Consider the following 42,502-nt stretch of genomic DNA (forward strand, 5'->3'; position numbering starts at 1 on the left):
CAGAAGAAAGTTGTAATTTAAACATTCTTCTGCTTAATTAAGTACGAATTGTACATTCAATTTTCAGCTTTTGAATGGAGCAAATGGCGTAGACTCCAGCGGGGGAAGAAGCGACATTGTTGAGACCCCGCAACGAAGTGAGGAGGCTCAAGGTCGCCCCGCGGAAAGCGAAGCCATTTGCGGAAATCAAAAGCGGTGTCTTAAAAATATCTAAAATCAAAGACTTTTTCAGTGGCCTCCTCCGCCTGAGGGGTCTCACCTGTCTCTTCCTCCCGCGGGCGTCTGCGCGCCTTCCACTCCAATCAACTTGGGTTACGTATTCAGCACTGGATATTCATTAGTCAAAAATGGATAAATCGTTTTTACGATGGATATAAGTGTCTTTACAATGGATAAACAAAAATTCAACCGATATTCGAGTAACAAAGCCAGCTAACATGAATGGACTTGTCCCAAATTAATAAGAAATACACAAAAAACTGCCACAGCATCAAGTATTCCCTCAAGATGTGGCAGCTTTTAAAATGCCCAGATATTGAATTCGGGCCAATGCGTTCACAACCTTCATTACACCAAGGAAAGTGCTCACACACGTAAAGTTCCCTGCATACTCTAGGTTAGATAGACCGTTGGGGTAAATGCCTTCTCCCAGTTGGAGGGAAAAATGATGCTGAAAATTGGAGACATTGTTGCACGAAAATCTTATAATTATGATCTTTTATTTCGTGTGATGGATATACATGAGAATGAATTAAAACAGCGTGTTGTTTTATTATATGGGGAAGATGTCAGGCTGATGGCAGATGCCCCTTACGAAGACCTGAAAGTAGTAGATGGAAAAGAGCAGATGACCAGGAAGCAAAGGGCGGAATCCAAGGTCAACAGATCTTTGCAACTCCTGCAACAGGACTATCAGCTGATTCGGGAAAAAAATGAATACGAGGCAACAGGTGGCTATAGTACAGAGCAAAACTATTTTCAAGTGCCAGGAAAGGTCTTGCATTTGGATGGAGATCCTTTGTATTTAAAAAAGTGCTTGGAGCTTTACGAAAGAATCGGCGTCCCTGTCAACGGAGTGCATGCAAATGAAAAAGAAATGCCTCTGAAAATAATCGAATTGATGGAAAAGTATCGACCGGATATCTTAGTTATCACCGGTCATGATGCATACTCCAAGAGCAAGGGGAAAGTGAACGACCTCAAAGCATATCGCCACTCTTGGCACTTTGTGCAAACCGTAAAAGAGGCCCGCCGGATCCAACCAAATCTCGATCAGTTAGTCATTTTTGCAGGCGCGTGCCAGTCCCACTTTGAATCATTGATACAGGCAGGCGCAAACTTTGCAAGCTCCCCATCTCGAGTGAATATACATGCCCTTGATCCGGTTTATATAGTGGGTAGAATTTGTTTTACTCCTTTTATGGAACGTGTAAATGTATGGGATTTATTGAAAAATACATTAACGGGGGATAAGGGACTTGGAGGTATTGAAACAAGAGGAGTTTTACGAACGGGAATGCCTTTTAGACCTTATAAAGAAGATGAAGAAGCGGATGAAGACTCTTAACGGTTAGAAGTTAAGGGTTTTTTTGTCGTATTTTAGCCCAATGAATTTAATCTAAAAACCACTCCTGGTAAGGATAAAAAGGTAATTTATCATTTTATACATAATTATTCCCCTATGTGCGCATAGTAAATGTAGACATATGAAGATAATTGTAGACAGAAATATATTGACAGGTTGCTTTTGTGGTTGTTATAATTTTAAGTTTTATTTGATTTTTCATTAAAAATATGTTACACTAACTATAGTATAGTGAGGTGGAGTAAAATGGGAAAAACGTTAGTAGATATCAAAAGAACGTTAGATTCTAATTTAGGTAAAAAGTTAACTCTTCGTGCTAACGGTGGTCGTAGAAAGACAATTGAGCGCATAGGGATATTAGCAGAAACTTATCCATCAGTATTTGTAATAGAACTAGATCAAGACGAAAATGCTTTTGAACGTGTATCCTACAGCTATGCAGATGTCCTCACAGAGACGGTACAACTTACATTTTTCGAAGAAGGCAATATGGCCATAAGTGGGCAGTAGACAACTATGTTTGCTGCTTTTTATTTTGCCTAAAAACACTTTAGCTGATGATTGGAGCGAAAGGCTGAGACTCCAGCAACGCCCTTAGGAAAGCGAAGCCTGGCGCGGAAATCAACAGCGGCGTTTAAAGCAACCCTCTTAAAAATACATATATAACCGCTTATAAAAACACAAAACCCCTCCAATACTAATACTGTCGCGTTCAACGATCAATGAGGAGGGCTTTTATCATGAGCAGAAGACGAAGCATAATGTCTCATCAGCTAAAAGAAGAACTGGCAAAAGAACTCGGTTTCTATGATGTCGTCCAAAGCGAAGGCTGGGGCGGAATAAAAGCCAAGGATGCCGGCAACATGGTAAAACGTGCCATAGAATTGGCAGAGCGACAACTTGTACAAAATCAACATAAATAGATAAATGAAGAACCGAAGTGAAAGCCACTTCGGTTTTTTGGCAACGCAGAAAAAACAGATCACTTTTGAAAACATAATATTTCCCATTGATGGAGATATTTCTGACAAGGAATATGGTACAATACATAGATAATTGGAGACGAATGAAGAAGGTGAAGAAAGTGAGACTGTTAGAAAAAGCACCAGCGAAAATAAACTTATCGCTAGATGTGCTACATAAGCGTCCAGACGGATTCCATGAAGTGAAGATGATTATGACCACCATTGATTTAGCTGACCGTATTGAACTGTCAGAGCGAAAGGATGGTCAAATCACCATTCTATCTCATAATCGATATGTTCCGGACGATAATCGAAATTTGGCCTACCAGGCAGCGGCCCTGTTGAAGGAACGGTTTAACGTGAAGCAAGGGGTTTCCATTGGAATTACAAAGGTGATTCCTGTTGCAGCAGGATTAGCTGGCGGAAGCAGTGACGCGGCTGCCACGCTACGCGGTTTGAACAGGCTGTGGAAACTCGGGCTTACCTTAGACGAACTGGCCGAGATTGGAGCTGAAATTGGTTCTGATGTGTCATTTTGTGTATATGGGGGAACGGCGGTTGCAACAGGACGAGGAGAAATTGTTCAACATATCCCTGCTCCGCCTCATAGTTGGATTGTTCTTGCGAAGCCGACAATTGGCGTATCCACAGCAGAAGTGTATAACAACCTCGACCTTAGTAAGGTTGAGCATCCCGATGTAGAAGGAATGCTTGCTGCCATTCATGAAAATGATTATGAAAAAATGATCGGGCTTGTTGGCAATGTGTTGGAAAGTGTTACATTAAAGCTTTATCCGGAAGTGGCACATATAAAAGAGCAGATGAAGAAATTCGGTGCAGATGCCGTTTTGATGAGCGGAAGTGGCCCGACTGTCTTCGGAATTGTTCAATATGATTCTAGAATGCACCGCATTTGCAATGGATTGAGAGGGTTCTGTGATCAAGTGTTTGCAGTCAGAATCCTTGGCGAGCGGAACAGTCTTGATTAAATCCGGATATTAATGTTATATTTACATTAGAATATTCGGATTTTAGGAGGAAAAAGCATGAAATTACGTCGAAGTGGTCGTCTTGTGGACATGACGCATTATTTGCTGCAACATCCACAAGGGTTAGTTCCGCTTTCCTTCTTTGCTGACCGTTATGGGTCTGCAAAGTCTTCCATAAGTGAAGATCTTGGAATCATTAAACAAACATTCGAACAGCAAGGAATCGGAACGCTTGTGACGGTCCCAGGTGCTGCTGGCGGTGTCAGGTATATCCCGTATGTAAGTCATGAAGAGGCATCTGCCTATTTAGAGGAATTGTGTGAAATGATCGCAAAGCCGGAAAGATTGCTCCCTGGCGGTTATTTATATATGACGGATATTCTTGGCAACCCGAAAGTTTTAAACAAAGTCGGGAAAATGTTCGCAACAGCATTCAGTCATAAAAAAGTGGATATTGTGATGACGATGGCGACAAAAGGGATTCCACTTGCACATGCAGTGGCAAGCTTTTTAAATGTGCCGGTTGTTATTGTAAGACGGGACAGCAGGGTCACAGAAGGTTCTACAGTAAGCATTAATTATGTTTCCGGTTCATCCAAACGAATTCAAACGATGGTCCTGGCAAAGAGAAGCTTAGAGACGGGCTCGAATGTCCTGATTATCGATGACTTTATGAAGGCCGGCGGGACGGTCAGCGGAATGGTGAACTTACTTGCTGAGTTTCAAGCGAACGTAGCAGGCATCGGAATTCTAGTGGAGTCTGAAAATATCGAAGAACGCCTGGTCGATGACTATGTTTCCTTGGCTAAGTTGGAAAAGGTCAGTGAAAGAGACCGACAGATAGAAGTGCAGCAAGGCAACTATCTTCAGCATGTAAAAGAAAATATTACAATAAACTAAAGGGTGTGTAAGATCATGAAAGTTGTTCATACAGATGCCGCTCCAAAAGCGATAGGTCCATATTCCCAGGGGATCATCGTCAACAATCTTTTTTACAGTTCAGGTCAAATACCGTTATTGCCAAATGGAGAATTACTTGAAGGAGATGTGAAAGAACAAACTCATCAAGTATTCAAAAACTTGCAAGCGGTTTTAGAAGAAGCCGGTGCTTCCTTGGAAACAGTAGTGAAAGCCACTGTTTTCATTAAAGATATGAATCAATTTGGAGAAATAAATGAAGTGTATGGAGAGTATTTCTCCGCTCACAAACCTGCAAGGTCTTGTGTGGAGGTTGCCCGTTTACCGAAAGATGTTCTGGTAGAAATAGAAGTTATCGCTCTAGTAAAATAGAATCTGTTCTTTTTACACCAATTTGCCCAAAATTTTCAAAAAAAATTTGAAAATAAGAAGGAATTCTAGAAAATTTAGAGAATTTATAATACTAAGTTTTTTATTGGGACAAAAGGTGGTGAACAGAATGGAAGTAACTGACGTAAGATTACGCCGCGTAAATACCGATGGTCGCATGAGAGCTATCGCATCTATTACATTAGATCATGAATTCGTTGTTCATGACATCCGTGTGATCGATGGAAACAACGGCTTGTTCGTTGCGATGCCTAGTAAACGTACGCCGGATGGAGAATTCCGCGATATTGCGCACCCAATCAATTCCGGGACGCGTGGGAAAATCCAAGAAGCGGTTCTAGCAGAGTACCACCGCTTAGGCGAATTAGAAGTAGAATACGAAGAAGCAGGTGCTTCTTAATCGATAAAAGGTGAAACAGGCTGTTATGCGGCCTGTTTTTTCTTTTGGTCTTTTTTTTGACAAATAAATGTACTTTCGTGTACTTCCTTGAAATGGGCCCCGTTTTAGGATATATTCGTAATGGATAATTAGGTGAAAATGGAGGCCGTTATGATAAATCGATATGCCGTAATTTTAGCAGCTGGACAAGGTACACGGATGAAATCCAAATTATATAAAGTGTTACACCCTGTTTGTGGCAAACCAATGGTTCAACATGTCGTTGATCATGTCTCTGCACTCAACTTCGAGAAAATTGTAACTGTGGTTGGACATGGAGCGGAGACAGTAAAGAGCCATCTTGGATCAAGAAGCGAGTATGCCCTTCAGGCAGAACAGTTAGGAACAGCGCATGCAGTCATGCAAGCTGCACCAATGTTGCAAGATAAAAAAGGCGTAACACTGGTCATTTGTGGAGATACTCCACTTATCACACCGGAAACGATGCAGGAACTGCTTGATCTGCACGAAAACACGGGAGCGAAGGCGACCATTCTGACAGCTTATGCAGAAGATCCTACTGGGTATGGACGCATTATCCGCAATAGCGAAGGACATGTTGGGAAAATTGTGGAGCACAAGGACGCTAACGAAGATGAACGTAAAGTGACAGAAATCAATACAGGTACTTACTGCTTCGATAATGAGGCACTTTTTACAGCGCTGAACAATGTTTCCAATGACAATGTGCAAGGAGAATATTACCTTCCGGATGTCATTGAAATACTGAAAGAACAAGGCGATATCGTTTCTGCCTACCAAACATTAGACTTTGATGAAACACTTGGAGTCAATGACAGAGTGGCACTTTCTCAGGCCGAAAAAACAATGAAGAAAAGAATTAATAAAAAACATATGATCAATGGAGTTAGCATCATTGATCCAGATAATACGTATATCTCAGCAGATGCAGAGATTGGCAGAGATACTGTCATCAACCCTGGCACCGTTATCTTGGGTGAGACGAAGATCGGGGAAGATTGCATCATCGGTCCGAACTCCGAGATTAAAGATTGCCAAATCGGGGACCGAACAACCATCCGCCAATCTGTGGCACATGACAGTGAAATTGGTCATGATGTAAATATCGGACCGTTTGCTCACGTGAGACCTGATTCCAAGATTGGAAATGAAGTAAAGCTCGGTAACTTTGTGGAAGTGAAAAAAGCGACATTTGGAAACGGAAGCAAGGCTTCTCATCTTAGCTATATTGGAGATGCGGAAGTTGGAGCGGACGTGAACCTTGGATGCGGCTCTATCACCGTCAACTATGATGGGAAAAAGAAATACTTAACCAAAATTGAAGATGGTGTGTTTGTAGGTTGCAACTCCAACTTGGTGGCACCTGTAACAATCGGCAAAAACGCCTATGTTGCAGCAGGCTCCACCATCACAGAAGATGTGCCAGGAGAAGCACTATCCATCGCACGCGCACGCCAAGTAAACAAAGAAAACTACGTAAACAAGCTTAACAATAAATAAATCGACTGTTTCAGAGAGTTTTTACAGCTGTTGATTGGAGCACAGGGCGAAGACTCCTCGAAAATGCTACGCATTTTCTTCGTGCGATGAATCGCTGACGAAGTCTTCCTTGTCCTGAGGGAGATAGCGGTAGCTTGAGACCCCCGAGCGTTGTGAGGAGGCTCAAGCAGCGCCCCTAGGAAAGCGAAGTCCGGTGCGGAAATCAACAGTAGTGTTTAACAAAGTCATTAAAAGAAGCCATTAAAAAAACCTAGCGGAGGGTTCAAGATATCATGCCAAAGTATGCAGATTCTAATCTAAAGATTTTTACGTTAAATTCCAACACAGCCTTAGCGGAAGAAATTGCTCAACATGTAGGTGTTCCAATCGGAAAATGTTCCGTTGCCCGTTTCAGTGATGGAGAAGTCCAAATAAACATCGAGGAAAGCATCCGTGGTTGTGACGTGTATGTGATCCAATCTACAAGCGCACCTGTAAACGAACATATCATGGAGACGCTTATCATGATTGATGCACTAAAACGTGCTTCTGCAAAAACAATCAACATTGTAATGCCATACTACGGTTATGGAAGACAAGACCGTAAAGCGCGTGCTCGTGAGCCAATCACGGCTAAACTAGTGGCAAACCTATTAGAAACTGCTGGAGCAGACCGCGTCATCACGCTTGATCTGCATGCACCGCAAATTCAAGGATTCTTTGATATCCTGATTGACCACTTAATGGGTGTTCCGATTTTGGCGGAATACTTCGATAGCAAACAACTAGAAGACCTTGTAATCGTATCCCCTGACCATGGTGGGGTAACAAGAGCAAGAAAGCTAGCTGATCGCTTGAAAGCGCCGATTGCGATCATCGACAAACGCAGACCTCGTCCAAATGTTGCAGAGGTTATGAACATTGTTGGTCATATCGAAGGAAGAACGGCCATCTTGATCGATGACATGATTGATACTGCGGGAACCATAACGTTAGCGGCAAATGCCTTGATTGAAAATGGAGCAAAAGAAGTATATGCATGCTGTACACACCCAGTACTGTCAGGCCCTGCAATTGAACGTATTCAAAACTCTAAAATTAAAGAGTTGGTAATCACAAACACCATCTCCTTACCAGAAGAGAAGAAAATAGAAAAAATCACACAACTGTCTGTTGCACAGCTTATTGCTGAAGCGATAATTCGTGTGCATGAAGAAAAATCCGTTAGTACTTTATTTGATTAATCGTAAGAATCATGTTTAACCTTCCGAAAATTGGGGAAATTGAATGAGAGACAAGTATTTTATTTTCCCAGGAAGGTGATAAGAATGTCAGTATTACATGCAAATGAACGTACAGAATTCAAAGGATCTTCAAAAACCAAAATCCGTGAGGAAGGTTTAATTCCAGCGGTTGTTTACGGGAATGATACAGAAAATAAATCTATTACTGTCGATAGTAAAGAATTTATTAAAACGATTCGTGAAACAGGACGAAACGGCATCATTTCGCTTGAAATCGGCTCAGATAAGCGCAAAGTAATGCTTTACGATTATCAGATTAACCCGTTGAAAAGCTTGGAATTCGTCCACTTGGATTTCCATGTAGTAAATTTTAAATCAGAGATTGATGTAGATGTTACGGTTCACGTTACAGGCGATGCAAAAGGAGTGAAAGATGGAGGGGTCTTACAACAAGTTCTCCATGAAGTCTCCATCAAAGCACTTCCAAACGATGTACCGGAATCCATTGATGTGGATGTCACGGAACTTGACGTGAACGAAAATATCACAATCGGCGATTTAAAATCAGGTAAATACAGCTTCAATCATGAAGATGATGAAGTGGTTGCTTCCATCTTACCTCCACGACAAGAAGAGGAAATCGATCCTGGAGAAGAACAAGAACCAGGCGAGCCTGAACTTGTAGAAGGTAGAGAAAACAAGGAAAGCACAGAGGAGGAGGCGTAACCTTTATGGTTACGTCTTTTCTCTTGTTGCGGAGAAGATTTTCTAAACACTGTGGCATGAGGAGTACAATTATGGAGGTTAGTAGCTAAGGGAACTAGATGATTAAAAATGCCCAAAGCCACGAGGAAAAGAGTAAACGGTCAAATAGAATGCTTCTATACGCCCGAAGGCACGAGGAAAAACGGTAAACGGTCAAATAGAATGCTTCTATACGCCCGAAGGCACGAGTGAAAAGAGTAAACGGTCAAATAGAATGCTTCTATACGCCCGAAAGCACGAGGAAAAGCGGTAAACGGTCAAATAGAGGGCTTCTATACGCCCGAAGGCACGAGGAAAAGCGGTAAACGGTTAAATAGAATGCTTCTATACGCCCGAAGGCAAGAAGAAAACGCGCAAACAGTCGTATAGCGCACTTTAACCACCCAGTGGCTTCTAAACTCCAGTAATATAGAGTTGTTTTAATCGACTAGACCCCTTCTCATTTCCTTTTCACCCCATGTTCAAGTAAAATGAAAGATAGCGAATAGGTTTGTGGGAGGTATTCATGAAAAAATTTTTGCAATCCTTATTTGGTAAAGAGCAAGACGTTTCAGGAGGAAAAATAATGAAAGTATTTGTGGGGCTTGGAAATCCAGGCCGTCAATATGAAGAAACAAGGCACAATATCGGATTTATGGTAATAGATGAATTAGCAGACAAATGGAACATCCCATTAACACAGTCCAAATTCAAAGGGATTTTCGGACAAGGTACTATAAACGGCGAAAAAGTACTATTAGTGAAGCCTCTTACATATATGAATTTATCGGGGGAATGTGTTCGCCCGTTATTGGACTTCTATAAGCTAGATGTAGAGGATCTTGTGGTAATATATGATGACTTAGATTTACCAGCCGGAAAGCTGCGTCTTCGCCAAAAGGGCAGTGCCGGGGGGCATAATGGAATTAAGTCCTTGATACAGCACCTACAGACCCAGAATTTCAACCGTATTAGAATGGGCATTGACCGTCCGAAAAACGGACCGTCCATCTCGGATTATGTACTTGGGAAGTTCCAAACAGAAGAGCGTCCGGCAATCGATGACAGCATAAAAAAAGCGGCAGAAGCTTGTGAAGAAAACTTGTCAAAAGAATTCCTTCAAGTAATGAACACTTTTAATCAGTAATAGAATGTTAAGGTAGTTTTTCTGAGCTTCTTCAAACCCAACACACCTTGTATAACAATGTTTCCCACTGTTCATACTATTGGTAAAAGAGGCCATTTTCTAGGCCTTGCAGAAAAGTGGAGGGAAAAAGATGGCTATCCATTATCATTGCAGACATTGCGGCTATAAAGTCGGCACCATCGATTCCAAATCGGTATTTTCAGAAGAACTGGGTTTTCATCAACTATCGGATACAGAACGACATGAAATGATAGCATATCAACAAAATGGTGATGTACATGTTAAAACGATTTGTGAGGATTGCCAGGAAGCCCTTGACCGGAATCCTGACTGGCATGAACAAGAACGGTTCATACAATAGAGCAGATAAATTAGCTTTGGTGAGACACCAAAGCCTTTTTGCGTCTGAGAAGCTCAATGATAAAAAAGCAGAATATAAAACATTAATCATAGAGAGGGGAGGGTGTTTGTCATGAAGGGTTTTATTCCATATTTCAGTGAAAATGATGATTTCCAGTCGGTTTTGGTTGGCCTGCAAGAGGGGTTGCAAGAACAGTTGATTTCAGGAATTTCTAATTCGGCGAGGTCCATGTTAATTGCGGCGTTGTATGAAGAAAGAAAGGCGCCAATCCTGCTCATCACCCATAATTTATTTCATGCCCAAAAGGTGTATGATGATTTGGCAAGCTTCCTGCCGGAGGATCAACTGTATCTTTACCCTGTAAACGATGTGTTGGCGGCAGAAATCGGTATCGCCAGTCCAGAACTTAAAGCACAGCGCGTAGAGGCCCTTAACCATTGGGCTACTAAAAATAATGGGATTATTATCGCACCCATCGCAGGGTTAAAAAGAATACTCCCATCAAAAGAAAAATGGCAGCAAACGTTGTTGACCATTGAAGTAGAAAAGACGTTGGAACTCGATAACTTAGCAGAACGTCTAGTCAGGTTCGGATATCAGCGGGTAGGAATGGTTGCAACGCCAGGAGATTTCAGTATTAGAGGCGGAATCATCGACATCTACCCTATCACAGAGGAATATGCCATTCGGATTGAACTTTTTGATGACGAAGTAGAGTCGATCCGTTATTTTACGGTAGAAGATCAACGTTCTCAAAAACATATGGTTATGGTGACGATTGGCCCTGCAACGGAAATGCTCCTTACAGATCAAGAGCTTGCCAATGGCCGGGAGGTTCTTGAAAAAGAACTGGCGAAAACGATTAAAAAGATGAAAAATGATAAAGTAAAACAGCTGTTAACGGAAAATATTTCCTATGAGCTAGAACAAATACGCAACGGACAAGTGTTTTCAGAGCTGTACAAATATCTTTCATTCTTTTACAGTTCACCAGCTAGTTTACTAGATTACATTCCTCGGGGCGGAATAGTGATCATGGATGAAATCAGCAGAGTCCATGAAACGGCAGAAAGTCTTGATAAAGAGGAAGCAGAGTGGCTTGTAGAGCTATTGGCAGAAGGAAAAGCGGTCCATGACCTGAAGTTTTCCCATTCTTTTGCCCAAATTGTACATAGCAAAAAGCAACCATTTCTTTATCTATCCCTTTTCTTACGAGCAGTGCCGCATACTCATCCAGAAAACTTGATTAATATGTCTTCTAAGAGCATGCAGCATTTCCACGGGCAGATGCACCTGCTAAAATCGGAAATTGAGCGTTGGAGAAAAGCAAACTATGCAATTGTGGTCCTTGCTTCCAACCAAGAGCGGATGGAAAAGTTAGAGACAGTGTTTGCTGATTATGAAATGGATATAAGAAAGCTTTCCAAAGGGTCGGCCTTTGCCCATGGCGAGGTCCAACTTGTGGAAGGAGACCTGCAATCAGGTTTTGAATTACCGATGCAAAAGCTTGCGGTCATTACAGAGGAAGAGCTTTTTAAGAAGAAAGCAAAAAAGCCTAAAAACAGACAAAAGCTATCGAACGCAGAACGAATTAAAAATTACACCGAATTGAATGTTGGGGACTATGTGGTCCATATCAACCACGGAATCGGTAAATACTTAGGAATTGAAACACTAGATATTAATGGCCTTCATAAAGATTATATTCATATTAAATATCAAGGCTCTGATAAACTTTATGTCCCTGTTGAGCAAATAGATCAGGTGCAGAAATATGTAGGTTCTGAAGGGAAAGAACCGAAAGTTTATAAGCTTGGTGGAACCGACTGGAAAAAGGTAAAAAATAAAGTGGAGTCGTCTGTCCAAGACATTGCAGATGACCTGATTAAGCTATATGCCGAAAGAGAAGCGAGTGTCGGTCATGCCTTTTCACCAGATGGAGAAATGCAAAGAGAGTTTGAAGCAACCTTCCCTTATCAGGAGACAGAAGATCAGTTGCGATCCATCCATGAAATCAAATTGGATATGGAAAAAACTCGCCCGATGGACCGATTGCTGTGTGGAGATGTGGGCTATGGTAAAACGGAAGTTGCCATCAGGGCTGCCTTTAAGGCGATTACAGACGGCAAACAGGTAGCCATTTTGGTTCCAACCACCATTTTGGCACAGCAGCATTATGAAACGATCAGGGAAAGATTCCAAGATTACCCTATTAATATAGGCCTGTTGAGCCGTTTCCGATCAAGAAAACAACAGACGGAAACGATGAAAGGGCTTGGAAATGGAACGGTGGATATAGTTGTTGGGACACACCGATTATTGTCCAAAGATATTAAATACAAAGACCTAGGCTTGTTAATTATTGATGAGGAACAGCGTTTTGGAGTTACCCATAAGGAAAAAATTAAACAGCTTAAAGCTAATATCGATGTGCTTACCCTTACCGCAACGCCAATTCCGCGGACCCTTCATATGTCGATGCTCGGGGTGCGTGACTTGTCTGTCATTGAGACACCGCCGGAAAACCGTTTCCCGGTACAAACGTATGTGATGGAATATAACGGGAACCTGGTAAAGGAAGCGATTGAAAGAGAGCTGGCCCGAGGCGGTCAAATTTATTTCTTATATAACAGGGTGGAAGATATCGAGCGAAAAGCGGATGAGATCTCCATGCTTGTTCCAGAAGCGCGTGTCACCTATGCACATGGAAAAATGACCGAAAACGAACTAGAGTCGGTGATGATTCAGTTTCTTGAAGGAGAAGCGGAAGTGCTTGTTAGTACGACCATCATTGAAACAGGTGTGGACATTCCAAATGTTAATACATTGATTGTCTTTGATGCAGATAGAATGGGATTATCCCAGCTTTATCAGCTCAGAGGACGCGTAGGAAGGTCCAATCGAGTCGCATATGCCTATTTCACATATCGAAAAGATAAAGTGCTCACAGAAGTGGCCGAGAAACGCCTGCAATCTATCAAGGAATTCACAGAGCTTGGTTCAGGATTCAAAATTGCCATGCGTGACCTTTCCATTCGCGGAGCCGGAAATCTGTTAGGTGCCCAGCAACACGGATTTATTGATTCAGTTGGATTTGATATGTATTCCCAGATGCTAAAAGAAGCAATCGAGCAGCGCCAAGGCGCGAAAAATGCGAAAAAGGCGCATGAAATCTCCATTGATGTGGAGCTTGATGCGTACATTCCTGAGTCCTATATCCCGGACAGTAAGCAAAAGATCGATATGTATAAGCGTTTCCGCGGATTAGAGTCTAAAGAGGATCTTTTAGAGCTTCAAGATGAAATGAAAGATCGTTTCGGAAACTACCCAAAAGAGGTCGATTATTTATTCCAAGTATCAGAGATGAGAGTCTATGGTCTAAAGGAAAAAGTGGATTCCATCAAACAAACAAAACAAGAGTTGGTCATTCTTCTTTCAGAGGAAGCAAGCGCCATTATTGATGGTCAAAAGCTATTCTTATTAGGGAATGAGTTTGGCAGGATGGTGAGCCTCGGTATGGAAGGAAAACACCTGAAGATTGTCATCCAGACGAAACGTTCTGCGACAGAAGAGTGGATACAGGTGGCCATTTCCATGATAAAAGGGCTAGAAAAAGTAAAAAAAGAAAGCGTGAATGCTTCCTCATAGGTTTGAGTTTGTGAAGAAACGTCTATATAAATACTGGGGGAATTTACTATCAGAAAAAAACATTTCCAACATGTATATAACTCCCTGAGTGTAGGATACTAACTTCAACGAATGGTGAATTCTTCAAAAGCAGGACATATTGATCAATTCCACCAATTTAACTCATCTCTTTTTATCATCGGATGAAGGAGGCAACCTAAGAAATGAAAGCAACTGGTATTGTACGTCGTATTGATGACCTAGGTCGCGTTGTAATTCCTAAAGAAATAAGAAGAACCTTGCGTATTCGCGAGGGTGACCCGCTTGAGATTTTCGTCGACCGGGACGGAGAGGTTATTTTAAAGAAATACTCTCCAATTAGTGAGCTTAGCGATTTCGCTAAGGAATATGCGGAAGCTCTCTATGATAGCCTGGGCCACCCGGTGTTAATCTGTGATCGCGATACGTTTATTGCTGTCGCTGGGAGCTCGAAAAAGGAATACTTGAACAAAAGCATCAGCGAAGTCGTGGAGAAATCCATGGAAGATCGCAATTCCGTATTAAAAACGGATGAACAGCAGCTGGCCATTGTCGACGGGCACGTTGAACCACTTTCTTCTTATACCATTGGACCTATCGTGGCGAACGGAGATCCGATTGGGGCAGTGGTGATCATGTCCAAAGATAAGTCGCTTGGAGAAGTGGAACAGAAAGCAGTGGAAACAGCTGCAGGCTTCCTTGCAAGACAGATGGAGCAATAATAATTAAGTGGAAGCAACGGGCATGCGTGTCTGTTGCTTCTTTTCTTATGTCTCTAAACCTTGCTAATATGCTATAATTATACAATTGTACGAATACCTTTAAGGCGGGCTTTTTTATGAATGATTTATCACCACACTCCTATCAAAAGGTCTGGAAAGGCGCCATGATTCTTACCATTGCAGGGATCATCATTAAAATCCTCAGTGCAGCCTATCGCGTTCCTTTTCAAAACATCGTAGGAGATGTCGGCTTTTATATTTATCAGCAGGTATATCCCTTTTATGGGGTGGCTATCATTTTATCTACATATGGCTTTCCGGTTGTCATTTCTAAAATCATCGCAGAACACCCAGAGAGCACAAGGGAGCAAGCGGCACGGAAAATACGCTGGGTGTCCTTTAGTTTCTTGACACTTTTGGGTTTGAGCTTTTTCCTGTTGCTTTACTTTGGTGCGACCCACTTGGCAGCTTTTATGGGAGATCTGGAACTCTCCATATTAATTAAAATTGTTGCGTTCTCTTTTTTGGTGTTGCCTTTGGTCTCTGTCTGGAGAGGAAGCTTTCAGGGACTTGGGGAAATGACACCGACAGCCGTTTCGCAAGTCAGTGAACAGGTAATTAGAGTAGGGACGATCTTGGTGCTATCCTATCTGCTTATGAACGCGGGATTTTCCCTCTATGAAGTAGGTGCAGGTGCCATATTCGGTTCTGTCATTGGGGGCTTTGCAGCCGTACTTGCTCTGTTGGTCTTTTATCAAAAGAGGAAAAGGAAGCACATGCATACGGCTGCACCTTCAAATGTGCTTCCGACTTCGAAGTCTATTGTAAAGGTTCTGATGCTTCAAGGCTTTACCATTTGCATCAGCTCGCTATTGCTGGTTCTTTTTCAGATGGTAGACGCGTTCACTATTTACGCGGGGTTATTGGAAGCAGGAATCAACGAACAACAAGCTAAAGAGCTTAAAGGGGTCTATGACAGGGGACAACCGCTTATTCAGCTTGGAACGGTAGTGGCGACGGCATTCTCGCTATCTCTTGTCCCATACATAATTCTTTCTAAGGGGAAGGAAGTGAAAGAAAAGATAAGTCTCTCTATCCGTGTCAGTATTGGAGTGGGAGCGGGAGCAGCAGTGGGTCTTGCCTGGCTGATCAAACCGGTGAATATGATGCTTTTTTCCAATGAAAACGGCTACCACGTTCTAATGGTACTTGGTTTGTCGATTCTCTTTTGCAGCATTGCCCTGACAGCAGCTGCTATCTTGCAGGGGCTTGGCAACCCTTATCTTCCGGCTCTTTTCGTAAGTATCGGGATTGGCTTTAAATATTTGCTTAATGTCCTATTGATTCCCGCCCATTCGACATTGGGAGCGGCAATCGGTACATTGTTGGCGTTCAGTTCGGTCGCCACCATGATGATCCTGGCGTTAAAAAAGAAGACAGGCACTTCTATTTTTGAGAGAATGCCAACCGTTCCCTTGCTTGTAAGCATCGCGATGATGTCTGCCGTGTTGACAGTCTATCTGCTTCTGACAGATTCACTGATAGAGGATAGCCGTAAGATGGCCACCTTCCAAAGCATAGTGGGAGTGATAATCGGCGGATTCACCTACCTGTTAATTTTAATAAAAAATCACTTTTTTACAAAAGAAGAACTTATGCTTCTCCCACTAGGAAAGAAATTGGTGAAGCTTTTAAAATAATTATAAAGTTGGTGTCCATTTATGAATATGATAAAGGTTCTGGGACTTGGTGCAGGGGATCTTGAACAGCTTCCGATGGGAGTGTACAAGCAATTAATGAAGGCCGAACATCTTTACCTTCGAACGAAAGAGCATCCTGTTATTGAGGAGCTTGAACGGGAAGGGCTCACCTACGAGTCGTTTGATGCCATCTATGAACAGGAAGGCACATTCGGCACAGTATATGAAAGAATTGCAGAAGAACTGATCAATCTTAGTGCAGATAAGGAAATTGTGTATGCTGTTCCTGGCCATCCGCTTGTGGCGGAAAAAACCGTGCAAATCTTGCTCGAAAAAGAGAAAGAAGGCAGTATTACTCTCGACATTAAAGGCGGACAAAGCTTCCTTGACCCGATGTTTACAGCAGTAGGGCTTGATCCAATTGACGGCTTTCAATTTCATGATGCAACTGCGCTTATAAAAGAAGCGATTGAACCGACCCAGGCGATGATCTTCTGCCAGGTATATGATGCCTTCATTGCATCAGAAGTGAAGCTTACCTTGATGGAGATGTTGCCGGATGATTATCCCGTGACGATTGTAACGGCAGCGGGATCTTGCTTAGAACAGATTACAGAGGTACCATTGTACGAACTTGATAGGGTGGCAGAAATCAATAATCTGACAAGCGTCTATGTCCCTGCAGTGAAAGAGGAGGAGGTTCTTTATAAACAATTCTCTTCTTTTAGAAAAACCATTGCGACATTAAGAGGTCCTGGTGGCTGCCCATGGGATCAGAAGCAAACGCATGAATCTTTAAAAAAATATTTAATCGAAGAAGCATATGAATTGCTCGATGCCATTGATGAGGAAGACACAGACGGAATCATTGAGGAACTTGGGGACGTTCTTTTACAAGTACTGCTACATGCCCAAATTGGCGAGGATGAAGGGTACTTTAGCATAGAAGATGTGATAGAGGGGATCAATGAGAAGATGATCCGCAGACACCCTCATGTATTTGCAGACACTTCTGTTGAGGATGCAGACGATGTTATCAACAATTGGGAAGCCATCAAAGCCGAGGAAAAAGGAGAAAGGGCCGAGCAGTCCATTCTAGATTCCGTTGCAAAAGGGCTTCCTAATCTTACGAAAGCATTCCAATATCAGAAAAAAGCCGGCAAAGTTGGGTTCGATTGGGATGATGTTGCACCAATGTGGGATAAAGTAAACGAGGAAATCGCTGAGTTGCAGGAAGAATTGGCAAAGGATTCAAGTTCTGAACTTGTGACCGCAGAATTCGGAGACGTACTTTTTGCTCTCGTCAACATTGCAAGATACTATAAAATAGATCCAGAAGAAGCGGTGGCCCTAACCAACCGGAAATTTTACCGCAGGTTTACTTTTATTGAAAAGAAGGTAAAGGAATTAGGGCACTCCTTCGAGAATCTATCATTAGAACAATTAGATGCTATCTGGGAAGAAGCAAAAAAGAACGGATTATAAATGGATGAAGATTCTCTGTTCCTATGCAGATATCCTAGCTGGTGATTGAAGCACATGGCGAAGACTCCTGCGGGAGGTAGCACTTCGCGGAGACCCCGCAGGCTTGCCGAGGAGGCTCCGCAAGTGCCCCGTGTAAAGCGATGCCTAGTGCGGAAATTACCAGCGGTGTTTAACAGACATTTAATATAGGGGGAGTTAGAAAATGCGTTTAGATAAATTTTTGAAAGTATCAAGAATCATTAAGCGTCGTACACTTGCTAAAGAAGTGGCAGAACAAGGACGTATCTATATCAACAACGTACAAGCGAAAGCCAGCAGCAATGTAAAAGCGGGAGATGAATTGAAGATTCACTTTGGCCAAAAAATCGTTACGGCTTCCATCGACAACATTCAAGAGAATGCGAAAAAAGAAGACGCAGCCATGATGTACACGATTGTAAAAGAAGAAAGAGTGGAACAAACCGAAGAGTAACGGACAGGCTTGTTCTAAAAATATATCCCTCTCATATACATGTACTATCTTCAAGTACTAGATGGGTGAGGGATGAATATGAACCAATACTATGATCCGAATCAAGGAAACAAGCAGACTGTCCAAGAGCAAGACATCGTGATGAGAAGCCGCAGAATGTTGGATATCACAGGTGTAAAGCAAGTGGAAAGTTTTGATAACGAAGAGTTTCTGCTCGAAACCGTCATGGGATTTCTCTCTGTCAGAGGTCAAAACCTTCAGATGAAAAACCTAGATGTAGAAAGTGGCGTCGTCTCCATCAAAGGCAAGATCATGGAAATCATTTATTTAGATGATCAACAGGCGGAGAAAGCTAAAGGGTTCTTTAGTAAGTTGTTCAAATGACGCTTACCACCCAGCTTTATACAATGCTTGCCATGATTGGGATGGGGGCATGGCTTGGAGCGGCCATCGATACGTATGGACGTTTTCTGAAACGGGAAAAAAGAGCCAAATGGGTCGTGTTCATTCACGACATCCTGTTTTGGCTCTTGCAAGCCCTTATCGGTTTTTATGTATTACTAAGGGTCAATGAAGGGGAAATCCGTTTTTATATTCTCATTGCACTCGTATGCGGCTTTGCAGCTTATCAAAGCTTATTCCGGTATTTTTATTTAAACCTGCTAGAGTCCATCATACAACTTGTCATCAATTTGTATCGTTTCTTGGAAAAGATGGTAAGAATGCTGATAGTAAAGCCCATTCAACTATTAGTACAAGCACTTATCGTATTATTATTAGGTATTTGGAAGTTTCTTTACTCCACAGTCCGCTTTCTGCTTCTGGTCATATGGCGGATTGTTAAAATTTGTTCATTACCATTTAGGTGGATCCTTATGCTAGTATGGAAGTTGGTCCCGAACGTTGTCAAAAAATATTTACACATTGTTTTCAAAAAACTTGAAGGATTTTTCACACTAGTAAAGAATAGGAAACATAGTATAATAAATAGAGTAAAGAACTTTTGGAAAAAGCGCTAGGAGAGGAATGATAAGATGAGCGCGGCAAAAGATGAAAAGGTAGCAAAAATCCATTCCGATTATTCCAAACAAAAACAGGACCAGCAGTTGAAACAACAGAAAAGACGCCGTGGACTTTATCGCCGTTTATCATTATTCTTTTGTTTAGCATTAGTCTTTGGAATACTAATGGGAAAAACACTCTTAGACCAACGAGCTATTCTTCAAGAAAAAGAAGATAGAAAAGAAGTAGTCGCACAAGAGCTGGCAAAACTGAAAAAAGAACAACAGCGTTTAGAAGAGGAAATTGTAAAACTGAACGATGATGATTATATTGCGAAGATCGCACGTAGAGATTATTTCATGTCAGAAGAGGATGAAATCATCTTCAATATGCCTGACGATTCGTCGTCAGATTAGTCGTCATATTGACACCTCAATTTTGCTCTAGGTATAATGGTAGGTAAAGTGATTTATTTTTATGATTTTAAGGAGGAGCATTTTTTTTATGTCAATCGAAGTAGGCAGCAAGTTACAGGGTAAGGTAACAGGTATAACTAATTTTGGCGCGTTCGTTGAGTTGCCAGGAGGAACAACTGGTCTTGTTCACATCAGTGAAGTTGCAGACAACTATGTGAAGGATATTAACGACCATTTAAAAGTTGGGGACGAAGTACAGGTGAAAGTGATCAATGTGGAGAAGGATGGCAAAATTGGTCTATCCATTAAAAAGGCAAGCGACACGTATCGTGAGCCACAACCACGTTCTGCTGCACCATCACAACGTCCGAACAACAACAACCAACAACGCTCAAATCAACGTCCGCCACGAGGAAGAAGAGAAGAATTCAAACCAAAGGAAAACTTCGAACAGAAGATGGCTAGATTCTTGAAAGATAGCGAAGATCGTTTATCTACCCTGAAGCGTAGCACGGAATCAAAACGTGGAGGTCGTGGAGCAAGTAGAAAGTAACTTGCTGCTGAAAATCTCATATATAAAACGTAATGTTTGAGCACGCCCTTTTTTGGGGCGTGTTTTTTTGGTTTTGGTAGGGGGGAGTTCTAGGACGGTTGATTTCCGTTCTAGGCGCTTCGCTTTCCTGCGGGCGGTCCGGGAGCCTCCTCGGCTTCGCCTGTAGGGTCTCCCCTGTCCCTTCCTCCCGCGGGAGTCTTCGCGCCTTCCACTACAATCAACTAAGGTTATGCATTTAGCAAGGGGGAAAGTTACCTTAGGGTCTTATAATGGATAAATCTTTTTTATGATGGATATATCGGTTTTACAATGGATATATCATTTTTGCAATGGATATATTGGCTTTACAATGGATATATTCCATTTACAATGGATAAACGAATATTCTCGCTAAATTTGAATAGTGGGAACAGTTAATATGGATGGATCGACCCCGAAATAAAAAGAAAGTTACCCAAAACCACTTTTCAAAAGTGCACAAACACAAAAAAGCTGCCACAGTATCAGGTATTCCCTGAAGCTGTGGCAGCTTTTATTTTATGACCCATACGGGATTCGAACCCGTGTTACCGCCGTGAAAGGGCGGTGTCTTAACCGCTTGACCAATGGGCCTTATAAAGTTGGTAGCGGCGGAGGGAGTCGAACCCACGACCTCACGGGTATGAACCGTACGCTCTAGCCAGCTGAGCTACACCGCCAAATTTATAAGTGTTTCATTAGATTCACTGGCGACCAGTGTTAATGGTCTGTGTCCCTTCCTCTGCAAGTAAAGCCAGGAAGTGAATCCGTCGGGACAACTCGAAGCAAATTCGGTGAAGTGTCGCTCGTCGCTACACCGCCAAATTTATAAATAATGCAGGAGAAATTAGTAATCTCTCACAAGACACAAGAATTATCATACTAACTTATCATTCATATGTCAATACGTTTTAAAAATGTAAGAATAATTAGAACATTATCCTAGCAATTACCTAGAGAATTTACAAAAACTGATGAGAGTGAATAGCAAATGCGATGATTTCATGACAGCTTTTCCCTCTTTTCCTTGTAATACGTCGAACACTTCTTAGGTTCTAGACGGTTCTTTTGACAAATCTTTTCCTTTTGAGCTTGTATAATGACCCCAATAGATAAAATATGGGAGTGGATATCATGCAGGGACTAGAAAGAGATTTGGGGGAACCGGTTTCCAATCTTCAGTTTGGGAAAGTCAGAAAAACATTTATGAAGTCGATCCATACGACGAAAACGAAACTTACGTCCATTCTATTTCACCAAGGATTTCTTTTAGTCTTTATCGGGTTCTTACTCGGACGAGCTTTAATCCTTAATGAAATCACACCGTTTGCATTACCATTTTTCGCAGCTGTGTATTTTTTGAAAAAGAAACGGGCGGGGCTCACATTAATTGCCTTAATGGTCGGATCGGCCACTATCTCGGCACTGACCGCCGCCTATGTACTTGGTGGGATGATATTATTTGTTCTCCTTTTCAAATGGGCTCAGGCATTAAAGATAGAGCCTCTTAAGGCAATGCCGTTTCTGGTCTTCCTCTCGGCCTTTCTATCCAAGACAACGATGATTTATTTTACAACGGGAATTGTGACATATGATTGGCTGATGATCGGAGTAGAGGCAGGGCTTGGATTTATCCTCACACTCATCTTTTTCCAAAGTCTGCCGCTCATCACCATGAGGAAAAAGAGACAGGCATTTAAAACAGAGGAAATTATTTGTCTCATTATTTTGTTCGCTTCGGTTTTGACAGGGACTATCGGCTGGACAGCCTATGATCTATCTGTTGAACATATATTATCTCGATATCTTGTATTAATCTTTGCTTTTGTCGCTGGAGCCACCATTGGTTCGACGGTTGGTGTGGTGACAGGGCTCATTCTAAGCTTAGCAACTGTATCCAACCTATATCAGATGAGTTTGCTGGCTTTTGCCGGTCTGTTAGGAGGGCTGTTACGGGAAGGAAACAAGCTTGGTGTATCGGTGGGACTGCTTCTAGGCACATTACTAATTGGCATTTATGGGGAGGGGATGACGCTGCTTGTTCCTACCATCATGGAGTCAATGGTGGCTGTTGCGCTCTTTCTGCTAACCCCACAAAGAGCTATTGCTAACCTGGCTAAATCCATTCCCGGAACAGCCGAACATACAGCAGAGCAACAGCAATACATGCGGAAGATCCGTGATGTGACTGCGAATAGGGTGGAACAATTTTCACACGTTTTCCAAGCGCTATCTAACAGTTTTTCAAAATTTCAATTTGAACATCCAAATTCGGAAAAAGAAGTGGATCTCTTTTTGAGTAATGTAACTGAGAAGACGTGTCAAAATTGCTTTAAAAAAGAGCAGTGCTGGACACAGAATTTCCAGAAAACCTATGATTATATGACTCACTTAATGGAGGATACAGAGGAAGGAACCATCAGTCTGAATGTCAAACTGCAAAAGGAGTGGGATCGCCATTGCGTAAAATCGGAAAAGGTAAAAACCGTGATCAAAAACGAGCTGGCCCAGTTCCACGCGAGTGAGAAGCTGAAAAAACAATTAATGGAGAGTAGGAGGTTGGTAGCCGATCAATTGATGGGAGTTTCACAAGTGATGGAGGATTTTGCAAGGGAGATTCAGCGAGAGAGGGAGAATCATTATGTTCAGGAAGATCAGATACTAGATGCCCTCCAAGCATTCGGAATTGAAATTGAACAAGTCGAAATTTACAGCGTCGAGCAGGGGAATGTGGATATTGAAATGACAGTTCCATACTGCGAAGGGCGGGGTGAGTGTGAAAAACTCATTGCTCCGATGCTTTCAGATATATTGCGAGAGAACATTATTGTTAAAAAAGAAGAGTGTAATGCGGATAACAATGGTTACTGTCATGTATCATTCGGCTCTGCAAAAGCGTTTGTAGTCGACACAGGCGTTGCGCATGCCGCAAAAGGAGGAGGACTGATATCGGGGGATAGCTATTCCACAATAGAGTTAGGACATGGAAAATACGCCATTGCCATTAGTGACGGGATGGGAAATGGTGAGCGCGCGCACTATGAAAGTAAAGAGACATTAAAGTTGCTTCAAGAGATTCTACAGTCTGGAATCAAAGAAAAAGTAGCAATCAAATCGGTAAACTCGGTCCTATCATTAAGGACGACCGATGAGATTTTTACGACGCTCGATCTAGCAATGATTGATCTTCAAGATGCTTCTGCTAAGTTTTTGAAAGTTGGTTCGACTCCAAGTTTTGTGAAGAGGGGAGATAAAGTAATTAAAATTGAGGCAAGTAATCTACCAATGGGCATCATTCAAGAATTCGATGTGGACGTCGTGAGTTCCCAGTTGAAAGCTGGTGATCTTCTCATTATGATGAGCGACGGAATTTTTGAAGGACCAAAGCATGTAGAGAACTATGATTTGTGGATGAAGCGAAAAGTATCCGAAATCAGAACGGACGACCCGCAAGAAATGGCAGATATCATTATGGAGGAGGTCATTCGAACAAGATCTGGTCAGATCCAAGACGATATGACGGTTGTGGTAGCAAAAATAGAGAGGAATATTCCGAAATGGGCAGCCATTCCTGCCTATCACTATTTATCCAAAAACCAAGGAATGAAGGAGGCGCTTTAAATGTTGAGAATTTTATCTAAAATGGTAACGGGTCTTGTGAAGGAAATGGGTGGCCGTCGTGAGCTTGTGGAGGTAATGGAGAGTAAAAATGTTGGTGTGGTTTCCGTTGCTCCTAAGAAAATGCTGGGGAGAAAAGCTCTGAAGCTTGCAAGCACGGCAGAGATCATGCTGGGAAGAGGGGCCAACCAATTAGGTAATGCTGGAAGCGTGATGAGGAGAAAGATGAATTCACTGGCAGTGATTGCCCGAAGTGTGATGGATAAAGAGATTAGTCTTTTATCCAGAATGAAAGCAACGAACGAGAGTGGAAAAGAAACGATTCTGTCAGCAATGCCGAATGAACCCGTGTCCGGGAAGGAACGAATAGGCCAACTCGCTAAACTGCCAATCTATCTACTAGCAGAGTTCAAGTTTGCCCTATCATTAATGAGTAAAAAGGAAGTGGTTGGGGTGAATACCTCTTAGAAGGTAAATTGCGTACAAAAGGTATAAATTAAGTCTGTTTCGTCCATGATGGCTAATGTAAATTATACGCATTAGGAGGGGACGAAACGTGTATAAAGGAACGTTAAAACAAATTTTATTAATTACAGATGGATGCTCAAATTCAGGGGACGACCCAATTGCCATGGCAGCTCTTGCGAAGGAGCAGGGTATTACAGTAAATGTTATTGGGGTGATGGATGAGGATACGATAGATGAAAGAGGAATGCAAGAGATAGAGGGGATCGCAATGTCTGGTGGCGGCGTCAGTCAAATTGTGTATGCCAAGAACTTATCTCAGACAGTCCAGATGGTGACCAGAAAAGCGATGACCCAAACTTTACAGGGGGTTATTAATAAGGAGCTTCAACAAATATTGGGTTCCGAAACTTCCATGGAGGACCTTCCGCCGGAGAAACGCGGCGAAGTGATGGAAGTGGTGGATGAACTGGGTGAAACGGTTTCCCTGCAGGTGCTGATTCTTGTTGATACTAGTGCTAGCATGAAGTCCAAGCTTCCAACCGTCAAGGAAGCACTTTTGGATTTGGCACTGAGCTTGAATGCAAGAATTGGTGATAACCAGTTTTCAGCCTTTGTTTTCCCGGGAAAACGCCAAGAAGTGGAGAAGATCTTAGATTGGACACCGAGATTGGAATCGCTGTCCAGTATTTTTCCAAAACTATCGACAGGTGGGATCACACCAACAGGTCCTGCCATTCAAGAAGCCATTCCTTATTTTAAAGAAACACGTAACCTGAGGAGCATGATTTCCGATGATGAACAATACTATGAAGAATCCGGTAGGTAATCTGCCTCATGGGACGACCATTATCGGAAAATGGCATAAAGAAAGATACACCATTGTCAGAACACTCGGGTACGGTGCGACGGGGTATGTATATCTAACCAGGAGTTCAAAGGGATTAGCTGCATTAAAAATAAGTGAAAACAGCATGTCCATCACTTCTGAGGTTAATGTCCTGCGTCATTTTTCGAAGGTCCGAGGGTTCTCCCTGGGGCCTTCTTTGTTAGATGTCGATGATTGGGAGCAATTGAGGGGAAAACAATCTTTCTCCTTCTATGTCATGGAATACCTGGAAGGGGAGCCTCTTCTCTCTTTTGTACAGAAGAGAGGGATGGAGTGGGCAGGTATTTTGATTCTTCAATTACTTACAGATCTTGAAACGCTCCATAAAGAGGGTTGGGTGTTTGGAGATCTGAAACCAGATAATCTCATTGTGACGTCAACCCCTCCTAAGGTACGTCTTGTAGATGTCGGTGGAACAACCCAGCATGGCCGGGCGATTAAAGAATTCACGGAGTTTTTTGATCGCGGGTATTGGGGACTGGGATCTAGAAAGGCAGAAGCTACGTACGATCTTTTTGCTGTGGCGATGATCATGATACATATCTGTTACCCAAAACAGTTCCAAAAGAATGGGGAAAGCGGACGCAAGCAGTTGGAAGAGCAGATTGACAAAGAAGCTTGGCTGAAAAGGTATAAAGTTGTCCTGATGAGAGCGTTAGCTGGTGAATATTCCTCTGCACAGGAAATGAAAAGTGGGATGCTTTCTGTCATGAGCCAACGAAACTCAAGCGCCTCTCAAAGTGGGGCGGCACAGCGTCCAGTAACTAACAAGGTCAAACAAGGACCTGCTGCAAGTACGAGTCGTGCCGCTAGAAGCGGTACCAGTACACAAAGGCAGCCAGTTCCTACAAAATCAAGTAAAGGGTGGATGGAAACTGCCGTGCTGTTATCGGTCATACTGTTTGCATATTTCTTCTATTTATACGGCCAGATAATGTAGGAATAAGCGTTTTGAGGATGTGTTTGAGGGTATAAAGCAGTATGGATGTTTTTGGATAAGCATCTATTTTTGCAGGAGAAGAAGTCAAATGGTAGGATAAAATAGAAATTATACGCGTAGATTAAAGGAATGGGTACACTTTATGTGGGAAACTGTCTCGACATTCATAGATAAATTTGACTTGCTGCCATCCCACTCGACTGTGGTGGTTGGTGTCAGTGGCGGAGCAGATTCCATGGGTTTGCTTCATTATTTGGATTCCATTAAAGAAGCTAAACGCTTAAAGCTGGTGGTAGCACACGTCGATCATATGTTCCGAGGAGCGGAATCCGAAGAGGATATGGATTTTGTGAAGGAGCAATGTGAAAAGAGGGAAATTCTATTTGAAGCAGAACAAATAGATGTGTCTGCCTATCAAAATGAGAAGAAGCTCTCCGTTCAAGTTGCAGCTAGAGAATGTCGCTATGCTTTTTATGAAAAAGTGATGAGGAAATATCGAGCTGACGTTCTCGCGCTCGGTCATCATGCAGACGATCAGGTGGAAACCATTCTGATGAGACTTGGAAGAGGATCATCGATGAGTGGACATGCCGGCATTCTTCCAAAACGGACTTTTGGAGCTGGCGTAATCGTAAGGCCGTTCTTGACAGTCACAAAGTCTGAAATCATGGAATATCTAAAAGCAAATGAAGTACCATACAGGCATGATCCAAGCAATGACAAGGACGCATACAGAAGAAACAGGCTGCGGCATCACATTCTGCCCATTTTGAAGGAGGAATTTCCCGGGCTTCATCAGAGGTTCCAAGCTTTCAGCGAGCAGATACAAGAAAGTGAACAATACATAGGGGCATTAATGGAAAAGGAATGGATTGACGTTATTAAGAGTAAAGAGAACGATAGGGTGGTATTGGACAGAAAACCTTTGCTTTTCATGGCTAAACCTTTACAAAGGCGAGGGATTCAACTAATATTAAACTATCTCTATAATAATGAAATTCCTCCATCTCTTTCCTCTATACATATTGATAATTTATTATCCTTATTGGAAAGTGAACACCCTTCTGGAAGGCTGCATTTCCCAAATGGCTTACAGGTTATCAAATCCTATAATGAATGCATATTGACATTTGATAAGGATGAATGTGATAAAGCCTACAAGCATCTGCTTGAAGTCCCTGGTTATGTGAAGCTGCCAACCGATTTTATGATCACCAGCGAGATTTGGACACAAGATAAACCTCAAAATGTCAAAGAAAATCAAGCAGTGATCGATTTATCGAAAGTCACCCTTCCACTATATGCAAGAACCCGTCTTGACGGGGATCGAATTAAGCTGAAGGGGACAAACGGCTCCAAAAAAATCAAAAGCATCTTTATTGAAGGCAAAATTCCTCTACAACAACGAGATACATGGCCTTTAATTGTCGATGCCAACCAAGAGATTTTATGGATGCCCATGCTTAAACGTTCTACTTTTGAAGCAACAGAGGAAATGGTGGGTCCTGTTTTAGTATTAACATGCAAGACGAGTCAAAAAGTTTGGGAGGCAACAAAGAAATGAACAAAGATATCGAAAAAGTACTCTTTAGTGAAGAAGAGCTTCAAGTAAAGGTTAGAGAATTAGGTGCACAATTAACAGAGGACTACAGTGACCGTTTTCCTTTGGCAATCGGCGTATTAAAAGGCGCAATGCCTTTCATGGGCGACCTTATCAAACGTATGGATACATATTTGGAAATGGATTTCATGGACGTTTCAAGCTACGGAAACTCCACTGTTTCCTCTGGTGAAGTGAAAATCCTAAAAGACTTGGATACTTCAGTAGAAGGAAGAGACATCCTTATTATTGAGGACATCATCGACAGTGGCTTAACGTTAAGCTACCTAGTGGAACTATTCCGCTACCGTAAAGCGAAATCCATCAAGATTGTTACTCTGCTTGATAAACCAAGTGGAAGAAAAGCCGATATCACAGCTGACTATGTTGGGTTCATCGTACCAGATGAGTTCGTTGTAGGATATGGCCTTGATTATGCTGAAAAATATCGTAACCTTCCGTATATCGGAGTATTGAAACCAGAAATTTATTCTAACGTAGAAGAATAAGCTATCCCAATACAGATTCCTTGAATTGGATTAATTTACTATGTTACTATTGGTTTAGTTTGGCTATCGTGGGAGGAGGTAAGGGATGAACAGAATATTTCGTAATACCATCTTTTATTTATTAATATTTTTAGTGGTCATTGGTGTTGTGAGCTTTTTCAATAGCCCTGACACGAGCGAAAAACCGATCACCTATAATACATTCATCCAGAATCTTGAAGAAAATAAGGTGGAGGAATTCACCATCCAACCAACGCGTTCGGTGTATGAAGCACGCGGTAAGTTGGAAGGCGCTAAAGAAGGAGAGACATTTGTAACGGTCTTCCCGAATAGTGCCAGTGCTCTAGAGCGCGTGGAAAACATTGCAGAAGAACAAAACATTCAAATGACAGTTGACCCGGCGGAAGAAACAAGCGGTTGGGTAACCTTCTTTACTTCCATCATTCCTTTTGTCATTATCTTTATCTTATTCTTCTTCTTACTTAATCAAGCACAGGGCGGCGGAAGTCGTGTCATGAACTTTGGTAAAAGTAAGGCAAAGCTGTATAGCGAAGAGAAGAAAAAAGTTAAGTTTAAGGACGTTGCAGGTGCAGATGAAGAAAAGCAAGAGCTTGTCGAGGTTGTGGAATTCTTAAAGGATCCACGTAAATTCTCTGAGCTTGGTGCCCGTATCCCTAAAGGGGTTCTGCTTGTCGGACCTCCTGGTACAGGTAAAACATTATTGGCAAGAGCGGTTGCTGGAGAAGCTGGCGTACCATTCTTCTCTATCAGTGGTTCTGACTTTGTGGAAATGTTCGTTGGGGTCGGTGCATCCCGTGTACGTGACCTTTTCGAAAATGCGAAAAAGAACGCTCCATGTATCATTTTCATCGATGAGATCGATGCAGTAGGTCGCCAACGTGGCGCAGGCCTAGGTGGAGGTCATGATGAGCGTGAACAGACATTAAACCAATTGCTTGTTGAAATGGATGGTTTCGGAGCGAACGAAGGTATCATCATCGTTGCAGCAACGAACAGACCGGACATTCTTGACCCGGCATTATTGAGACCTGGTCGTTTTGACCGTCAAATCACGGTAGATCGCCCTGACTTGAAGGGCCGTGAAGCGGTACTGAAAGTTCATGCGAGAAATAAGCCTATTGATGATAGTATCAATATGAAGACGATTGCGATGCGTACCCCTGGATTCTCAGGGGCGGACCTTGAAAACTTGTTGAATGAAGCTGCACTTGTGGCTGCTAGACGCGACAAGAAGCATATTGATATGTTGGATATTGATGAAGCTATTGATAGAGTTATTGCTGGACCTGCTAAAAAGAGCAGAGTTATCTCCAAAAAAGAGCGCAATATTGTTGCCTATCATGAAGCAGGTCATACTATTATCGGTGTCGTGTTGGATGAAGCGGATACGGTGCATAAAGTTACGATCGTACCTCGTGGGCAGGCTGGCGGCTATGCGGTCATGCTTCCAAAAGAAGATCGTTACTTTATGACAAAACCAGAGCTATTAGATAAGATCACAGGTCTATTGGGTGGTCGTGTTGCAGAGGAAATCACATTTGGCGAAGCAAGTACTGGTGCCCATAATGACTTCCAACGTGCTACAGGAATAGCTCGTAAAATGGTTACAGAATACGGAATGAGTGAAAAACTTGGTCCATTGCAATTTGGTCAAGCTTCAGGAGGGCAAGTCTTCCTTGGTCGTGATATTCAAAATGAGCAAAACTACAGTGATGCTATTGCACACCAAATTGACATGGAGATTCAACGTTTCATCAAAGAGTGTTACGAAAGAGCCAAGCAGATTCTTACGGAAAACCGTGATAAGCTGGAGCTTGTAGCACAAACGCTATTAGAAGTTGAAACACTTGATGCAGAACAAATCAGACACCTATATGACAAAGGGAAGCTTCCAGAACTTCCTGTAAAAACTGAAGGTGGCGATGATGTGAAAGTGAACATCAACTCTAAAAAAGAAGCAGACAAAACTGAATCTACCGACGAAACCAAACCTGAATAAACAAAAAGGTGCCTGGAGTAAAATTCAGGCACCTTTTTTATGCGATTCAATCGTAGAAGGTTGTTTTTACTTGCACGATGCTTTCCAGCTGTTGATTGGAGCAAAAGGCGAAGACTCCTGAGGGAGATAGCGCTAGGTGGAGACCCCGCAGGCTTGCCGAGGAGGCTCTCGTCAGCCCCTAGGAAAGCCAAGCCATTTGCGGAAATCAACAGCGGCGTTTAATGAAGCCCCCGAAGTGAGAAGGCTCAAGCACACGCCCTCTGGATAAGCGAACCCCGGAACGAAAGGAAACAGGAGTAAACCCTAAAACCAGAATCTTGTCGAATTATGATTTCCCGAGGAATAATTATTTCTATTGAGTCAGTTAGGTTACCATATAGTATAATGAAACTAATTTTAAAGCATGGTGGGGATATAAATGTTATTTGTGTTAGATGTCGGAAATACCAACACCGTAATCGGTGTATATGACGGAGAAGAACTTAAACATCACTGGCGTGTCGAAACAAGCCGCAACAAAACAGAAGACGAATTCGGGATGATCTTCAAATCCCTGCTCGAACATGTAGGCTTAACCTTTAAAGACTTCGAAGGAATCATCATTTCCTCCGTAGTTCCGCCAATCATGTTCTCCCTTGAAAGAATGTGCCAAAAATACTTTCATCTAAAACCACTCATCGTCGGACCAGGAATCAAAACAGGTTTAAATATAAAGTATGAAAACCCAAGAGAAGTAGGAGCCGACAGAATCGTCAATGCTGTGGCGGGGATCCATCTTTATGGAAGCCCACTAGTGATTGTGGACTTTGGAACCGCAACTACCTATTGCTACATAAACGAGGACAAGCAATATATGGGCGGGGCAATCGCACCTGGGATCAGCATTTCCACAGAAGCGTTATACTCCCGTGCATCCAAGCTTCCAAGAATAGAAATTGCCAGACCAGATGGAGTAATAGGCAAAAACACCGTAAGCGCGATGCAAGCGGGCATTCTTTTTGGCTATGTTGGACAGGTTGAGGGAATCGTAAATCGTATGAAGAAACAAAGTGATGTAACACCGAAAGTTATTGCCACCGGTGGTCTTGCTTCCCTTATCGGCAATGAGTCAGATGTTATTGATATTGTAGATCCTTTCTTGACGTTAAAGGGATTGCATTTAATTTATATGAAAAATACTAAAGAGGATTGAAACACGAAAGGAGCTAACTAACATGTCAGACTATCTCGTAAAAGCTTTGGCTTTTGATGGCCAAGTACGTGCATATGGAATTAGAACAACAGAAACGGTGGGAGAGGCTCAACAACGCCATCAGACATGGCCAACAGCTTCCGCTGCATTAGGCCGTGCCATGACTGCATCCGTTATGATGGGAGCAATGCTAAAAGGTGAAAATAAACTTACCGTGAAAATAGATGGCGGCGGGCCTATTGGGGTAATTTTAGTCGACAGCAACGCAAAAGGCCAAGTTCGTGGTTATGTTACCAACCCTCAAACGCATTTTGACTTGAATCAGCACGGCAAGCTTGATGTGGCGCGTGCGGTCGGAACCAACGGAACACTTTCTGTTGTTAAAGACCTTGGTCTAAGAGAGCATTTTTCCGGTCAAACAGAATTGATTTCAGGAGAGCTTGGTGAGGACTTTACTTATTATCTTGTATCTTCCGAGCAGGTGCCTTCTGCAGTCGGAGTTGGTGTACTTGTTAACCCTGATAACACGATTCTTGCAGCGGGAGGTTTCATCATTCAACTTTTACCAGGAACGTCAGAAGAGACAATCACTTTGATTGAAGAGAAAATCAATAATATGACCCCTGTTTCCAAGTTGATTGAAAGAGGCCTGACGCCGGAAGAACTTTTGACAGAAATCCTTGGAGAAGGAAATGTAAAAGTCCTGGAAAACATGCCAATTGAATTCAAATGCACTTGTTCTAAAGAACGCTTCGAACAAGCGATCATTTCTCTGGGAGAAAAGGATATCACAGAAATTATCGAGGAAGACGGTCAAGCAGAAACACACTGTCACTTCTGTAATGCCAAGTATCTTTTCAGCAAAGAAGAATTAGAAGCGATGAGGGAGCAAGTAAAAGGCTAGGGGGCACATATGAACGAAAAGCGGAGATTAAAACAAAAGTGGGTATGGAATATCATATTTGGCCTCGTGATTATTAATTGCCTCACGCTAGCAGTAGTGGTAAAGCAGACTTTCTCCTTGAGAGAGGCATCTGATGCAAGTGCATTCGTTAATGGTCAGGCAAATATCGTTGCAACAGTGGGCGATACGGTCATTACAAGAAAAGATATGTTAGAGGAACTTGAAGGTATGTATGGGCAGGAAATGCTCACGAAAATGGTTAATAATGAAGTGGTGAAACAAATCGCGAAGAAATATAAGGTGACGGTTTCGGAGCAGTCGGTCGACAGAGAATGGAAAATGATCAAAACGATGTACAGTCGTTCTCCTTTGCATACAAATACTTCTGAAGAGCTGGTGAAGGAGCAGATTCGTTCCAGTTTATTATTAGAAGAACTGCTTGTGAAGGATGTCAACATACCAGAAGCAGAGCTTGAAAGTTATTATCAAGAAAACAAACAGCTTTATACGATAGAGGACGCTTTTCATCTCTCACATATTATCGTAGAGACGAAAGATGAGGCAGACGCTGTTGTAAAAGAATTAGAGGATGGATCCAATTTTACTTCTCTTGCAATGGAAGTCTCAACAGATGAGTTGACAGCAAACCAAGGAGGCGATCTTGGGTTTTTGACGCATGAATCGCAAGTGTATCCGACAGCCTATATGGCAGAAGCTGCAAACTTAAAAGAGAAAACGTGGAGCGATCCAATTTCTGTTGATGAAAAGTACGCTATCATTTACCTTTATGAAAAAATGGATGGCGTTACGTATTCCTTTGATGAAGTTAAAGACCAGATTCGCCGTCACCTTGCGATGGAACATATGGACGGTTCAGTAGATGCCTCCATCTTCTGGGACGAGGTTGGGGTGGAGTGGAATCTACCGTCTGCACAATAGGTCGAACCAAATAAATTGACAATTCAGATTTAATGGTGTTAAATGGGATTAATCCGACCAAAACACTAAGTTTTAAAGACAGGGGGAAGAATAAATGGTACGAGTAGCAAATTCTATTGATGAGTTAGTCGGGAAGACTCCCGTCGTAAAGCTAAATCGAATTGTAGACGAAGACATGGCTGATGTGTATCTGAAGCTTGAATTTATGAATCCTGGAAGCAGTGTTAAAGATCGTATTGCCTTAGCGATGCTTGATGCTGCGATAGAGGATGGCAAGTTAAAAGAAGGTGACACGATTATTGAGCCTACTAGCGGGAATACTGGAATCGGACTTGCGATGATTGCGGCAGCTAAAGGACTGAAGGCTATCCTGGTCATGCCTGAGACGATGAGCTTGGAGAGACGAAATCTCCTTCGTGCCTATGGAGCAGAACTGGTACTTACACCAGGTCCGGAAGGCATGGGCGGCGCGATTCGAAAAGCGGAAGAATTGGCTAAAAGAAAAAGGAATATTCATGCCGCAGCAATTCAATAATCCGGCAAACCCTGAGATACACCGTAACACGACAGGGAAAGAGATTGTCGAGCAATTCAGCGACGGTCTTGATGCCTTTGTCTCTGGTATCGGAACAGGCGGTACCATCACAGGTGCCGGCGGAGTCTTAAAGGAGGCATTCCCGGGTATTAAAATTGTGGCGGTGGAGCCGGCAGATTCCCCGGTACTTTCCGGCGGTAAACCAGGGCCTCACAAAATTCAGGGAATTGGTGCAGGGTTTGTTCCTTCTATCTTGGATACAAACATCTACGATCAAGTGATTACCGTGAAAAATGAAGAAGCGTTTGAATATGCTCGCCTTGCTGCTAAACGTGAAGGGTTGCTTGGAGGTATCTCTTCCGGAGCTGCGATATCTGCGGCCTTGCAAGTGGCAAAAGAGCTTGGTAAAGGCAAAAAGGTGCTGGCAATTATCCCAAGTAATGGGGAACGCTATTTAAGCACACCATTATATCAATTTGAAGAATAGGTTATCTTAAGGGGAACAGTCAGTTGAGCTGTTTCCCTTTTCTTTTATCGTGCATCAGAGTGTAATTTTCATGTAATATAAAGGTAGTATGCAATTTAGGAGCGTGACAGCAAGAATGCAAAAGGTGCCTGTTGGAATCAAGTTAACGTTAAACGAAGATCAATGGTTTGCTAAATATAAATCACTCGCAAAGGACAAACCGTATCATGTCCTTTTAGAGAGTGGGCGTGGGGGAAGATATCATATCATCGGGCTTGACCCAATTGCCACCATTCAAGGAAAAGAACAAGAGCTGCACATAGATTATCTGGATGGGAAAAAAGAAAAGAGGACTGGAAATCCATTATCCTTGTTACAAGAAGTCATTTCAGAGCGATCTATTCAAAAACTACAAGGCTTTCCTGACTTTACAGGGGGAGCGATTGGTTACTTGACCTATGATTGCGTCAGGTATATTGAACGTTTACCAGATATCGCTGAAGATGACCTGGCTTTGCCGGACCTTTATTTCCTGTTGTTTGATGATGTTTTTGTGTATGACAAAAAAGATAATGTGCTCTATTTGATAAGCCATGCTCCAGAAGGACAAGAAAAAGCAGCTATTACACGACTAGAGTTATATAAAAAACAATGGGAACAGCCGGTGGAAGAAGAAACGTTCTACCCGTACACGCCCCAGAGACAACCGGTCGAAAGCAGAGAGGTTTCTTTTACAGAAGAGGACTTCATAAAAGCTGTAAAAAAGATTCAAGCATATATTGCGCAAGGTGATGTTTTTCAAGTGAATCTTTCTGTCAGACAGGGAGAACCGCTTTTGACTCATTCTATGGAAGTCTACTCGTCTTTGAGAAAAATCAACCCTTCTCCATATATGGGGTATATGCAATTCCCGGATTTCCAGCTTGTCAGCGGTTCCCCGGAACTTTTAGTCAAGAAAAAAGATGATGTGGTAAGTACGCGGCCGATAGCAGGTACAAGATCCCGCGGGATGACGGATGAAGAGGACATCAGGCTTGCACAAGAGCTGATTGATAATGAAAAAGAGCGTGCCGAACATGTCATGCTGGTGGATCTTGAGCGCAACGATCTGGGCCGGGTCTGCGAATATGGTACGGTAGAAGTGAATGAATTCATGGCGATCGAAAAGTATTCGCATGTTATGCACATTGTCTCGAATGTCCAAGGGGTATTAAGAGAAGGAAAAAATATTTCTGATATCATCGAGGCGACCTTCCCTGGCGGTACGATAACTGGTGCACCTAAGGTAAGGACGATGGAGATTATAGAAGAACTTGAGCCGGTAAGACGTTCTGTATATACTGGTTCCATAGGGTGGATCGGCTATGATGGAGAGATGGAGCTAAACATCTCCATCCGGACAATGATTGCCAAAGAAGGCATGGCCTATGTTCAGGCAGGTGCTGGAGTGGTCATTGACTCTGTGCCGAGGCGGGAATATAAAGAATCCTTAAAGAAAGCCGCAGCCCTATGGAAAGCGAAAGAGCTGAGTGAAGAAGAGGTAAAAAAACGAGCAGAGGTGAGAGTATGATTTTAATGATCGATAACTATGATTCATTTACGTACAATTTGGTGCAATATTTAGGAGAGCTTGGCGAGGATCTGGTGGTAAAGCGTAATGACGAAATTACCATTGAGGAGATCGAAGCACTCAACCCTGAATTTTTAATGATTTCTCCTGGACCTTGTTCACCAAATGAGGCAGGAATCAGTTTGGAAGTAATTAAGCATTTTTCCGGCAAGAAGCCGATATTTGGCGTATGCCTTGGACATCAATCCATTGCCCAGGTTTTTGGCGGTGATGTGATCCAGGCGGAAAGATTGATGCATGGAAAGACGTCTGAGATGCATCATGATGGAAAAACGATTTTCCAAACATTGGCGAATCCCTTTGTTGCGACAAGATACCACTCTTTAATCGTAAAAAAGGAAACCCTGCCGGAATGCTTTGAGATAACAGCATGGACAGATCAAGATGAAATAATGGCCATCCGTCATAAAGAGTTGCCGATCGAAGGAGTACAATTCCACCCCGAATCCATTATGACCTCCGTAGGGAAAGAGTTGTTGCGCAACTTTATTGCCACCTACTCTACCAAAAAGGTATAACATGATTGTTTATAAGGATGGAAGTTGGCAACCGATAGAAGAGACAAATGTATCTGTAATGGATCACGGTTTTTTATACGGAGTGGGGCTTTTTGAAACGTTCCGTACGTATAACGGTGTCCCGTTCTTGTTTCGCGATCACCTGAAACGGTTAAGGGAAGGTTTAGAGTCCGTCTATATAGAGTGGGACCATACAAATGAGCAGCTATACGATTTGGTAATAGAGGCATTGGAGAAAAACGGTTTAACGGATGGTGTAATCCGGCTGAATGTCACGGCCGGCATCAGCAACTGGGGGCTTCCAACTGAAACGTACCGAGCCCCGTCCTTGCTGTTGTTCACAAGGCCTGCACCTGAACACAATCCTGGGAGTAAGAATGCAGTAGTTTTGAACCGGAGACGTAATACCCCTGAAGGTGATACAAGGTTAAAGTCCCACCACTACTTAAATAATCTTTTAGGTAAAAGGGAATTAGGGGCCAGCTTGGATCTAGAAGGGATCTTTCTTACAGAGGAAGACTATGTGGCAGAAGGGTTAGTCTCTAATATCTTTTGGATAAAAGGGGATACCGTCTATACCCCGAGCATTTCGACAGGAATTTTAAATGGAGTGACCAGAAAGTTCATCCTGCACTTATGCTCCCGTCTCAACCTGGAAGTGATAGAAGGGAAGTTTCCGAAAGAGGAACTTTTAGAAGCGGATGAAGTATTCATTACCAACTCCACCCAGGAAATAATTCGGATTGCTGAGCTGGATGACACAATATTTCCTGCGGTGAATTCATCGTGGCTCACTTGTCTGAAGGGTTTGTATACACAAAGCACAGAAAAACAATTGATGTCCTATCAACAGGTAAAGAAGGTAGATTGTAAAAATGGGAAATACGAACTTATATCAAACGAAGCTGACATGTGGACCATATAACTTACCGTTAGGTGAAAAAACCTTAATCATGGGGATCTTGAATGCCACTCCGGATTCTTTTTCCGATGGAGGCAAATACAATGAAGTGGAACGTGCGGTTCTGCGTGCAAAGGAACTTGTGGCGCAAGGGGCGGATATCCTTGATATAGGCGGGGAATCGACCAGGCCCGGTGCGGAGAAGGTGAGCCTTGAGCAGGAACTGGAGCGGGTCATTCCGGTTATACAGGCTATATCTAAGGAAGTGCAAGTACCCATTTCCATCGACACCTATAAGGCGGAAGTTGCAAGGCAAGCAATACAGGCAGGCGCCCACATTATCAATGATGTATGGGGGGCAAAGGAAGACCCAGCCATGCCTGTTGTTGCAGCTGAGCTCCAAGTACCAATCATCCTTATGCAAAACCGGAAAGAGCGGGACTACCACCAGTTGATTCCGGATATGATCAGTGATTTGTTTGAGAGCATTACATTGGTCAAGCGTGCCGGGGTGAAGGATGAAAACATCATTTTGGACCCCGGGATAGGGTTTGCCAAGACATTTGAAGACAATATTAAAGTGATGCAAAAGCTCGACCATTTCCATACCTTAGGTTACCCGTTGTTGCTTGGTACATCTAGAAAAAGGTTTATCGGTCATGTGTTAGATCTTCCTGCTGAGGAAAGAATGGAAGGGACCGGGGCCACGGTGTGCCTTGGTATACAGAAGGGCTGTCACATCGTCCGAGTACATGATGTGAAAGAAATTACGCGTATGGCGAAAATGATGGATGCCATGCTTTCTGAAGGAGAGGTTACCTATCGATAAAATATATGTAAATCAGATGAAATTCTACGGCTACCATGGCGTATTTCCGGAAGAAACGAAACTTGGCCAACGGTTTATCATTGATCTGAAGGTAGAACTTGATCTATCCAAAGCAGGCAAAACAGATGACCTTACCCAGTCGGTGAACTATGCAGATCTATATAATACATGTAAAAAAGTAGTCGAGGGTGAAACACACAAATTAGTAGAAACCGTTGCGGAGAGAATTGCAGAGGAAATTCTGTCCGCCTTTGAACTCATTCAAAGTTGTACCATTAAAGCAATCAAGCCGGACCCGCCGATCCCTGGCCACTATGAATCTGTCGCAGTAGAAATAACGAGGGGCCGTTCGTGATGAATACAGCTTATATTGCCCTGGGATCCAATCAAGGAAACCGTGCCGGGTACCTTCAAGATGCAGTGGAACAAATCCATCAACATGAAAAGATAACTTTAGAAAAGGAATCTTCCATTTATGAAACAGATCCTGTCGGCTATACAGACCAGGACAAGTTTTTAAATATGGTAATTAAAGTAAACACTCAGTTGCCCCCTTTTGATTTATTAAAGGTATTACAAGGATTTGAGCATTTTTTTGGGCGGAAAAGAGAGGTGCGTTGGGGTCCGCGTACTTTAGACCTTGACATTTTATTGTATAACCAAGAAAATATTGAAACAGAAGAGCTTATTATCCCTCATCCGAGAATGTGGGAAAGAGCTTTTGTTTTTGTTCCTTTAATGGAGATCGCGGAAAATAAAGATCTGCCCATAGAGATAGATAGAAAAGAACTTCTTGCACAACAAGATAGAGAAGGGGTACATGTATGGAAGCCGAAAAGTGGGGAAGACGTATCCGGGCTTACCGAAAGCTAAAAGGATATACCCAAGAATCATTTGCTAAAAATCTTCATATTTCAGTCTCTGTACTAGGAGAGGTTGAACGGGGAAACCGCGTTCCTTCAGAGGAGCTTGTTCAGTCGATTGCCAAGGAACTAAATATCACGGTAAAGGAACTCGAACCACCAGAACTAAACAGGGAGGAGGTTAATAACTGATGTTGAAAATCGGCGATATCACCATGAAAAACCAAGTGGTCTTAGCGCCAATGGCAGGAGTATGTAATGCCGCGTTCCGCCTGACGGTTAAAGAATTCGGAGCGGGCCTTGTCTGTGCCGAGATGGTCAGTGACAAAGCGATTCTCTATAAAAATGCCAAAACAATGGGCATGCTTTATATTGATGAGCGCGAGAAACCACTAAGTCTGCAAATCTTCGGTGGCGAGAAAGATACCCTTGTGGAAGCGGCGAAATTCGTAGACAAAAACACCACAGCAGACATTATTGATATAAATATGGGGTGCCCGGTACCAAAAATCGTCAAATGTGACGCAGGTGCTAAATGGCTGCTTGATCCGAACAAGATTTATGAGATGGTGGCAGCTGTCGTAGATGCAGTTGATAAGCCGGTCACAGTTAAAATGCGCACAGGTTGGGACGAAGATCACATCTTTGCCATTGAAAATGCCCGTGCCGTTGAACGCGCAGGCGGGCAAGCGGTAGCGGTCCATGGCCGTACTAGAGTACAAATGTATGAGGGACATGCAGACTGGGACATCATCAAGCAAGTTAAAGAGTCCGTCAACATCCCTGTCATCGGCAATGGTGACGTTCAAACTCCTCAGGATGCAAAAAGGATGCTAGAGGAAACTGGTGTGGACGGTGTCATGATTGGTCGTGCGGCACTCGGAAACCCTTGGATGATTTACAGTACTGTACAATACCTGGAAACAGGAAAGCTTGTCGGAGAACCATCTGTTCGTGAAAAAATGGATGTGTGTAAGCTTCACCTTGATCGTCTTATCGACCTTAAAGGAGAAAATACAGCAGTACGCGAAATGCGCAAACACACAGCATGGTACCTTAAAGGCATCCGCGGCAATGCATTAGTACGTAATTCTATTAATGAATGTAACACGAGAATGGATCTTGTAAGTTTGCTTGATCATCTTGTAGAAGAGACAGAAGAAAAAGAAGCGATGACTTCACAAGTTATCTAATCTACGCTAGGCGACTGTACCCCAAAAACATGATTGAACTGCCAGTAAGATGCTACTGGCAGTTTTAGCTTTATTTATAGTTGGAAAGTCTATATGATAGATAAAAGAAAAGCTGCTACATAAATGAGTAGATAAATTACTAGTTGGAGTTGAATAAAATGAGTCAAGAAGAATTAAACTTGAATGACCAGTTGATGGTTAGGAGAGAAAAATTACAAAAACACCGCGATAAAGGATTAGATCCGTTCGGAGCTAGATTTGAGCGTACAAATGATTCTAAAGAACTGATTAACCAGTACGGAGAAATCGAAAAAGAACAATTGGACGAAAAGGAAATTGCTGTAACACTTGCTGGTCGCATCATGACAAAGCGCGGCAAAGGAAAAGCAGGCTTTGCGCACATCCAAGACCTTACCGGCCAAATTCAGTTATACATTCGTAAAGATGCTGTAGGCGATGAAGCATACGAAATCTTCAACTCTGCAGATATCGGGGACATTGTCGGAGTAACAGGTTTTGTTTTCAAAACAAAAGTAGGCGAGCTTTCTATTAAAGCAACATCTTTTGAATTGCTGACAAAAGCATTGCGTCCACTGCCTGAGAAGTACCACGGACTTAAAGACGTAGAACAACGTTACCGTCAACGCTATCTTGACTTAATCACAAACCCAGAGAGCAGAGAAACGTTCATCGCCCGCTCTAAGATTATCCAAGCGATGCGCCGTTACCTGGACGACCATGGCTACCTAGAAGTTGAAACACCAATGATGCACTCTATCGCCGGTGGAGCATCAGCACGTCCGTTCATTACTCATCACAACACATTGGATATGACGTTATACATGCGTATTGCGATTGAACTCCATCTTAAACGCCTGATTGTCGGCGGCCTGGAGAAAGTTTATGAAATCGGCCGTGTCTTCCGTAACGAAGGTGTATCCACTCGACACAACCCTGAATTCACCATGATTGAACTATATGAAGCGTACGCTGACTATAAGGATATCATGAGCCTGACAGAGAACCTTGTTGCTCACATTGCCAAGGAAGTGTTAGGCAGCACGAAGGTTCAGTATGCCGACAGCGAAATCGATCTGACTCCAGAGTGGAAACGACTGCACATGGTTGACGCAGTTAAAGAAGCAACAGGCGTAGACTTCTGGCAGCAGATGACTGATGAGGAAGCGCGTGCACTAGCAAAAGAACATGGCATTCAAATCACAGAACATATGCAGTTCGGTCATATCTTGAACGAATTTTTTGAGCAAAAAGTAGAAGAGACGCTTATTCAACCTACATTCATCTATGGCCACCCAGTGGAAATTTCTCCACTAGCCAAGAAGAATGCAGAAGATCCGCGCTTCACAGATCGTTTTGAATTGTTCATTGTTGGCCGTGAGCATGCAAATGCCTTCACAGAGCTTAACGATCCAATCGATCAAAAAGAGCGTTTCGAAGCGCAGCTTAAAGAAAAAGAGCAAGGTAATGATGAGGCACACGAAATGGATCATGACTTTATCGAGGCACTTGAGTACGGTATGCCGCCAACAGGTGGACTTGGAATCGGAATCGACCGCCTTGTTATGTTGCTGACAAACTCTCCTTCTATTAGAGATGTATTGTTATTCCCGCAAATGAGACACCGTTAATTTTATAAGGTAACGCCGCGCTGCTTATTTGCAGCGCGGCGTTTTTGATAAGGGTTAACGATTGATGATGACCGTTCAATTTAGGGGGAAATCAGGCACTGAATAATGAGACTATTACAACATTATCATTTAACGAAAATAATCGAAAAAACCTATTGCCTTTGTATTCTAGCGATGGTATATTAATATTCGTTGTCACAAACGACATCGTTTCTACCGAAAAAAAGAAATGAAAAAAGTTGTTGACACAAACTGATTGATTTGGTAAGATAATAAAGTCGCCTTGAGAGAGACGACAGAGCAAATGATCTTTGAAAACTAAACAAAACAACAGCGTCATAACGTCGGTTCTACGGAACACGACAAAATGATTTTAAGTAACACAAGCTAGCAAATTTTGAGCAAAAGCTCAGACTCTTTATTGGAGAGTTTGATCCTGGCTCAGGACGAACGCTGGCGGCGTGCCTAATACATGCAAGTCGAGCGGACCTTTTAAAAGCTTGCTTTTGAAAGGTCAGCGGCGGACGGGTGAGTAACACGTGGGCAACCTGCCTGTAAGACTGGG

Annotated in this window: 40 protein-coding genes, 2 tRNA genes, 1 rRNA gene and 1 pseudogene; 42 read left to right on the plus strand and 2 right to left on the minus strand. The window is 42.7% G+C overall.

Features of this window, described 5'->3' with window-relative positions; genetic code table 11:
- The first annotated feature begins 664 nt into the window (after positions 1-664).
- From yabG to M313_RS0100285, 21 genes are all read left to right on the plus strand, one after another.
- Positions 665-1,567 (plus strand): sporulation peptidase YabG, encoded by a 903-nt coding sequence (yabG, locus tag M313_RS22250; protein ID WP_034773953.1) that lies wholly within the window; start codon positions 665-667, stop codon positions 1,565-1,567.
- A 264-nt stretch (positions 1,568-1,831) separates the two neighbouring features.
- Positions 1,832-2,095 carry a biofilm formation stimulator Veg gene (gene veg / locus M313_RS0100190; protein WP_010191377.1) on the plus strand — a complete coding sequence of 88 codons (264 nt, stop codon included), beginning with the start codon at positions 1,832-1,834 and terminating at the stop codon, positions 2,093-2,095.
- A gap of 230 nt (positions 2,096-2,325) precedes the next feature.
- Entirely contained in the window at positions 2,326-2,508 is a 183-nt protein-coding gene (locus M313_RS0100195; protein ID WP_010191378.1) for a small, acid-soluble spore protein, alpha/beta type, read from the plus strand.
- Positions 2,509-2,669: 161 nt separating this feature from the next.
- Complete coding sequence (gene ispE / locus M313_RS0100200; RefSeq protein WP_010191380.1) at positions 2,670-3,539, plus strand: 4-(cytidine 5'-diphospho)-2-C-methyl-D-erythritol kinase; 870 nt, start codon at positions 2,670-2,672, stop codon at positions 3,537-3,539.
- A 57-nt stretch (positions 3,540-3,596) separates the two neighbouring features.
- A complete protein-coding gene (purR, locus tag M313_RS0100205) occupies positions 3,597-4,439 on the plus strand; it encodes a pur operon repressor (RefSeq protein ID WP_010191382.1) in 843 nt (280 codons plus the stop codon).
- 12 nt (positions 4,440-4,451) lie between these two features.
- Positions 4,452-4,829, plus strand: coding sequence for a 2-iminobutanoate/2-iminopropanoate deaminase (ridA, locus tag M313_RS0100210; RefSeq protein ID WP_029326259.1), 378 nt, complete (start codon positions 4,452-4,454; stop codon positions 4,827-4,829).
- A 127-nt stretch (positions 4,830-4,956) separates the two neighbouring features.
- On the plus strand, positions 4,957-5,247 hold the full coding sequence (gene spoVG / locus M313_RS0100215; protein WP_010191385.1) for a septation regulator SpoVG: 291 nt from the start codon (positions 4,957-4,959) through the stop codon (positions 5,245-5,247).
- 150 nt (positions 5,248-5,397) lie between these two features.
- Positions 5,398-6,768: a bifunctional UDP-N-acetylglucosamine diphosphorylase/glucosamine-1-phosphate N-acetyltransferase GlmU gene (gene glmU, locus M313_RS0100220; RefSeq protein ID WP_010191387.1), complete on the plus strand. Its 1,371-nt coding sequence runs from the start codon at positions 5,398-5,400 to the stop codon at positions 6,766-6,768.
- A gap of 272 nt (positions 6,769-7,040) precedes the next feature.
- Positions 7,041-7,991: a ribose-phosphate diphosphokinase gene (locus M313_RS0100225; protein WP_010191388.1), complete on the plus strand. Its 951-nt coding sequence runs from the start codon at positions 7,041-7,043 to the stop codon at positions 7,989-7,991.
- Positions 7,992-8,075: 84 nt separating this feature from the next.
- Positions 8,076-8,717 (plus strand): 50S ribosomal protein L25/general stress protein Ctc, encoded by a 642-nt coding sequence (locus tag M313_RS0100230; RefSeq protein ID WP_010191390.1) that lies wholly within the window; start codon positions 8,076-8,078, stop codon positions 8,715-8,717.
- Positions 8,718-9,321: 604 nt separating this feature from the next.
- Positions 9,322-9,882, plus strand: a complete 561-nt coding sequence (pth, locus tag M313_RS0100235) for an aminoacyl-tRNA hydrolase (protein WP_010191392.1) — start codon at positions 9,322-9,324, stop codon at positions 9,880-9,882.
- Positions 9,883-10,012: 130 nt separating this feature from the next.
- Positions 10,013-10,243: an anti-sigma-F factor Fin gene (gene fin, locus M313_RS0100240; RefSeq protein WP_010191394.1), complete on the plus strand. Its 231-nt coding sequence runs from the start codon at positions 10,013-10,015 to the stop codon at positions 10,241-10,243.
- 111 nt (positions 10,244-10,354) lie between these two features.
- Complete coding sequence (mfd, locus tag M313_RS0100245) at positions 10,355-13,891, plus strand: transcription-repair coupling factor (RefSeq protein ID WP_010191395.1); 3,537 nt, start codon at positions 10,355-10,357, stop codon at positions 13,889-13,891.
- A 203-nt stretch (positions 13,892-14,094) separates the two neighbouring features.
- The gene (gene spoVT / locus M313_RS0100250) at positions 14,095-14,631 is read left to right on the plus strand and encodes a stage V sporulation protein T (protein ID WP_010191397.1); all 537 of its coding nucleotides are present in this window, start codon (positions 14,095-14,097) and stop codon (positions 14,629-14,631) included.
- A gap of 116 nt (positions 14,632-14,747) precedes the next feature.
- Positions 14,748-16,331, plus strand: coding sequence for a putative polysaccharide biosynthesis protein (locus M313_RS0100255; protein ID WP_010191398.1), 1,584 nt, complete (start codon positions 14,748-14,750; stop codon positions 16,329-16,331).
- A gap of 21 nt (positions 16,332-16,352) precedes the next feature.
- Positions 16,353-17,816 carry a bifunctional methyltransferase/pyrophosphohydrolase YabN gene (yabN, locus tag M313_RS0100260; protein WP_010191399.1) on the plus strand — a complete coding sequence of 488 codons (1,464 nt, stop codon included), beginning with the start codon at positions 16,353-16,355 and terminating at the stop codon, positions 17,814-17,816.
- Positions 17,817-18,018: 202 nt separating this feature from the next.
- Positions 18,019-18,288 carry an RNA-binding S4 domain-containing protein gene (locus M313_RS0100265; protein ID WP_010191401.1) on the plus strand — a complete coding sequence of 90 codons (270 nt, stop codon included), beginning with the start codon at positions 18,019-18,021 and terminating at the stop codon, positions 18,286-18,288.
- A 78-nt stretch (positions 18,289-18,366) separates the two neighbouring features.
- Positions 18,367-18,672, plus strand: a complete 306-nt coding sequence (yabP, locus tag M313_RS0100270) for a sporulation protein YabP (RefSeq protein WP_010191403.1) — start codon at positions 18,367-18,369, stop codon at positions 18,670-18,672.
- Complete coding sequence (gene yabQ, locus M313_RS0100275) at positions 18,669-19,307, plus strand: spore cortex biosynthesis protein YabQ (protein ID WP_010191405.1); 639 nt, start codon at positions 18,669-18,671, stop codon at positions 19,305-19,307. Before yabP ends, yabQ begins: the two co-directional genes overlap by 4 nt.
- Positions 19,308-19,322: 15 nt before the next feature.
- Positions 19,323-19,706, plus strand: a complete 384-nt coding sequence (locus M313_RS0100280; protein ID WP_010191407.1) for an FtsB family cell division protein — start codon at positions 19,323-19,325, stop codon at positions 19,704-19,706.
- A gap of 88 nt (positions 19,707-19,794) precedes the next feature.
- Positions 19,795-20,259 carry a S1 domain-containing RNA-binding protein gene (locus tag M313_RS0100285; protein WP_010191409.1) on the plus strand — a complete coding sequence of 155 codons (465 nt, stop codon included), beginning with the start codon at positions 19,795-19,797 and terminating at the stop codon, positions 20,257-20,259.
- Between the two features lie 540 nt (positions 20,260-20,799).
- Here M313_RS0100285 and M313_RS0100290 read toward each other — a convergent pair.
- Together M313_RS0100290 and M313_RS0100295 are read right to left on the minus strand one after the other, a co-directional pair.
- Positions 20,800-20,871: transfer RNA gene (locus M313_RS0100290), tRNA-Glu, on the minus strand.
- Between the two features lie 9 nt (positions 20,872-20,880).
- Positions 20,881-20,957: transfer RNA gene (locus tag M313_RS0100295), tRNA-Met, on the minus strand.
- A gap of 454 nt (positions 20,958-21,411) precedes the next feature.
- On the opposite strand from M313_RS0100295, the gene spoIIE reads away from it, so the two are divergent.
- From spoIIE to M313_RS0100400, 21 genes and pseudogenes are all read left to right on the plus strand, one after another.
- Positions 21,412-23,898 (plus strand): stage II sporulation protein E, encoded by a 2,487-nt coding sequence (spoIIE, locus tag M313_RS0100300; protein ID WP_010191411.1) that lies wholly within the window; start codon positions 21,412-21,414, stop codon positions 23,896-23,898.
- Complete coding sequence (locus M313_RS0100305) at positions 23,899-24,363, plus strand: hypothetical protein (protein ID WP_010191413.1); 465 nt, start codon at positions 23,899-23,901, stop codon at positions 24,361-24,363.
- Positions 24,364-24,451: 88 nt separating this feature from the next.
- Positions 24,452-25,189 (plus strand): vWA domain-containing protein, encoded by a 738-nt coding sequence (locus M313_RS0100310; protein WP_010191415.1) that lies wholly within the window; start codon positions 24,452-24,454, stop codon positions 25,187-25,189.
- Complete coding sequence (prkT, locus tag M313_RS0100315; protein ID WP_010191418.1) at positions 25,155-26,189, plus strand: serine/threonine protein kinase PrkT; 1,035 nt, start codon at positions 25,155-25,157, stop codon at positions 26,187-26,189. Before M313_RS0100310 ends, prkT begins: the two co-directional genes overlap by 35 nt.
- 142 nt (positions 26,190-26,331) lie before the next feature.
- Entirely contained in the window at positions 26,332-27,753 is a 1,422-nt protein-coding gene (gene tilS / locus M313_RS22255) for a tRNA lysidine(34) synthetase TilS (protein WP_010191420.1), read from the plus strand.
- Positions 27,750-28,298, plus strand: a complete 549-nt coding sequence (gene hpt, locus M313_RS0100325; protein ID WP_010191424.1) for a hypoxanthine phosphoribosyltransferase — start codon at positions 27,750-27,752, stop codon at positions 28,296-28,298. The genes tilS and hpt overlap by 4 nt, the downstream gene beginning before the upstream one ends.
- Before the next feature lie 85 nt (positions 28,299-28,383).
- The gene (gene ftsH / locus M313_RS0100330) at positions 28,384-30,318 is read left to right on the plus strand and encodes an ATP-dependent zinc metalloprotease FtsH (RefSeq protein WP_010191426.1); all 1,935 of its coding nucleotides are present in this window, start codon (positions 28,384-28,386) and stop codon (positions 30,316-30,318) included.
- 418 nt (positions 30,319-30,736) lie between these two features.
- On the plus strand, positions 30,737-31,510 hold the full coding sequence (locus M313_RS0100335; RefSeq protein ID WP_010191427.1) for a type III pantothenate kinase: 774 nt from the start codon (positions 30,737-30,739) through the stop codon (positions 31,508-31,510).
- Between the two features lie 22 nt (positions 31,511-31,532).
- Positions 31,533-32,414 carry an Hsp33 family molecular chaperone HslO gene (gene hslO, locus M313_RS0100340; protein ID WP_010191428.1) on the plus strand — a complete coding sequence of 294 codons (882 nt, stop codon included), beginning with the start codon at positions 31,533-31,535 and terminating at the stop codon, positions 32,412-32,414.
- A gap of 9 nt (positions 32,415-32,423) precedes the next feature.
- On the plus strand, positions 32,424-33,353 hold the full coding sequence (locus M313_RS22260; RefSeq protein WP_010191429.1) for a peptidyl-prolyl cis-trans isomerase: 930 nt from the start codon (positions 32,424-32,426) through the stop codon (positions 33,351-33,353).
- Positions 33,354-33,447: 94 nt separating this feature from the next.
- Positions 33,448-34,375, plus strand: a pseudogene (gene cysK, locus M313_RS22265) (cysteine synthase A).
- 115 nt (positions 34,376-34,490) lie between these two features.
- Positions 34,491-35,924, plus strand: a complete 1,434-nt coding sequence (locus tag M313_RS0100355) for an anthranilate synthase component I family protein (RefSeq protein ID WP_010191432.1) — start codon at positions 34,491-34,493, stop codon at positions 35,922-35,924.
- Positions 35,921-36,502 (plus strand): aminodeoxychorismate/anthranilate synthase component II, encoded by a 582-nt coding sequence (gene pabA / locus M313_RS0100360; RefSeq protein ID WP_010191433.1) that lies wholly within the window; start codon positions 35,921-35,923, stop codon positions 36,500-36,502. The genes M313_RS0100355 and pabA overlap by 4 nt, the downstream gene beginning before the upstream one ends.
- A 1-nt stretch (position 36,503) precedes the next feature.
- Positions 36,504-37,427: an aminodeoxychorismate lyase gene (gene pabC, locus M313_RS0100365; RefSeq protein WP_010191434.1), complete on the plus strand. Its 924-nt coding sequence runs from the start codon at positions 36,504-36,506 to the stop codon at positions 37,425-37,427.
- A complete protein-coding gene (gene folP / locus M313_RS0100370; RefSeq protein WP_010191436.1) occupies positions 37,378-38,232 on the plus strand; it encodes a dihydropteroate synthase in 855 nt (284 codons plus the stop codon). Before pabC ends, folP begins: the two co-directional genes overlap by 50 nt.
- On the plus strand, positions 38,225-38,587 hold the full coding sequence (gene folB / locus M313_RS0100375; protein WP_029326262.1) for a dihydroneopterin aldolase: 363 nt from the start codon (positions 38,225-38,227) through the stop codon (positions 38,585-38,587). The genes folP and folB overlap by 8 nt, the downstream gene beginning before the upstream one ends.
- A complete protein-coding gene (gene folK / locus M313_RS0100380) occupies positions 38,584-39,105 on the plus strand; it encodes a 2-amino-4-hydroxy-6-hydroxymethyldihydropteridine diphosphokinase (RefSeq protein WP_029326263.1) in 522 nt (173 codons plus the stop codon). Before folB ends, folK begins: the two co-directional genes overlap by 4 nt.
- Positions 39,057-39,287, plus strand: coding sequence for a helix-turn-helix domain-containing protein (locus M313_RS0100385; RefSeq protein ID WP_010191441.1), 231 nt, complete (start codon positions 39,057-39,059; stop codon positions 39,285-39,287). The genes folK and M313_RS0100385 overlap by 49 nt, the downstream gene beginning before the upstream one ends.
- Positions 39,287-40,288 carry a tRNA dihydrouridine synthase DusB gene (dusB, locus tag M313_RS0100390; RefSeq protein WP_010191442.1) on the plus strand — a complete coding sequence of 334 codons (1,002 nt, stop codon included), beginning with the start codon at positions 39,287-39,289 and terminating at the stop codon, positions 40,286-40,288. The genes M313_RS0100385 and dusB overlap by 1 nt, the downstream gene beginning before the upstream one ends.
- 158 nt (positions 40,289-40,446) lie before the next feature.
- Positions 40,447-41,937 carry a lysine--tRNA ligase gene (gene lysS, locus M313_RS0100395; RefSeq protein ID WP_010191443.1) on the plus strand — a complete coding sequence of 497 codons (1,491 nt, stop codon included), beginning with the start codon at positions 40,447-40,449 and terminating at the stop codon, positions 41,935-41,937.
- Between the two features lie 418 nt (positions 41,938-42,355).
- A 16S ribosomal RNA gene (locus M313_RS0100400) occupies positions 42,356-42,502 on the plus strand; the annotation flags it as partial.

Origin of the sequence: Bacillus sp. m3-13, from assembly GCF_000175075.1 — a bacterium.
Lineage (GTDB): Bacteria > Bacillota > Bacilli > Bacillales > Bacillaceae_I > Sutcliffiella_A > Sutcliffiella_A horikoshii_C.

Bases quoted from the DNA above. Each gene is read 5' to 3' on its own strand.
- yabG (WP_034773953.1), top strand. From the start codon at position 665: ATGATGCTGAAAATTGGAGACATTGTTGCACGAAAATCTTATAATTAT.
- veg (WP_010191377.1), top strand. From the start codon at position 1,832: ATGGGAAAAACGTTAGTAGATATCAAAAGAACGTTAGATTCTAATTTA.
- M313_RS0100195 (WP_010191378.1), top strand. From the start codon at position 2,326: ATGAGCAGAAGACGAAGCATAATGTCTCATCAGCTAAAAGAAGAACTG.
- purR (WP_010191382.1), top strand. From the start codon at position 3,597: ATGAAATTACGTCGAAGTGGTCGTCTTGTGGACATGACGCATTATTTG.
- spoVG (WP_010191385.1), top strand. From the start codon at position 4,957: ATGGAAGTAACTGACGTAAGATTACGCCGCGTAAATACCGATGGTCGC.
- glmU (WP_010191387.1), top strand. From the start codon at position 5,398: ATGATAAATCGATATGCCGTAATTTTAGCAGCTGGACAAGGTACACGG.
- M313_RS0100225 (WP_010191388.1), top strand. From the start codon at position 7,041: ATGCCAAAGTATGCAGATTCTAATCTAAAGATTTTTACGTTAAATTCC.
- M313_RS0100230 (WP_010191390.1), top strand. From the start codon at position 8,076: ATGTCAGTATTACATGCAAATGAACGTACAGAATTCAAAGGATCTTCA.
- pth (WP_010191392.1), top strand. From the start codon at position 9,322: ATGAAAGTATTTGTGGGGCTTGGAAATCCAGGCCGTCAATATGAAGAA.
- fin (WP_010191394.1), top strand. From the start codon at position 10,013: ATGGCTATCCATTATCATTGCAGACATTGCGGCTATAAAGTCGGCACC.
- mfd (WP_010191395.1), top strand. From the start codon at position 10,355: ATGAAGGGTTTTATTCCATATTTCAGTGAAAATGATGATTTCCAGTCG.
- spoVT (WP_010191397.1), top strand. From the start codon at position 14,095: ATGAAAGCAACTGGTATTGTACGTCGTATTGATGACCTAGGTCGCGTT.
- M313_RS0100255 (WP_010191398.1), top strand. From the start codon at position 14,748: ATGAATGATTTATCACCACACTCCTATCAAAAGGTCTGGAAAGGCGCC.
- yabN (WP_010191399.1), top strand. From the start codon at position 16,353: ATGAATATGATAAAGGTTCTGGGACTTGGTGCAGGGGATCTTGAACAG.
- M313_RS0100265 (WP_010191401.1), top strand. From the start codon at position 18,019: ATGCGTTTAGATAAATTTTTGAAAGTATCAAGAATCATTAAGCGTCGT.
- yabP (WP_010191403.1), top strand. From the start codon at position 18,367: ATGAACCAATACTATGATCCGAATCAAGGAAACAAGCAGACTGTCCAA.
- yabQ (WP_010191405.1), top strand. From the start codon at position 18,669: ATGACGCTTACCACCCAGCTTTATACAATGCTTGCCATGATTGGGATG.
- M313_RS0100280 (WP_010191407.1), top strand. From the start codon at position 19,323: ATGAGCGCGGCAAAAGATGAAAAGGTAGCAAAAATCCATTCCGATTAT.
- M313_RS0100285 (WP_010191409.1), top strand. From the start codon at position 19,795: ATGTCAATCGAAGTAGGCAGCAAGTTACAGGGTAAGGTAACAGGTATA.
- spoIIE (WP_010191411.1), top strand. From the start codon at position 21,412: ATGCAGGGACTAGAAAGAGATTTGGGGGAACCGGTTTCCAATCTTCAG.
- M313_RS0100305 (WP_010191413.1), top strand. From the start codon at position 23,899: ATGTTGAGAATTTTATCTAAAATGGTAACGGGTCTTGTGAAGGAAATG.
- prkT (WP_010191418.1), top strand. From the start codon at position 25,155: ATGATGAACAATACTATGAAGAATCCGGTAGGTAATCTGCCTCATGGG.
- tilS (WP_010191420.1), top strand. From the start codon at position 26,332: ATGTGGGAAACTGTCTCGACATTCATAGATAAATTTGACTTGCTGCCA.
- hpt (WP_010191424.1), top strand. From the start codon at position 27,750: ATGAACAAAGATATCGAAAAAGTACTCTTTAGTGAAGAAGAGCTTCAA.
- ftsH (WP_010191426.1), top strand. From the start codon at position 28,384: ATGAACAGAATATTTCGTAATACCATCTTTTATTTATTAATATTTTTA.
- M313_RS0100335 (WP_010191427.1), top strand. From the start codon at position 30,737: ATGTTATTTGTGTTAGATGTCGGAAATACCAACACCGTAATCGGTGTA.
- hslO (WP_010191428.1), top strand. From the start codon at position 31,533: ATGTCAGACTATCTCGTAAAAGCTTTGGCTTTTGATGGCCAAGTACGT.
- M313_RS22260 (WP_010191429.1), top strand. From the start codon at position 32,424: ATGAACGAAAAGCGGAGATTAAAACAAAAGTGGGTATGGAATATCATA.
- M313_RS0100355 (WP_010191432.1), top strand. From the start codon at position 34,491: ATGCAAAAGGTGCCTGTTGGAATCAAGTTAACGTTAAACGAAGATCAA.
- pabA (WP_010191433.1), top strand. From the start codon at position 35,921: ATGATTTTAATGATCGATAACTATGATTCATTTACGTACAATTTGGTG.
- pabC (WP_010191434.1), top strand. From the start codon at position 36,504: ATGATTGTTTATAAGGATGGAAGTTGGCAACCGATAGAAGAGACAAAT.
- folP (WP_010191436.1), top strand. From the start codon at position 37,378: ATGGGAAATACGAACTTATATCAAACGAAGCTGACATGTGGACCATAT.
- M313_RS0100385 (WP_010191441.1), top strand. From the start codon at position 39,057: ATGGAAGCCGAAAAGTGGGGAAGACGTATCCGGGCTTACCGAAAGCTA.
- dusB (WP_010191442.1), top strand. From the start codon at position 39,287: ATGTTGAAAATCGGCGATATCACCATGAAAAACCAAGTGGTCTTAGCG.
- lysS (WP_010191443.1), top strand. From the start codon at position 40,447: ATGAGTCAAGAAGAATTAAACTTGAATGACCAGTTGATGGTTAGGAGA.